Genomic DNA, 56,576 nt, shown 5'->3' on the forward strand with positions numbered 1-56,576 from the left:
CCCCCCCCCCCCCCCCCCCCCCCCCTCCCCCCCCCCCCCCCCCCCCCCCCCCCCCCCCCCCGTCGTGGTTATGTCCGGCGGGGCCTCCGGCTTGCCCCGGCTGGCCCTATTCTTGGCGGTGTCCTACTTGACGATGCCTTTTTCCTTGAGCCAGGCATCGGCTGCTTCCTTGGCGCCCTGCTTCTGGGTGCCGCTGACTGCCCGGTTGAGGTTGATCAGGTCGTCGGTGGTCAGCATGCGCGACACGTTGTCCAGCGCTTCCTTCGCCTTGTCCGTGACCTTGGCCGTGTTGTACAGCGGGACAACCTGCTGGGCGATGAAATTGTTCTTGGGGTCTTCGAGGACCACGAGGTCGTTGTCCGCGATGGACGGGGTGGTGGTGTAGATGTCCGCCACCTGCACCTGGTCCTCAAGGAGCGCCTTGAGGGTCAGGGGGCCGCCGCCGTCGCTGAAGGGCTCCAGCTTGCGGGGCTCACAGTCGTAGTTCTCCTTGAGCCCGGGCAGCCCGTAAGCGCGTTCGGCGAACGTGGCCGGCGCGCCAACGGTGATCTCGCTGCAGACCTTGGCGAGGTCCTCGATGGACTTCAGTTGGTACTTTTCGGCCGTCGCCTTGGTGACCACCATGGCGTCCTTGTTTTCCGCCTTGGACGGCTCCAGCACGGCCAGTCCGTCAGGGAGCTTGTCCGGGAGGGCGTCCGCGATGTCCCCGGCCGATTCCTCGGTGGCTTCCTTGTCCACGTGCAGCAGCAGGTTGCCGGTGTAGTCCGGAACAACGTCGACGGACCCGTCCTGCACGGCCTTGAAGTACACCTCGCGGGAGCCGATGTTGGGTTTGGTAGTGGCGGTGATTCCCGCGGCGTTGAGCGCGCCGGCGTACAGTTCGGCGATGATCTGGCTTTCCGGGAAGTCTGCCGAGCCCACGACGAGGGACGCCGCTCCGCCGGACGCGCCGGTGGTGGGGGCCGGGCTGTTGCTCAGGGGATCGGACGAACCGCCGCAGGCGGACAGCGCCATTGCCAGGCCAAGTCCTGCGGCCAGTCCGCCGAAGGCCCGCCGGCCCGGGCGGGGGTGATGGCTGTTTTTCATGGTTTACCTCCTTGGACAACAGTCTCCGCGAGTACGGGGTCTGTGAGATCGGCCGCAGCCTGCTGGCTGCGGCGGGACTGCCCGGCCGCGCCTGATGTCAGGAACAGCCGTTGGAACAGGGAAAGGACAAGGTCGACGGCGATGGCCAGCGCGGCGATCAGCAGGGAACCGCCGAGCATCTGCGGAAAGTCGCTGAGGACCAGGCCGTCGAAGAGGTAGCGGCCCAGGCCGCCGAGGTTGATGTAGGCCACCACGGAGACGGTGGCGATCACCTGGAGCACGCCGGTCCGGAAACCGCCGAACATCACGGTCAGGGCGTTGGGCAGCTCGGCACGGAAGAGAACCTGGAGTTCGGTCATGCCCATGGCCCGGGCGGCGTCCACAACGTTCCGGTCCACACTGGAAATCCCCGCGTAGGTCCCGGCCAGGAGCGGCGGCACCGTCAGGATGACCAGTGCCCAGACCGGCGGCATGAGCCCGATTCCGGCCAGGAGCACGAACAGTGTCAGCAGGCCGAGGGTGGGCAGGGCGCGCAGCGCCCCGGCGAGCGCCACAACGGCGACCCGTCCCCTGCCTGTGTGTCCCACATAGAGCCCGACGGGGACGGCGATGGCGGCAGCGATCAGCATCACCAGCCCGGTGTACTGCAGGTGTTCGGCCAGCCGCGCGGGTATGCCGGCGCTGCCGCTCCAGTTCTCCGGATCGGCAAGCCAGGTGAAGGTATCGGAGAAGACGCTCATGTGAGTCCTTCCCCGGTCCCGGACCGGGCCGGCAGCCGTGCGGAGGTAGCGGAGGCGCCGTCCCCATCGGCGGGGGGCCGGGGTCCGCGTCCCTTCCCGGCCCGCTCCCACGGGGTGAGGAGCCGCTCCAGCAGGACCAGCAGGGAATCCATGGCCAGTGCCAGGACCAGGATGGCGATGATGCCCACCACCACTTCGGTGACGAAATCCCGCTGCAGGCCGGAGGTGAACAGCATGCCCAAGTTCCCGACCCCCAGGAGGGCCGCCACGCTCACCAGGGAGATGTTGCTGACGGATACCACGCGGAGGCCGGCGAACAGGACGGGCAGGGAGAGCGGCAGGTCAACCTGCAGGAAGCGGGCCACCGGTCTATAGCCCATGGCGACGGCTGCCTGACTGACTTCGGCGTCCACGGAATCGAAGGCATCCAGCGCGGCGCGGACCAGCAGCGCCACGGCATAGATGGTCAGCGCGACCACCACGTTGAGAGGATCGAGGATCCTGGTGCCCAGGATGGTGGGCAGGATGATGAAGAGCGCCAGTGACGGGATGGTGTAGAGGAGCGACGAGGCCGTGAGGACCACGGACCGGAGCGTGCGGTTCTGCAGGGCCAGTTGCGCCAGCGGAATGGATACCACCAGTCCCAGGACCAAGGGGACGAGGGCCAGCACCAGGTGCTGGCCCGCCCGTTCCAGGACCATGCCGCTGTTGGCGAGGAACCACTCCATCAGAGGGCGGCCTGCCGCAGCTGGCGTGCTTCTTCGATCAGCGCCAGGACTTCGCCGCCCCGGACCACGCCCAGCGCCCGGCCATCGGCATCCACGGCCACGCCCAGTCCGGAGGGCGAGGACAGGGCCGCGTCGAGCGCCTTGCGCAGGCTTTCGCCCGGCCGGAAGAGGGACCCGCCGGGAATTAGTCCCGTGCCGCTTCCGGGAGTGGACCAGCCGAGGGGGTGCCCGCCGTCGTCCACCACAAGCTGCCATCCGCCCGCGCCGCCCTCGGAGGGATGGCCGGACACAATGGTCGGCACCGGGTGGATGGTCACCCCGTCGGACGGGGTGAACCCCAAGTGCCGGAAACCCCTGTCGCGGCCCACGAAGGAAGCGACGAAGTCGTTGGCCGGTGCGCGGAGGATCTCTTCGGGCGTCGCGTACTGGGCGAGCCGTCCACCGACAGCGAAGACAGCCACTTTGTCCCCCAATGTGGTGGCTTCGTCGATGTCATGGGTGACGAAGACGATGGTCTTGGCCAGGTCCTTTTGTAGCCGCAGCAGTTCCTGCTGCAGCTCGTCCCGGACCACAGGGTCCACGGCGCTGAACGGCTCATCCATGAGCAGCACGGGCGGATCGGCGGCCAGGGCCCGTGCGACGCCGACGCGCTGCTGCTGCCCGCCGGAAAGTTGGGACGGGTACCGCCTGGCGAGAGACCGGGACAGGCCCACGACGTCCAAAAGTTCCTCGGCACGGTTGCGTGCATCCGCTTTCGGGACGCCGTTCAACCGCGGCACGGTAGCGATGTTGTCCAGGACCGAGCGGTGCGGCAACAGGCCGGCGGACTGCATAACGTACCCCATTGACCTGCGCAGCTCGGCGGCCGGCACGGATGTGACGTCCTTGCCGCCCACCGTGATGGTGCCGGACGTCGGTTCCACCATGCGGTTGATCATCCGCAACGACGTGGTCTTGCCGCAGCCGGACGGGCCGACGAAGACGGTAATGGAGCCTCTGGCGATGGACAGCGAGAGGTTGTCCACGGCCGGCTGCCCGCCCTGGTATTGCTTGGTAACGCCTTGGAACTCGATCATCGCCTGGTCCATGGTGCGGACTTACCTGTTCTGTTGGACGGGCACGGAATGCACCGCGACATTGACATCGGCACGCTGATAGTTACGGTAGCCCAAACCAGGTCCGGCAACACGGGATGCAGCACCTAATCTGTGGAATGGAAGCCCTACTGTGACCATTCGGCGCCGGGAACGCCCCGGATGGGTGTGATCTGTGGCCGCGGATACCCTGCTTTCCCTCCTGCCCTGCCGGCTGCAGGCCTACAGTGGGAGGGTGACCAATCTGGAAATCGCACCCGAAGAGGAAGTCTGCCCGCCGGCGAGCGCCGGGGGCAGCGAAGGCCCGTGCCTGCAGCTATGGCCCGAACGCCAGGTGCCGCTGGGCGGCGTGCGGGCCATGAATGTGCAGCGGACTTTGCCGCAGCGTGGCCTGCCCACCATTGGTGCATGGTGCTTCCTGGACAGCTTTGGGCCGGACCGCACGGCGATGTCGGTCCTGCCGCATCCGCATATCGGCCTGCAGACGGTCACCTGGCCCCTGGCAGGACACATCCGCCACCGGGACAGCGTGGGGAGCGACGTCGTGGTCCGCCCGGGGGAACTGAACATCATGACTGCCGGGCACGGCGTCTCGCACTCGGAGTTTGCCGTGCTTCCGCCCGCCGGCGGCGAGCTGCCGCTGCAGCGCGGCCTCCAGCTTTGGGTTGCCCTCCCGGACGGCGACCGCAACTGCGCGCCTGCGTTCGAGCAGCACCGGAACCTTCCAAGGGTGGTCGGGGAAGGTTTTACCGCAACAGTGATGGTTGGTGAACTGGCCGGCGTGTCCTCCCCCGCCACGATGTACACACCGATCGTGGGTGCGGACGTCTCGTGCGAAGGCGCGGCCGTGCTGCCCCTGAACCCGGACCATGAGCACGGCATCCTGGTGCTCGACGGCGGGCTGGCGCTGGACGGGCAGGAGCTGCCACCGGGACCGCTGGGCTACCTGGGCACCGGCCGGCGGGAACTGGAGCTGCAGGCCCGGCCCGGCACGCGGTTCCTGCTTATCGGCGGGGAACCGTTCCAGGAGGAACTGCTGATGTGGTGGAACTTCGTGGGCCGGACGCATGAGGAAGTGGAACAGGCCCGGGACGAGTGGGAAGCCCAGGCTGACCTGCCGGATGCGGACACGGCGGCGGCCAGGTACGGCCTGGTTCCGGGGCACGGGCCTGAGGCAGGCGCCGAGGCCGGCCGCATCCCCGCTCCCCCGCTGCCGGCTGTCCGGCTCACCCCGCGGAAACGGGCCGTCTGACGGACAGCGCCCCGTCCGGCGTTCAGTCCGGTTCGGCCACCAGCTGAAGCACCCCGAACACCGGTTCCTGGTCCAGGACGCGGACGTCGGTAACGCCCGCGGCGCCAAGGTGCCGGCGGAAGGCTTCCTGCAGAAGTTCCACGTGCATTCCCAGGCCGCCACCCAGGATGACCGGGCCGTCGATGCCCAGCTGGCGGAGGACCTGGAGCGCAAGGTCCGCCAGGTCCCGGCCCGCCTGGTCCAGCAGGCCCCGGCTTTCCGTGTGGCCGGCGCCTGCCGCCTCCACCACATGCCGGGCCTGTTGGGCCCAGAAGCGGCGGCCGGTGTCCGGTGAATGGAACAGGGCAATGAGCCGGTTGGGGTCCCCGACGCCGCAGGCCTGCAGCAGGGCCTTGGTGAGCTGGTCGGCCGGCACGCCCTGGTTCATGCGCCGCAGGCTGTGCCGCACGGCTTCACGTCCCAGCCAGTAGCCGCTGCCTTCGTCGCCAAGCAGGTACCCCCACCCGCCTGCCCGGGCCTCGCCGCCGCCGCCGTTCCTGCCCCAGGCCGCCGAGCCGGTCCCGGCGATGACCGCGACGCCGGTGCTGGCCCTGCCCGCGGCCAGCAGGAGGCGTGAATCGTGGACCACTGTGACGCGCGCCCCCGGGACGTGGGGCTGGATCAGCGCCGCCAGGGCCGCGGCGTCCTCGTCGGTGTCGATCCCGCCCGAGCCGGCATACACCCGGGCCACCGCGCCGCCGCCAATCCGGCCAAAGAGGTCCGCGATGTTGCGTGCCGCCTCCTCGCGGCTCACGTTCTGCACGTTGGAGCTGCCGGCGGACTCGTCGGCCACCGGGACGCCATCCTGGAAACGGACGCCATGCGTCTTGGTGCCGCCGATGTCGAGGCCGATGATGACTCCCGCCAGTGCTGCGGACGATGGCCCGGACTGACCGGCGGCGTGGGCGGAAGGGGATTCGGTGTTGGTCACGTCACAAGGGTACTGTCCGGCAGCGGCGCGGAATGACTAGTGGCCGGTCCGCTGCCTGACCAGGCCCGCCAGCAACGCCGGCCCCTCCGTGGCCACCATCTCCCGGAACAGCCGGACGGGCACCGGTTCGGTTCCCGGTTTCCTTCGCCGCCAGGTGACCCCCACCTCACGGACGGCAAGCGCGGAGTCCAGGGGAATCTCGACCCAGCCGAGGTTTCCCGTGTCCGGGCTGACGGTGCGCCCGGGCCGGTCTCCGCCCGGCGGCAGGATGCTGACGCCAAGACCTGCGGAGACCAGACCACGCACTGTATGCGAGTCCTGGCTTTCGAACGCGATGCGCGGCCGGTACCCGGCCTCCCTGAACAGCGCGTCGGTCAGGGAGCGCAGTCCGTAGCCCGGGCCGAGCGCCACGAACGGTTCGGTCCTGATGTCGCCGAGCCCCGCCGTCGTTCTTCCCGCCAGCCGGTGGCTGTGGTGTACCACCAGCAGGAGCGGCTCACGGTAAAGCGGAGCGGATTGGAGGTTCCGTCCGGCCAAACCCACGGGCGCTGTCAGCGCAATGTCCGCCGCGCCGGCAGCCAGTTCTTCGAGGCAGGCGTTCCGCGAGCCCTGGCTCAGGGTAAACACCGCGCCGGGGTGGCGGCTCCGGAAGGCACTGATGAGCAGGGGCAACGTGGCTTCGCCGAACGTGTGCTGGAATGACACAGCCACCTGGCCGCGCACCACCTCCGACTCGTTCCGCACAAGGTCCAGCCCGGCCTGGAATCCGGCGAGCGCCTGCTCGATATAGGGCAGCAGGGTGCGTGCGGCGGGTGTCAGCCGGACGCCGCGGCCGTCCCGCACCAGGAGTTCGGTTCCAACGACGGCGCTGGCCCGCGCGAGTGCCCTGCTCACCGTGGACTGGGGTACTCCAAGAAGTTCAGCCGTTTCGGTGACGTGTTCTGTACGGCCGAGTTCGGCAAGGACGGGCAGCAGCGGCAGGAGCTGGGCCAGTTGTTTGTGGTCCGCCTCCATGTGCCGCCTTCCTTCCGGTCGCCCGACTCCCCGGAAACATCCGCTGTTGCGATAAGTCTGGCATGAATTATGCATTGGAGGCATCTGTCTGGCCGGGGCTACCCTTGCACAATGCAGAACGCACCCCTCACTGGCAGCGGTTCCCCTCCCCGCTGGGACGGGCATCACAAGGGGTCCCGGGCGTATGGCCGGATCCTCGCCGGGCTCTCCTTCGCCGGGGTGGCAACGTTCGCCCAGCTGTACTCCACGCAGGCGGTCCTGCCGCTCCTGGCCGATGACCTGGACATCACGGCTGCGGAGGCCGCGCTGACCATCTCACTGGCAACGGTGGGCCTGGCCGTCACCGTGATTCCCTGGTCCTTCCTGGCCGACAGGATTGGCCGGGTCAGGGCCATGGCCTGGGGAATCTCGATCGCCACCGTCCTGGGCCTGCTTGTCCCCCTCACCACCAGTTTCGGCATGCTGCTGGTCCTGCGGCTCCTGGAAGGCATGGCCCTGGGCGGGATTCCCGCGATCGCCATCGCCTACCTCAATGAAGAAGTGACCAAAGCCCACACCGCCCTCGCCGCAGGCAGCTACGTCGCGGGCACCACCCTGGGCGGACTGGCGGGCCGGCTGGTGGCAGGTCCCGCCGGCGAACTGTGGGGGTGGCGGGCTGCTGCCCTGGCCGTCTCGGTCCTGGCGACCCTTGCCGCCGTCGCGTTCCTCATCCTGGTGCCCAGGGCCCGGGGGTTCGTGTCCACGCCGGCGTCAGGCCTGGGCGGTGCGCTGCGCACGCTCGGGCGCCACCTGCGGAACGTCCGCCTGCTGGCCCTCTATATCCAGGCGTTCCTGATGATGGGCGGGTTTGTGGCTGTGTACAACTACCTCGGCTTCCGGCTGTCCGGCGGACCGTTCAACCTGCCGGCCACCCTTATCAGCCTTATTTTCCTCGCCTACCTGTCGGGAACAGTGTCCTCCCGATGGGCCGCCGGGCTGACCATGCGCTTGGGCCGTCGCACCGTCCTGCTGGCCGGGCTGGCCCTCTCGACGGCAGGCCTGGCCATGACACTGGCGCCGTACCTGCCGCTGATCCTTGCCGGGCTGGTGGTGTTCACCGGCGGTTTCTTTGCGGCGCACAGCATCGGCGCCGGATGGACGGGTGCGATCGCCAATTCCGGACGGGCACAGGCGGCCTCGCTGTACAACCTGGCCTACTACCTGGGCTCCAGCGTTATCGGCTGGGCAGGAGGGCTGGTCTTCCAGTCCTGGGGGTGGCCGGCCCTGGCGGCGACCGTCATGGCCCTTGCCTGCCTCACAGCGGCCGCTGTCGCCGTCGTTCATCCCGGAGCTGAACGCACGACGGCGTAAGCCGGCGAGGGCGCCGCGCCGGCGCCTTTGTGGAGGCGAATATATGCCGTCCGCCGGGAGGCGCATAAAAGCGGAAATTCGGCAGCGGCGCCGGAACGGGACGTCATGATCCGGATCCGGCGGTCTAGGATGAACGAAGGACTGTTGGAAGGATCAGCCGTGAGCACGAACGCCAGGACCCCCAGGCCGGGATCGCACCTGGAACCGCTGGACGCCATCGACGAGCGCCTCCTGGCTGCACTCGTGGCCGACGCCAGGATTTCCAACAAGCAGCTGGCGGAGCTGGTGGGCATCGCCCCTTCGACCGCCCTGATGCGGACCCGCGCCCTTTCCGAACGCGGCATCGTCCAGGGCTACGAGGCCAAGCTGAGCCTTTCGGCGATCGGCCGGTCCGTGCAGGCACTGGTGGCCGTCCGGCTGCGGGCGCACGACCGTGACCAGATCGACCGCTTCACAGCCCGCGTGCCGCACCTGCCTGCCGTGCTTTCCACCTTCCACACCTCCGGCTCGGTGGACTACCTGCTGCACATCGCCGTCGCCACCACCGAAGACCTGCGCGACTGGGTGCTCGACAACCTCGCAACCGATCCGGTGGTGGGACACACCGAAACGACGCTGGTTTTCGAACACATCCAGGGAAACCACGGCCCGCTTCCGGACTGAACGGGCCTACCGACGATTGAACGGCGCGACTGTACGGCTTGGCTGTTCTGCCTGGCCTAGCAGCCTGGCACCCAGCGGCGGCGCAGCACCCGGAAAAACGTCAAGGCCGACAGGACAAGAGCGGCGGAACCGCAGGCAAGGACAAAGCCGGCCACGGCAGCGGCCTGGCCGAACACTCCCGTGGCCCAGCCCAGGCCAAGCACCGGAACCGCACTGCCCAGGTAGGTGATGACGTACACCGTGCTGACCACCTGCGCGTGCCGGGCCGGCTCCACCCGGGCGGCGACCTCGTTGAAGACCGTCCGGAATGCCAGGCCCTGCCCCGCCCCGGCCGCGGCCGCCGCCAGCACCAGCAGCCACGGGTTCTGCCACAGCCCCGCTGCGCCCAGCAGGAAGACAGCACCGCCCAGGACGGCCAGGCCCGCCGGAACCGTGTAGCGGCTCCGGGCGGCGGCCAGCTGGCTGGCCGCGGACGCGGCGAGCGGCAGGCCGGCGACCACGCCGACCAGGGGCCGGGAGTCCGTGTCCAGGACCTGGGCGAAATAGCCGGGCGCGAGCGACAAGCAGAAACCGAACACCGCAAAGCTCAGGAACCCGACGCCGGCTGCGAGCCAGAAAGCGCCACGCGCGTTCCGCGCCACGGACAGCCGCCGTGGCGCCAGCGCCAGCAGCGGCCGCGACGTTGCAGGATGGACGATCGCCGGCCGGGCTTTGATGAGGTACAACGGCACCAGGAGCGCGGCGAGGATCAGGGAATACACGGCGTACGGGGCGGTGGTGGCGCCCGGCAGCAGCGAGAACACCCCGCCGAGGGCCGGCCCTGCAGCCACACCACCCGAGGACGCCAGCAGGGTGAAGCGGGACGCCCATTCCGGACGGGACGGCAACAGTTCCCGCAGTGCGGCAGCGCTTGCTCCAGTTGCCAGCGCAACCGCCACGCCCTGAAGCGCCCGTCCGGCGCACAGCGCGGGCAGGGTCTCCGCTCCGGCGAACACCCAGCCGCCGGCCAGTCCGGTGACCGCGGCAAGGAGAAGTGCGGCGCGGCGCCCGATGTGGTCCGACCAGTGCCCGGCCAGCATGAGGGTAGCCACCAGTGCGAGGACGTAAGTGGCAAAAGCGGCCGTCACGTCCAGCGGGGACAGGCCCAGCTGTGCCTGGATCAGCGGGTAGAGGGGCGTTGCCAGGTTCGCGCCCACCAGGAGCACGAAGATGACCGCACCTGAAATCACCAGCCGGGCCCTGGTGGAGGCGTTCCACCCGGTTGCCGCAACCGGAGCAGGACGCATCCGGAGTTCACTGAAGACAGTCATGGGTGCCGCCTCTAAGATCAGCCGCGCCGGGTGGTCCTTGTGGGAGCCGGGAACGGACGTGGTTCGCGATGACTCCAGAGTGCTGCACGGTTGCCCATCCGGATTGAATGGGGTGGAAGAATTGAGCACGATCATCAAAACAGCCGTGCGCGCGTGATGGAGAGTGACCATTTGAACAAACTGGACCCGACCGACCTGAAGATCCTCCTCGCCCTGATCCGCGACCCCCGGATCCAGATCGGCGAACTGAGCGAAACGGTGGGCGTGGCGCGTAACACCGCCCAGTCGCGGGTACGCCGGCTGCTGCGCGCCGGAGTCCTGCGGGCGGGAGGACGCGAGGTGGACTTGGAGGCCGTCGGCTACGACGTGGTCGCCTTTGTCACGATCGAAGTCTCGCACCGGGAGCTTGATGGTGTGATCGCGGCGCTTCGGCTGATTCCCCAGGTCCTCGAGGTCCACGAGATCTCCGGCCGTGGCGACGTCTGGTGCCGGGTGGTGGCCACGGACACCCACAATTTGCAGGCTTCCCTGCGGCAGGTCCTGCGGATCAAGGGCGTCATCCGCACCGAAACCGTACTGGCCCTGCATACCCACATCCATTACCGCACGGAGCCCCTGATCAGCGGCCTCGCAAAGGTTGCGGCCGGCTAAGGCACTTCCGGCTGGTCATGGCCGGACCGGCTTCCCGTCCGGGGACGGGCAGAAGGCTAGGATTTCTTGAATGGACTGGCTTTCTTACGTCTCACAGATCAACTGGCCCGCCGTACTGCTCGCGTTCGCCGCCAGCATGGCGATCGGCTTCGTGTGGTACCTGCCCGCTGTCCTGGGCAACCGGTGGATGGCCGCCATCGGCAAGACCGAGGAAGACCTGAAGCACATCAGCGGCGGTGCGGGCATCTGGCTCCCCATGGTCGTGGCTTCGGCGCTGACAGCCATCCTCCTGGCCGTCCTGATCGGCAGACTCGGTCTCGACAATGCACTGGCAGCAGCCGTTTTCGCGCTCGTTGCAGGACTTGTTTTCCGGGCCGGCGGCCACCTGATCCATAACGGCTTCGCCGGCCGTCCCCTTGCGGTGACGATCATCGACTCCGGCCACGACATCGTGGCCATGACCGCATCCGGGGCGATCATCGGCGCGATGTCCTGACCATGGCGGCAGCACAAAGCAAAGCGGCCGCGCCGTGACCATCATTGACAATGCGGTCTACGTCGACGGCGTCCGGCACGCGGAACCGGAGAACCTGGAGCAAACGTTCGAGACGCTCGCCCACCACGGCGGGATGGCATGGATCGGCCTCTACCGCCCCACCGCCGCGGAGATGGCCGCCGTAGCCTCCGAATTCGAGCTGCACGCCCTGGCCGTGGAGGACGCCATTTCAGCCCACCAGCGCCCGAAGATGGAGCGCTACGAGGACAACCTCTTTACCGTCCTGCGGCCCGCCCGGTACCTCGACGACACCGAGACCGTAGAGTTCGGGGAACTGCACATCTTCACGGGCAGGAATTTTGTTGTCACCGTACGGCATGCGGAAACTGCCGGGGTGGCGCGGGTACGGAAAAGGCTTGAGGCGCGGCCCGACCTGCTCCGGCACGGTCCGGAGGCGGTGCTGTATGCCCTCCTGGACTCGGTGGTGGATGACTACGCCCCCGTGGTGGCCGGACTCGAGAACGACATCGACGAAATCGAGGACCAGCTCTTCAGCGGAGACACCACGGTGTCCCGGCGCATCTACGAACTCGCCCGCGAGGTCATCCAGTTCCAGCGCGCCATTCATCCGCTGCCGGACATGATGCACCAGCTCAAGCGGGGTTTCGCCAAGTACGGCATCGAAACGGAACTCCAGCACAACCTGCGTGACGTGGAGGACCACGTGGAACGGGTGATTTCCCGGGCGGACTCGTTCCGGGACCTGCTGCAGAACGCACTCACCCTGGACGGCACACTGACAGCCAACCGGCAGAACGAGGCCAGCGCCGAACAGAACGAGCAGGTCAAGAAAATATCCTCGTGGGCCGCGATCCTGTTCGCGCCCTCGTTCGTCGCCGGGATTTACGGCATGAATTTCGACCACATGCCGGAGCTGCACTGGGCATTCGGCTACCCCATGGCCGTAGGCCTCATGGCGGCGACCGGAGCGGCCATGTACGCCATATTTAAGAAGAAAGGCTGGCTGTAGGCGCAAATGCCTGCAGCCAGCCTCGGCGTGGAGCTAAGGGGATTTGAACCCCTGACCTCTTCGATGCGAACGAAGCGCTCTACCAACTGAGCTATAGCCCCGGACCTGGCCGCCCCTGACATGGCAGGTGCGGGACCGGTGACCCTAGGCTACAAATATTCCCGGTCCAAAGCCAATCCGCCGCGCTGGCGGGGCGTCTCGTCGCCGCGATTGCCGCCGTCGTGCCCTGTTCCTGTTCCCCCACCCGGGGGAACTAGGCGCGGCGGCGCTGCAGGACGTCGTCGAGGTTGCTGAGGGCGCTCTGCGCCTTGGACAGCTGCTGGGCCTCCGGAGCGGGAGCTGCAGGTGCGGACACCGCGCCCTGCTTGAGGGAGGGCTTGCCCACGGCCTTGGGGGCCTCCGGCAGGGCAAGCGGTTCAGGCTCGGGGCGCTCTGCTTTTGCCGCCTCCACGTATACGGGCTTGGGAACCTCCACCGGCTCCCACGGCGTGCCGGCCGGAACCGCAGCGGCCGCGGCGGCACTCGGGTCGCCGGCAGCCACCGCAACGGCCAGTGCAGCCTCACGAAGTTCCTGGGCGGTCAACTGCTGCACCTTGGGCTGGTGCGCCTCCGCGTCAAACAGCGGGCTTTCCCGGGCTGCTTTCGGGGGTGCCGGCGCGGACTCCGGCTTCGGCGGGATCCGGTCGGCCTCCTGCCGCGGGGCCGGTGCACTCATCGCCGAGCGGAAGGCCGCGTTGACTTTCGCCTTGCGGTCCCGGACAGCCAGCCAGCGGAGGATCGCCACGCAGACAGCTGTCAGCGCAGCGCACGTGAGGGGAAGAAAGGGTGTGCCCAGCCCGAAGGGCAGCAGTACCCCCGAAACAAAGGCAGTGACAAGGGAGAGGAGTCCGCAGAGCGCGAGAGCGGTCCGGCCATAACGGATCCGCAGCCGGCCTGCAGCCACCGGAGCAGCAGCCTTGGCAGCGGGTCCGGCACTCTTCCTGGCATCCATGGGCTTCTCCTGCTGGGCGGCGACGTTCAAAACCACGGCGGGCGTCTGGTCGGGTTTTTCATCGGCTGGCGCGTCCGCCGGAAGGTCGCCTGCGGGCTGGAACTGGTGCCGGCGGTTCCGGAGGACGTAGGGGGCAACCCACACAATCCAGAGCACGACGGCAACCACAAGGATCACTGAGCTGCTAAGGGGGAAGTCCACACTCAAAACCGTAGAAGCATCAGAGGCCCCGCGGCGGCATTAGCCCCGGTGTGTCGCAGGCCCCGTCCGCAAATGAGTGGATTTATGACGGCCGGGATGCGAGCCAGCGCGCAAGGAGCCCGCCCGGGACCTCTTCGGAGGTCAGGGCGAACGTCCGGTGGTCGGCCCACTCTCCGTTGATGTGGAGGTAGCGCGGACGGTACCCCTCATCGCGGAAGCCCAGCTTCTCCACCACCCGCAGGCTCGGACCGTTTTCCGGGCGGATGTTTATTTCCATCCGGTGCAGCCCCAGCACCTGGAAGCAATGGTCGGTCACCAGGGCCACAGCCGTGGGCGCGATGCCGCGGCCCGCCCGCGCTTGATCCACCCAGTAACCAAGGGTCGCCATCATGGCCGAACCCCACACAATGGACGATACGGTCAGCTGGCCCACGATGGCCGGGTGGCGCCTGCCGGGCATCCGTTCCGTGATGAGGAACGGCAGCGCCGTTGCCTGCGCGGCCTGCGAGTTCAGCGACCGCACCATCTGCCTGTAGTCCGGCAGCCCCCCGCGCGGATCAGGGTTCGAGGCCTCCCACGGCGCCAGCCACTGGCTGTTCCGGGAGCGGACCTCGGTCCATTCCTTTTTGTCCCGGTACCGGATGGGCCGCAGCACCAGGTCGCCGCATTCCAGTGTCACTGGCCAGATAGGGCCGGGGCGCACAGGGCTACTTGTCCAGGCTGCTGGCGAAACCCGGCAGCCATTCCCGGAGCCCGGGGCCAAGATCCTCGCTGTCAACCGCGAGCTGGACGCACGCCTTGAGGTAGCTGAGCTTGTCGCCGGTATCGTAGCGGCGGCCCCGGAAGACAACACCGTAGACGCCATATCCTTCGCCTTCACCGGTGGCCAGCTCCTGCAGGGCATCGGTCAACTGGATTTCACCGCCGCGGCCGGGGCCGGTCCGTTCCAGTACATCGAACACGGCGGGGTGCAGCACGTACCTCCCGATGACAGCCAGGTTGGACGGCGCTTCCTCCGGTGCCGGCTTTTCCACCAGCCGGTTGACCCGCACGTAGCCTTCGCCGTCGATTTCGGAGATGTCCGCGCAGCCGTAGGCACTGATCTGCGAGGGCTCCACCTCGATGAGGGCGACGACGGAGCCTCCGGTCTTGGCCTGCACCTCGATCATGGTACTCAGGAGTTCATCCCGGGCATCGATGAGGTCATCACCCAGCAGCACGGCGAAGGCTTCGTCGCCGACGTGCTGTTTGGCGCGGAGCACCGCATGGCCCAGTCCGTGGGGGTCGCCCTGGCGCACGTAGTGGATGTCGCCCAGGTTGCTCGCCGCCTGGATGGACTCGAGCTTCTGGGTGTCGCCCTTGTCCGCGAGCGTGGATTCGAGTGCCGGCACCCGGTCGAAATGGTCTTCCAGCGCCCGCTTGTTCCGCCCGGTGATCATCAGGACGTCATTCAGTCCCACCTGCACGGCTTCCTCCACCACGTACTGGATGGCAGGCTTGTCGACGACGGGCAGCATCTCCTTGGGCATAGCCTTGGTGGCGGGAAGGAACCTGGTGCCCAGTCCGGCGGCGGGGATGACGGCTTTGCGAACTCTCGGGTTACTGGTAGTCACCGGACTAATCTAACGTCAGCGTCAAGCAATCAGGAATCAACGGACCGGCCTGCACCCGGTCCTGTACCCGCTTTCGGAGCGGCCGGAAAAGGAGACGAACATGCCTGAAGTGCCCAGCAACGCCAAGGACGGCATCCGCGCGGACCACCGCCGGCGGCGGGCAGGACTCACCCCTGCCGACCTCGAGTCCGCCGGCGCTGCACTGGCCCTGCATGGCGCCGCCTGGGCCGAATCCCTGTCCGGCGGCCAGCCCGCTACGTTTTGTGTGTATCTGGGGGTAGGCGTCGAACCGCCCACCCTTCCCCTAATCACCGCCCTGCACGGCAACGGGCACCGCGTCCTGCTCCCGGTGTGCGAACCAGGGCGGGAGCTTAGCTGGGTGTTCTGGAACCCGGAGGCCGGGTTTGTCCGCAGCAGGTACGCACCGGTCATGGAACCCGACGGTCCCCGGCACGGACCGGATGTGGCCGCGGACGCCGCCGCGCTGTTCATTCCGGCCACAGCTGTGGACCTCGATGGCAACCGGATCGGCCAGGGCGGGGGCTACTACGACAAATTCCTGGGCCACCTCGCAACGGCAGGGAAGGAAATCCCGCTGGCCGCGGTTATCTACGACAACGAACTTCTGCCGGCGGGGCATATCCCGGCAGAAGAGTTCGACCGTCCTGTCCCGGCAGTCCTCGTCCCATCCGGACTGCGGCCGCTGGGGAACATCGCCTGACACGGGCGGGACGGCCGCCGGGGATGATAGAATTAGCACTCAGGCCCTGCGACTGCTAACGGACCACCTGGACTTGGAGTTCAGACGCCGGCGGCAGCACGGGACCTCTCGTTTGCCCAAGAGGAGGAGCACCAGTGCCAACATATGCTTACGCCTGCAAGGATTGCGGCCACGCCTTCGACATCGTCCAGTCATTCTCGGACAGCTCACTGACGTCGTGCCCCGAATGCCAGGGCGCGCTGCGCAAGAAGTTCAACAGCGTGGGCGTCGTGTTCAAGGGATCGGGCTTTTACCGCACCGATTCCCGCGACTCCAAGGGCAGCACAGTCTCCGCGGCGCCGGCATCCAGCAACCCGGCCCCTGCCGCGGCCCCGGCAGCATCTGCTCCCGCGGCTGCCGCGAGCTGACTTCCGGCTCCTGCCGCCAACGACAGCGGCCCTGCTGACTTTGCGGACTTTGTCCACATAAGCGCGGGGCCGCTGTCGTTCGCGTTTCCCGGGTGCCTAGCGTGGGAAACATGCCTGCATCCCCGCTTCGCACCCGCCGCCGTTCCAGTCCCCGTCTCCCCCAGCGCAACCAGCGGTCCGGCGCCCTGCGCCCGTCAGGCCCCGGGAGCCGCACCGCCCGCTTCCGCAGCTGGCTCAACCGCAACCGCAGGCTTGCTGTGGCGCTGCTGCTGTGCGCCGCTGCGGCCCTCACAGTGCAGCAACTCACCCCGGCGCCGGTGCATACCGCAACCGCCCTGGCCGCTGCCCGTGACCTTCCGGCCGGGTCTGCCTTGGCAGCATCCGACCTCGCTGAAACCCAGGTCCCTCCGGGCATGATGACCGACGGCGTCCTCAGTGACCCTGGGCAGGCCGTGGGAAAGCAGGTGGCCGCTCCCCTGCGGAAAGGCCAGCTGCTGGCCGACGCACAGCTGCTCGGTCCGGGCCTGCTCACGGGCAGCCCGCCGGGGTCTGCCGCCGTCCCCCTCCGCATGGCCGATCCGTCGTCGATCCAGCTCGTCTCCCCCGGGCAGCTGGTCAATGTGGTGCTGACCGCCGCCAACGGCTTCGACCAGCAGCAACCGCCGGAGATCCTGGCCGCAGGCGTACCGGTGCTGTGGACGTCGGCCAAAGGTGGACAGGGAGGCCAATGGCTTGGTACCCAGGAAACGGACGGCCTGATCGTTGTTGCCGCCGGACCGGAACAGGCGGCGCGGCTGGCAGGAGCGTCCACCCAGGGCAAACTTTTCTTTGTTTTGGTGGGGCCATCATCCCCGCCCGCACACTAGCCTGCACGGCCATACCGGATCCCGACCGCGAGCCATCCCGCAACGGCTCCTACCGGCAAGGGAGTGCCTGCCCGGCCGCCCGGGAGACCCCTTAGCCCCAGTGCGGCGGCTTCTGTTCCTTCAGCCAGGCGTCATGGTCGTCTTCTCGGTCGCCCCAGGCCCTCGGGTCGTCCTCGGCCGCGGCCTTGGGCAGGACGCCTTCCGCCGGGCGCTGCCTGGAGCCGGAAGCCGCGGAAGCAGGCGCGGCCGGAGCTGCCGTGGGCCCGCCGTCAGCGGAAGCGTCCACGGACTGCCCGCCCGCCTCCGCGGTGCTGGTCCCGTCATCCTGGGTGCTGGTCCCGTCATCCATCGGGTTCGTTTCGTCGGTGGGCACGTTCTCCGCCTCCTTGGTGTCATGCAGGGTCCGCACGGGCGCCGCAGCCCGATGGCCGGCGCGTGCTTCACCGCCCGCCCGGCGTCCGGTGGCCGGTCCGGGGAAATGTGTGACATTCGACGCCGGGGCGCTCCCGGCTGCGGCGCCAATATCATTCAGCGCCTGGTCGACGTCATCGTCAAGGAATCCGTGGGACGTGGCATCACGCCCCGGGAGAACCACGTTTTCCAGGCCAAGATGCTTGGCGATCCGGTCCGCGCAGGCGGAAGGGTCGGTGAACACTTCGATGGTCCACAGCGGCATGTACCGCCAGCCCAGGCGCTCCAGCAGCTGGGGACGCAGCCGGCTCCGCTCGCGGACACTCATCGTGCGGTACTGTTCGGTGCCGTCGGATTCGATGGCAACAGGCCAGGGAAGGTCGGCGTCCTCCTTGCCCATGGTGCCCAGCGGGTCGGCAGCGGCCACCACGTCGATGGCGCCGTCGTACTGGTGCCAGACTCGCGCCCCCCGTGCCCGGAGCCGGTCCCCGAGGTCCGCCACCAACGGGTCGGCGCCGAGGGCCTGTTCGCTCGCGGCGGCGCGGGAGGCAGGGGTGCCTAGGTCGGTGTTGCCGGTGATTTCCCGGTCCAGCAGGGCGTACAGGTCCACCGCCCCGTGCGTCAGCCGGGTGTGGTCCAGGTCCTCGGGCCGGAAGCAGGTCAGCACGTGCATGGAGCGCCGAGCGCGGGTCATGGCCAGGGCGAACTTCTCCCGGCCCCCTTCCGCGGACAGAGGGCCGAAGCTGTGCAGCGCACGCCCGTGCGGGGTCCGCCCGAAACCCGGTGAGAAGATGACGTGGTCGCGGACCAGCCCCTGTGCGCGTTCCAGGTCAACAACACGGAAGGATTCGGCTCCGGCGCCGAAGAACCCGGCCAGCCCGGGGTGGTTGGGCAGCTGGAGCCGGATGGATTCACCGATCCGGGCCGCGTGCCGGAGGCTTGCGGTGACAACGGCCAGTGAGGTGCGCGGCCGGAGCCGGGCATGCTCGAAGACCAGTTCTACGACCCGGTTGACCTCGGCCACCACTGACTCGACGCCTTCGTGGTCGGCGCTGGGAAGCCCTGTCCCGTCCGGCAGGTATTCCACCAGCAGGGACCGGTCCAGGCCCGTGGCGGACTGGCCTTCCGGCAGCCGCCGCAGGCCGCCGTCGTAGAAGTTCTTGCTCAACTGCAGGACCAGGTCCTCGTCCACGGCACGGTAGACGAAGTTGAGCCGCCAGACGGGCAAGACCTCGGACAGCGCATTGAAGGCGCTCTCCACACGCTGGTGCGCCGACTCTCCCGGGGCCAGCCGTTCCACGCCCACTGTGAAAGTGCGGGGGCTGGCGATCCGGGCGTCACCGAAGGCGATGACCTGGCGGGCGCGTGCGATGGACGGCAGGACCGCCTGCAGCGACGTGGCTTCGGCGTCGAGGATGACGACGGCGTCGAAGTGCTGTTCAGCGGGCAGCAGCCCTGTCATCAGGTAGGGGCTCACGGACCACACCGGAACCAGAGTGCCGATCAGGTCGGGAGCCTGCGCGGTCAGCGCGGGCAGCGTCACCCTGCCGTCCTTCAGCAGGCTGCGGAGTAAGTCGGCCTGGCGGGGCTGGTCGGCAATGGCGGTCCGCCAGCGCTCCGCGAGGTCCCAGCGGAGCCGCGCGGCGCCGCTGGCGATGTGGGCATTGTCGGCGAGCCGGTACTCCGCCTCAAGCTGCCTGAGCGCGTCACCGTCGGACATGGCCAGGTAGTCGTCACCGCTGATCATGGCTTCCAGGGCGGACTGCCACCATGCCAGTTCCAATTCCGCGGCCACGGAGCCGACGGGGACTTCGCGTTCCGCGAGGTCCGCCAGGAGTTCGCCAAGGCCGTGCTCGCGCATGTTCTCGATGAGCAGGGTGCGCTCGGGCAGCGTCTTGAGGGTGTCGGTGTCGGCAACAAGGCGCTCCAGGCGTTCCATGAGCGCGGTGTACGGCACGGTGGCGAGGTCGCCGCCCTGTGCCGTGTGTTGGAGGGCCTCGCCCAGCTGGCCCAGTTCCCGCTCCAGTTCCCGGTAGAGGGCGTTCATCTCGGCGAGCCCGGACGGAACAGCCGGGTGGCGCTGGGTTGTGGCGTAGCCGGACCAGAGGGCGCGCTGTTCCTGGACCAGCATCAGGGAGCTGTGCAGGTCGGCGATGTGCACGCCGGGCCGGACGTACTCCTTGGCCACCCGGCGCAGCCGGGACCGCTGCATGGAGGTCATCTCGATGCCTCGCTCGCGGCGCCAGGACGAGGGCGCCGTGGCGGAGATCAGGTCCGTAACCGGCCGGTCGAAGATGTCCGGCGTGAACTTGTCCAGGCTGCCGCGCACGGCCACCAGCAGCCCAAGCTGCTCGCCCCACTCGGCGAAGGACCCGCCCAGCCGGATTTCTGCGTGTTCGGCGACGGCCTTCATGCGCTCCCGGAGGACCGGCAGGCTCTTCGCCACGGACCGGACAAGTTCCTGGGCTTCCTCGGTTTCCTTGCGGTTGAGGAGCCGGGCCCCGTGCCAGGGGCTGGTGGTCGCTGCTTTGCTGAAGCTGCCCAGCTCGGCAGCCCGGCGCAGCCTCCCGGCGAGTTCCTCCCGGTCGCGGATGCTGTCCAGGACGCTCCGCTTGAGGCGGACGGTCGTGGCCGGGGCGGGCTGGATCGACGTGAGCTCCGCCAGGGACTGCATGGCCTGGTAGGGCGAGCAGCCCCAGCGCTGCCGGACGTTGTGCAGCGACGCCACGTGGTCCATGAGGGCGTGGCGGTGCTCGATCAGCGTGTTGTGGAGGTTGCCAAGCTGCGGTTCCAGCGACTTTTCGTTGCGGACGATGGCGCGGACCAGCTGGGCTTTGAGCTGCTGGGCGGTCACGTTGCCGGAGAGCTGGAACAGGATGGATTCCAGGCCAAGGGATTCCAGCTGGCCGGAAACTTCGTTGAGGCTGGCACGCCGGTCCCCCACCACCAGGACGGTCTTGCCGGCATCAACCAGGGCGCCGATGGTGTTGATGGCAGTCTGCGTCTGCCCGGTGCCCGGCGGGCTGCTGACCACCAGGGAATCACCGGCGCGGGCCGAGTCAATGACGTACTGCTGGTCCGTGTCCGCGTCCAGCAGGAGCAGTTCGTCTTTGGGGTGCCGGCTGTCCAGCGGCGGGAAGCGGGACGGGTCCGGCTCCCCGACATCCACCACCTCCCCCCCGGCAGCTTTCGCGAGGGCTGCCACCAGCGGGTGGGCGTCGTTGATCCAGGGGTCGTCGAGGTTGCCCGAAAGGTCGGCGAAGGTGGAGACCAGCAGGTTGTGCTGGGCCTCGGCTCCGTGGATGGGACGGATCAGCGTGGCCAGCCGGTCGAGTACGGGCTGCGGGTCGAACCGCGCGGTGCTGTATGCCAGGCGGGTAACGGCGTTGACGTCGAAGACGATGCCATGGATGTTCTTCAGGTGCCGGACCAGCGCCGGGTTGATGTGCGCCTGCTCGGTCAGCTGAAGTTCGTAGTCGTCCTCCCCCGGGCGGACGGTCAGCGAAATCGCGGTAAGCATGACGGGCGCGGACACGCGCTGGGGCTTGCCCCCGACGGCGGACGTCCACACCACGGTACCGGCGGAGAGGTAACCGGCGTCGATGCCCCGGTCGTTGGCGAGTTCGAAGATCTTCGACCGGATGTTGCGGGAGGCGCGGGCGGCCACAACATATTGCTGCCGGTCCCGGATGAGAGTGGACAGGCGCGTCTTCCGTCCGGCCATGAGCTGGGCCAGTCCGGAAGGGTGGGCGTGGGTCAGGTCGATGGAACCTTCGGGGGTCTTGGTGAAGCGCAGCATGGTGTCTGCCCCGGTGACGGGCTTGAGCCCGGACAGCCATTTGCGAAGTTCTTCGGAGCCTTCCGGGTGGCCTTGACCAACTGACACTACTGCCTTCTTTTCTGCGCTTGCGCGTGACGCCCTGGACCATACCGGCATACGTTCGAGCGTAGCCGCTTCCGCGGCGGACTCGGGAGACCGCAACACGGGAGAGCCTAAATTGCGGGAATTTCCTCCGGGGACAGAAGTGGCCGGCCCCCAGTCCCGGAGGCCGGCCACATCAGGATGCTATTCCCACTCGATGGTTCCCGGCGGCTTGCTGGTGACGTCCAGCACCACCCGGTTGACGCCGTCCACCTCGTTGGTGATCCGGTTGGAAATCCGGGCCAGGAGTTCGTACGGGAGCCGGGACCAGTCCGCCGTCATGGCGTCCTCGGAGGACACAGGCCGGAGCACGATCGGGTGCCCATAGGTGCGGCCGTCACCCATAACGCCCACGCTGCGGACGTCGGCGAGCAGGACGACAGGCATCTGCCAGACCTCGTTGTCCAGTCCGGCGGCAGTCAGCTCTGCCCGGGCGATCGCGTCGGCCTTGCGGAGCAGGTCGAGGCGTTCCTTGGTGACCTCGCCGACGATCCGGATACCGAGGCCGGGGCCGGGGAACGGCTGGCGACCCACGATCTCCTGCGGCAGGCCAAGCTGGGCGCCGACGGCGCGGACTTCGTCCTTGAACAGGGCGCGGAGCGGTTCGACGAGTTCGAACTGCAGGTCCTCGGGAAGACCGCCCACGTTGTGGTGGCTCTTGATATTCGCGGCGCCTTCGCCGCCGCCGGATTCGACGACGTCCGGGTAAAGTGTCCCCTGGACCAGGAACTTGATCTTTTCGCCGTGCGCGGCCGCCTCGGCGATGATGGCTAGTTCGGCTTCCTCGAAGGCGCGGATGAACTCACGGCCGATGATCTTGCGCTTGGTTTCGGGGTCGCTGACGCCGGCCAGGGCGGACAGGAAGCGTTCCTGCTCATTGGCGACGTAGAGCTTCACGCCGGTTGCGGCAACGAAGTCGCGCTCCACCTGCTCGGCTTCGCCTTCGCGCAGCAGCCCGTGGTCAACGAAGACACACGTGAGCTGGTCGCCCACGGCGCGCTGGACCAGGGCGGCGGCGACGGCGGAGTCAACGCCGCCGGAGAGGCCGCAGATCACCCGGGCATCGCCCACCTGCCGGCGGATGCGCTCCACCTGCTCTTCGAGGATGTTGCCGGTGGTCCAGTTCGCCTCGAGCTTGGCGCAGTTGAACAGGAAGTTCTCCAGCACCTGCTGGCCGTAGGCGGAGTGCTTGACCTCGGGGTGCCACTGCACACCGAACAGGCCCTTTTCCTCGTTGGCGAAGGCCGCCACTTCGGCGCCGGCCGTCGTGGCCAGGACCTCGAAGCCTTCGGGGGCCGCGTGGACGGAGTCGCCGTGGCTCATCCAGGTGTTCTGGTGCTGGGGCATGCCCTCCAGGACGGAGCGTGCGTCGCCCAGGATGGTGGTTTGGGTGGAGCCGTACTCCCGCAGCCCGGTCTTGTCCACCTTGCCGCCGAGGGCGTTGGCCATTGCCTGGAAGCCGTAGCAGATGCCGAAGACGGGGACGCCGGCCTCGAACAGGTCGGCACCCACGGAGGGGGCGCCGTCGGCGTAAACGCTGGAGGGTCCGCCGGAGAGGATGATGGCGGCGGGGTTCTTGGCCAGGAGCTGCTCGGTGGACCAGGTATGCGGAACCACTTCCGAATACACGTTCGCTTCCCGGACGCGGCGGGCAATCAGCTGCGCGTACTGGGCACCGTAGTCAACTACCAGCACCGGCTTCTGGGAAGTCTGGGATGCAGTGGGAGTAGTCACCGTAATAGCCTACTTTGCGCCGTTGCACCGGCGCACCTTGAGAAGCCGCGCTGTGACGGAGCGAACGCCGCGGCGTGCCCCAAGGCGCCGAGGGACGGCTCAGTAGCGCTGCGGCGCCTGGGGGTTGGCCGCGAGTTCGGCCTCCACCTCGGCGTGGAACTTCTTCTCGACGATGAAGGACAGGAACGGGACCACGCCGCCCAGCGCCAGCAGGACCAGCTTCAGGAACGGCCATCGCATCAGCGACCACAGGCGGAAGTTGGACATCAGGTAGACCACGTACATCCAGCCATGCACGATCAGGACCGTGACCGACAGGTTGACCCCGCCCTCAACGCCCTTGGGTTCGGCGTCAGCGAAACCGAAGCCAAACGGCTCGCCGGTGACGGCGTTCGTGCCGCCCGCGAACAGGTACTGCCCGAAGCCGTACCGGGCGACCAGTTCCGCGCAGAGGAGCAGCAGCATGGCACCGGTGAGGTAGGCCAGGACCTTGTAAAACTTCAGGGCCGAGCGGATCTGGGCTTCGGTGCCGCCGAAGCGCCGCTTCTTCCCGGATGTCTTGGTGCCTGCGGCGGCGGGGGTTGCCGGTTTCGGATCAATCATGGCTGTACCTTTTGCTGGGTCTGTGCAGGTTGCTGGTTCGTCTGTGCAGGATGCTCGGGGTGTTCGTGCAGGTGGCCGTCACCGGCATTGTCGAGGCTGTCCTCGAGGTCCCGGTGGTAGTCGTCCTTGACCAGGCGCCACCAGATAAAGAGGGCGAAGCCGGCAAAAACCACCCACTCCAGTGAGTAGAAGAGGTTGAGCCAGTTGATCTTCTGCCCTGGCGGTTGCGGGCCTATGTTCAGGGGCAGCAGCTTGCCGGGCACGGCGGCGGCGCTGACGTCCGCTCCCCCGGCCACTTCCGCGGTGGCCGCGACGAAGCCGGGGTAGCTGCTCACCTCCCAGTAGTTGATGAGCTCGGCCACGGAGACTGCGGTTGCCTCGCCGGGTGCCGGCGCCGTGTTGGCGAGGGGAGCTTCGGAGGGCAGGAGCCGTCCGGTCAGTTCCATGGGGCCCGACGGCGGTGCTGCCGCGTCACCGGGTTCGGCTACCCACCCGCGGGCCACCGGAATCCAAGTCTGCGGCGTGGCGGCGACGCCGGTCAGGGCCGGCGCGCCGTCGACGGCGAAGGCGGAGACCACCCAGTACCCGGTCTTGCCGTCATGAAGCCGGCCCGGTACCAGGACCTGCTTGTCCGGGTCATAGGTTCCGGTGGCACGAACCATCTGGTCGGCGTCGGTCCCGTGGAAGAATTCGCCGGGCTGGAGGGTTTCAGTCAGCGGCCGGACCTGCTCGGTGGCGGGATTGACCGGCGCCTCGGGCTGGGTGGAACGCCCGAACTGCCACTGGCTGAGCAGCACAAAGACCCCGGAGATGGCGATCGCGAAGATGAAACCTGCGATCCATCGGGGCTTCAGGGCTGTTTTCCACACGTCTTAACCGTACTTCGTACTTCTGTAGAACAACTAAACGCGGCCTGCTGTGGCCCGGCGGTTCAGGGGCCGGGATTCAGTGGTCGAAAAACACCAGGCTGGAGTTGATGAGTTCGGCGATGACCTCGGCGTCGTAGGCCCGCCGCAGCGACTCGCGGAACGATTCCTTGGACAGTGACCTCGCCAGGGTTGCCAGCACTTCCAGGTGGTCGGAGAAGGAGCTCGCTGGTGTGGCGATGAGAAGGACCACGGTGGCGGGGCCGTCCGAGGCACCAAAGTCGAGGGCGTGGCCGTACTTCGTTATGCCCACGGCAATGGATGTCCGGGAAACGAACTCGCTGCGCGCGTGCGGCAGGCCGACCCCGCCGGGAAGCCCGGTGGCGAGCTGGTGTTCGCGTGCATTGACGTGCCGGAGGAAGCCCTCCAGGTCGGAGACGCGCCCTGCGGCGTACAGCCGTTCGGCCAACTGGGTGGCGGCGTCGGCCTTGTCTTTTGCCTCGAGTTCCAGGATCACCATCTCGGGCGTGGTGAGGTCGGCATCATACGGGTCAAGTGGTTCCGCCAAGGCGTATCCCTTCAGTCAGCGCTACGGGCACCTGCCCCTCAGCGCAAGGGCACGATGTCTTCCACGCCCAGGCGGGCGGCGTCTGCGGATTCGTCGTCCGGCTGTTGCTGGCTGAGGCGTTCGGCCTCCACGCGGGCAATGTAGTGGCGCACTTCATTTTCGCGCTGCGCGTCACTCCAGCCAAGGACGTCACCCATCAGTTTAGCGACAACCGGGACGGCGGACACACCGCGGTCCCATGCTTCGATGGAGATCCTGGTCCGCCGGGTCAGCACGTCGTGGACGTGCCGCGCCCCTTCGTGGGTGGCCGCGTAGACCGCCTCGGCCTGCAGGTAGTCGTCGGCTCCGGGGATCGGTTCGGCCAGGGCCCGGTCCTTTTCGATGATCGCCAGTACTTCCGGTGTCATGGACCCGTAGCGGTGGAGCAGGTGCTCGATCCGTGCGACGTGGACCCCCGATTCCTCGGCGGTGCGGTTCCGCCGGTTCCAGGCTGCCCGGAAACCGCTGGCACCAAGCAGCGGGATGGTTTCGGTACAGCTCGGCGGGACGCGCTCGTCCATGGTGCGCGTGGCCTCGTCCACGGCGTCCTTGGCCATCACCCGGTAGGTGGTCCACTTTCCCCCCGCGACGACGACGAGTCCCGGCACGGGATGCGCCACCACGTGCTCGCGGGACAGCTTTGCGGTGGAGTCGTTTTCGCCGGCCAGCAGGGGGCGCAGGCCGGCGTACACGCCTTCGACGTCCTCCCGGGTCAGGGGCCGTTTGAGGACCCGGTTCACGTGTTCGAGGACGTAGTCGATGTCCTTGCTGGACGCCGCCGGGTGGGCTTTGTCGAGGTTCCAATCGGTGTCCGTGGTGCCGATGATCCAGTGCCGGCCCCAGGGGATGACGAACAGGACCGATTTTTCGGTGCGGAGAATCAATCCCACGGTGGACTGGAAGCGGTCCCGCGGCACCACCAGGTGGATGCCCTTCGAGGCGCGGACCTGGAGCTGGCCCCTGTCGGTGACCATCGCCTGGGTTTCGTCCGTCCAGACGCCGGTGGCGTTGATGACTTGCTTCGCGCGGATGTTGAAGCGGGTCCCGTCCTCCCGGTTTTCCACCTTGGCACCCACCACGCGTTCGCCTTCGCGGAGGAAGTCCACCACCGCCATGTTGTTGACGGCGTGCGCGCCGTAGTAGGCGGCGGTGCGGACGAGGTTGGCGACGTATTTGGCGTCGTCCACCTGCCCGTCGTAGTAGCGGATGGCGCCGACGAAGGCATCGTTCTTGAGGCTGGGTGCGGCGCGGAGCATGCCACGCTTGGTGAGGTGCTTGTGGAAGGGCACCCCCCTGCTGTGGCCGCTGGAGATGGACAGGGCGTCGTACAGCGCGATGCCGGCACCCACGTAGGGCCGTTCGATAAAGGGCTTGGTCAGCGGGTAGAGGAACGGCACGGGACGGGCCAGGTGGGGCGCCAGTTCGGACAGGAGCAGCCCGCGCTCCTGCAGCGCTTCCTTGACCAGGGCGAAGTCGAGCATTTCAAGGTAGCGGAGGCCGCCGTGGATGAGCTTGGAGGACCGGGAGGACGTGCCGGCGGCCCAGTCGCTTGCCTCCACGATGCCGACGCTCAGACCGCGGGTAACGGCGTCCAGGGCCGCTCCGGTGCCGACGATGCCGCCGCCCACGATGAGGATGTCCAGTTCCTGCCCGGGCTCGGTGGTGGACCGGAGCCGCTGGATGGATGCTTCCCGGGCTTCCGGCCCGAGGGCTCCGCCGTGGTCAGGACCTGTCTTCATTGAACGCCTCCGCTGCCTCGGGTGCCGGTAGTAAAACCACACTACTTGCTGGCGGCGGGCTTTGGGCAGGCCGGCCGGACACGTCGTGGACCCGGCCGGCCTGCAGGGTCAGTTGCCTTCGTATGGGGATACGACGACGTCGACCCGCTGGAACTCCTTCAGGTCCGAGTAGCCGGTGGTCGCCATGGACCGGCGGAGGGCACCGATCAGGTTGGACGTCCCGTTGGTGTGGTGGCCGGGTCCGAAGAGGACCTCCTCAAGCGGGCCGACGGTGCCTACGTTGACGCGGTCCCCGCGGGGCAGTTCCAGGTGGTGGGCCTCCTGGCCCCAGTGCCAGCCCTTGCCCGGGGCTTCTTCGGCACGTGCCAGCGCGCTGCCCAGCATCACGGCGTCGGCGCCCATGGCAATGGCCTTGACGATGTCGCCCGAGGCGCCCATGCCGCCGTCGGCGATGACGTGGACGTAGCGGCCGCCGGATTCGTCCATGTAGTCGCGGCGGGCGGCGGCGACGTCGGAGATCGCCGAAGCCATTGGCGAGTGGATGCCCAGCGCGCGGCGGGTTGTAGTGGTGGCACCGCCTCCGAAGCCCACCAGGACACCCGCAGCGCCGGTGCGCATGAGGTGCAGGGCCGGGGTGTAGCCGGCGGCGCCCCCGACGATGACGGGCACGTCGAGTTCGTAGATGAACTGCTTGAGGTTCAGCGGTTCGTGGTCCTTGGACACGTGCTCGGCGGAGACGGTGGTGCCACGGATCACGAAAATGTCGACGCCGGCCGCCACCACCGTCTTGTAGTGTTCCTGGGTGCGCTGCGGGGTGAGGGAGCCGGCCACCGTGACGCCGGCGTCGCGCATCTCGGCGAGGCGGGACGTGATGAGTTCGGGCTGGATGGGCGCCTGGTACAGCTCCTGCATGCGGCCGGTCACGGCCGGGCTGTTGGTTTCGTCCTGGAGGGCGCCGATTTCGTCGAGGATGGGCTGCGGGTCCTCGTACCGGGTCCAGAGGCCCTCAAGGTCCAGGACGCCGAGGCCGCCCAGTTTGCCGAGCGCGATCGCTGTTGCCGGAGACATGGCGGAGTCCATGGGGGCCGCGATGACCGGCATGCTGAACTGGTAGGCATCGATCTGCCAGGAGACGGAGACGTCCTTGGGGTCGCGGGTACGACGGTTAGGGACGATTGCAATGTCATCCAGGGAGTAGGCACGACGCCCACGCTTGCCACGGCCGATCTCGATCTCATAAGTCACTGCTCTAGGTTATCCCAGCCGCCGTCCTGTCCTTGGCTAGAGTGTCCTCGTGGGCAGGCGCTGGATCTTCGACGGGCATATCGCCGGCATCGGCACCGGCTCGGGCCTGCGTGCCGTGGTGGGGATCTGGCAGGAGTCCCCGTTCGGTTCCTTCGCGGACGTCATGGTCCAGCAGCGGTCCGGGCACCGGCTGCTGCTGGCGCCAAGGCCGGACGTTGCCCGGTTCATCGCTGAGACTTACAGCTTCGACGAGGTCCGCGTGCTGCCTGTGTCCACCCGCCTTCAGCCGGATGTGCTGGACGTGGAAGCCGGCCCGCTGTCCATCCGTGCGCACCTGGGCCGCCGTACCCTCCTCGGCAAGGGGCTGCGTGCGGTCCCCCGGAGCCTCGCTGTCCATCCCTGCTGGCTGGGCGCGGTCAGCCCGTTGGCTGCCCTGGCAGCCCCCGGAGCGCGGACGTCCGGTTCCGCCGGCAGCGGCCGGCACGAGTACTACGGGGTGAGCGACCTGCACTCCCTGGCGGCCGCCGTCGTCCGGTTTGACGGCCGCGACGCCGGACGGCTGGCACCTGTGCACCCGCCTGTGACGTTCGGCTTCAGCAGCGTCCCGCCGCAGCCCAGCCTGGCCCGGGTGCGTACCACGGTGGTGGAGGCCTAAACGCCTTCTGCCTCCACCCCCAGCTGGGACTCGAACATGCGGAAGTAGCGGCCGCGCAGCGCCACCAGTTCGCGGTGGGTGCCCTGTTCCACGATCCGCCCGTCCTCCAGCATGTACACCACGTCCGCCTTCTCGATGGTGGCAAGGCGGTGGCTGATGGCGATGATGGTGCTGCTGCGGTCCGCGAAGAGCCGGGTGAAGATACGGTGCTCGGCCAGCGCGTCGATGGCGGAGGTGGGCTCGTCCATCACCATGAAGGAGGCGTCGCGGTAAAAGTTCCGGGCCATGGCCAGCCGCTGCCACTGCCCGCCGGACAGGCCGCTGCCCTTCCTTCCCCGCGGGTCCTCCATCCAGTTGCTGACGTGGTTCTCCAGGCCGTTGGGGAGTTTGCTGATGAAGTCCAGGGCCTCGGCATCCGCTGCCGCACGGCGGATCCTGCCGTCGTCGCGGGGGTTTTCGACGTCGCCGAAGTAGATGTTCTCCGCGGCGGTGGCGAACTCGTACTTGAGGAACTCCTGGCTCAGCACCGCCAGGTGGCGGTGCCAGGAGGTGACGTCGACGGCGGCGAGGTCCACGCCGTCGAGCAGCACCTGGCCGGAATCCGGCCGGTACAGGCCCGCCAGGATCCTGATCAGCGTGGACTTCCCGGCACCGTTCTCCCCCACGATCGCGATGTGCTGGCCTTCCCGGATGGTCATGCTGATCCCGCGGATCACCTCAATGTCACTGCCTGTGTACGTGAAACGGATGTCCTTGAGCTCCACCTTCCGCGGCACGGCCGGCAGGGGCGGCGCATGCTCCGAGTGGACCGGCATCGCCATGAACAGCTCATAGTCCTTCAGGTTGGCCAGGTCCTCGTCGATGGAGCTGAGGGAGGACACCAGGTTGTTGGCCGTGGAGAGGGCCCGGCTGACGATCTGCTGGACGTAGAGGAACTGGCCCACCGGCTGGGCGCGGGTGATGATCTGTCCCACCACCCAGATCAGCGACACCACCTCGGCTCCGTACTGCAGTGCGTCCGCGGCAAGCTGCTTGGGAATGTACCGCCGCTGGTAGTCGAGGCGGCGGCGTTCGTCCGCGTCCCGGAGGCGGGACCGAAGGCCCATCAGGAAGCCCACGATGCCGTAGAGCCGCATTTCGGCGATGTGCTGCGGCCGCAGGAGGTTCTGCTCGATCATGCGCCGCTGCCGCCTTGAGTCCACCTGGGTGTTCCAGTGGGCTATCTGCTCGCGCGACAGCTTGAACTGCAGGTAGACGCTGGGGACGATGGCCACCAGCACGATGACCGCGATCCACCAGCTGACCACGAGCAGCGCGCCGACGGCCAGGATGACGGACACCAGCTGGGTGAAGATCGCCGCAATGCGGTCCAGGACGCGGGCGTACGAGTCCGAGAACCTTTTGGCCCGGTCGTAAAGGTCGACGGTCTCTTTGTCGTCGTACCGCCAGAACTCCAGGGCGAGGAAGCGTTCATACATCTGGTCACCAACGATGGCGCCGACCTTGAAGCTCATGAGCTGCTGGATGTAGCGGTCCACGCTGGTGAAGGCACCCCAGAACAGACCCAGCGCGGCGGTGATGACGACATAGACGATGGCCAGCTGGCCGGCACCGGCGTCACCCGCATAGGCCGCTGCCAGCGCCGTGGTGGTCAGCGCCGCGAAGTAGGTGGTCACCAGCGGCAGCACCGCCGAGATCAGTGAGCCGAGCACCTTCATCACCACAGCACCCGGGGACGCACGGAAACTGACCCGCAGGACCTTGGCCACGGCGCGGGCGTACGGCCTTAGCGCCAGGCGGCGCTGGGGATCGCGTTTAGGGCTGAGTTCAGCCGGATGGCCGGAGGGAGGCATGCCCCCAGCCTAGTTCGCGGGACCGACAAAGGACCGGCCGGGACAGCGAAGGCCACGGGCATAAAACCCGTGGCCTTCGCACTGTGGAGCCGGTGTCAGCGGGAACCGTAGTTCGGCGCCTCGACGGTCATCTGGATATCGTGCGGGTGCGATTCCTTCAGGCCTGCCGGTGTGATCCGGACGAACTTGCCGCGCGCCTTGAGTTCGGGAATGGTCGGGGCGCCGGTGTAGAACATGGTCTGGCGCAGGCCGCCGACCAGCTGGTAGGCCACGGAGGCCAGCGGACCGCGGTAGGCAACGCGGCCTTCGATGCCTTCGGGGATCAGTTTGTCGTCGCCGGACACGTCCGCCTGGAAGTAGCGGTCCTTGGAGTAGGACGTGTTCTTGCCGCGGGACTGCATGGCGCCGAGGGAGCCCATGCCGCGGTAGGACTTGAACTGCTTGCCGTTGACGAAGATCAGTTCGCCCGGGGACTCGTCGCAGCCTGCCAGCAGCGAACCGAGCATCACGGTGTCTGCGCCGGCCACCAGGGCCTTGCCGATGTCGCCGGAGTACTGCAGGCCGCCGTCGGCGATGAGCGGAACGCCGGCCGGGATGGCGGCCTTGGCGGATTCGTAGATGGCGGTGATCTGCGGCACGCCCACGCCGGCCACCACGCGGGTGGTGCAGATGGAGCCCGGCCCGACGCCCACCTTGATGCCGTCGGCACCGGCGTCGATCAGGGCCTGCGCGCCTTCACGGGTGGCAGCCTGGCCACCGATGATGTCCACGTGCGCGGCCACGGAATCGGACTTGAGCCTGCGGATCATGTCCAGCACACCCTGGGAGTGGCCGTTGGCGGTGTCCACGAACAGGGCGTCGACGCCGGCGTCCACGAGTGCCATGGCGCGCTCCCAGCCGTCCCCGAAGAAGCCTATGGCGGCGCCCACGCGGAGCCGGCCTTCGTCGTCCTTGGTGGCCAGGGGGTACTGTTCGGCCTTGGTGAAGTCCTTGGTGGTGATCAGGCCCTTGAGGCGGCCCTGCTCGTCCACGAGCGGCAGCTTCTCGATCTTGTTGGTGGCCAGCTTGTGGGAGGCTTCCTCACGGCTGATCCCCACATGCCCGGTGACCAGGGGCATCTTGGTCATGACGTCGCTGACAAGCCGCAGCGGGAAATCGGACTCCGGCACGAAGCGGGTGTCGCGGTTGGTGACGATGCCCAGCAGGCGGTTCTCTTCATCCACCACGGGCAGGCCCGAGACGCGGTACTGCGCGCAAAGGTTGTCCAGCTCCTGCAGGGTCGCTTCGGGGCGGATGGTCAGCGGGTTGGTGATCATGCCCGACTCGCTGCGCTTCACGCGGTCCACCTGGTCCGCCTGGTCGGCGATGGACAGGTTGCGGTGCACCACGCCGAGGCCGCCCTGGCGTGCCATGGCGATCGCCATCCGGGATTCGGTCACGGTGTCCATAGCGGCGGACAGCAGCGGCGTCTGCACCGTGATGCGCTTGGAGATCCGCGAGGACGTGTCTGCATCGGACGGAATGACGTCGGTGTGGCCCGGCAGGAGGAGGACGTCGTCGTAAGTCAGGCCGATGAAGCCAAAGGGGTTGTGTTCGGGCTCGGTCATGAGTGCGCCTCTTACCTTGGTTGCTGAGCGGGCAGGGGTTGCAGCCGATGACCAGCCCGTCATTACGGGTCTGGCCTGTGCAGGGATCGGGAGCGCCACGCTTTGCGGCGTTCCGGGGCAGAAAGTGTTGAGTAAATATTAGAACCTCAGCGCCGATCCCCCTATTCCGCGGCGGCAATGTGAGCAACGGCACCTCGTCGCCTAACTCCAGCCGGTGGCCGCCAGCAGCCGCTGCTCGAACATCGGCAGCATGCTCTCCACGTAGGTCCTGGTGAGGTGGTTGTCATCCTTGTAGACGTACACGTTTCCCACCACCGCGGGGCAGACTCCCCGCGCGCAGATGAAGTCGCTCATGTCCATCAGGTGCAGTCCGTCGAGTTTGCCGCGGTAGTTGTCCAGCGGTGAGGGGTTCACCAGCGATTCGCTCAGGGACGGGTTGCATTCGGGGGCGTCGGGGCCGTGGCGCTGGACGCATTCGGGCATGTTGAACGTGAAGCGCGGGTTGTCACGGATGCCCACCACCTCGATTCCGGCCTCGGTGAAGGGGCGGATACCGTCCAGGTAGCCTGGAACTTCCGTCTCGAACGGGGCTTCCTCGTGGGTCAGCGACGCAACGGTGAACACGGCGTCCGGCCGGTGCTCGAGGACGTACGCGGCGCTTGCCCGGTTGTAGGCGTTGCATTCGGCGTTCCGGGTCTCCGATTCGGCACCGAACCGGCAGGCGGGCATCAGCAGCGTCACCAGTTCCCAGCCCCTGGCCTCGGCGATAGGGGCCAGTGCGCCCAAATACTGCTGGGAGTGCGAATCCCCCAGCACTACGATCCGTTTGGTTGACCCTTCGGCGGGGACGTCCTGCCGGCAGCCTTCCAGGATGGGGTCGGCGGTGGCGTTTGCACCGGTGCAGGGTGCGTGGATTCCCGCCCAGTCGTTGTCCAGGGCCGAGGGGCCGGGAATGATCTTGGCCTGGGGCGCGGGCTGCCCGGCGTTTTCCGGGCTGAGCGCCGCGGCCCCCGGAGTGAGCTCGCGGGGCTGTGCCGCCGTCGCGGTTTCCTCCGCGGTGAGGGTTGTCTGCCAGATTGCCACCGGACCGGCCAGGACGGCACCGCAGGCAGCGATGACGACGGCGGTGCGCCAGGCCCGCAGTTTGGGCCAGTGCCAGTCGCGCAGCGGCTTCTCCACGAAGCGGGTGGTGAGGACCGCCAGCACGATTGACGCGCCAACGATCGCCAGCCCCTGGACGAGATTGGGGGCTTCCACGCCGGTGGCGGCCAGTGCGAGCACCAGGACAGGCCAGTGCCACAGGTACAGGGCGTAGGAGTTATCGCCGAGCGCCACGGCCGGCTTGCTGCTGAGGAACCGGTCCACGCCAAACCGGCTTCCGGTCTGTCCGGCCACAATGATGGCGGCTGCCGAGACCGTGGGCCAGAGCGCCACGAAGCCGGGGAAGGAACGGTCCACCGTCAGCAGGAGCCCGCAGGACACCATGCCCGCCAGGCCGGCCCAGCCCATCACCACGCGCACGGCGCGGGCCGGATTCAGGTACGGCAGCGCGAGGGCCAGCAAAGAGCCCAGGGCGAATTCCCACAGCCGGGCGCGGGTGTCGAAGTACGCGTATGCCTGGTTGGTGGCGGTCTGCTCCACGGAGTATGCCAGGGAGACGGCGAACACGGCGCCAAAGACGAGTGCCAGCAGGCCCCGGTAGGTGAGGCGGCCGGTGCCGGGCATGCGGCGCAGCAGCTGCAGCAGGGCGGCGGCGCCGGCGAAGACCAGCGGCCAGAGGATGAACACCTGGCCTTGGATGGACAGCGACCAGAAGTGCTGCAGCGGGCTGGCACCGGCATGGTCCTGTGCGTAGTAGTCCACGGCGGTGTCGGCGAGCAGCCAGTTCTGGCTGTAGAGCAGGGACGCCCAGGCCTGGTCGAGGACCTGCGGCCAGCGGCCCTGGGGAAGGATCAGCCAGGTGCCGGCCAGGACTCCCAGGATCACCACGACGGCGGCGGGCAGCAGCCGCTTGAACAGGTGCAGCCAGTGCGCCAGCAGTCCGAAGGGGCGCCCCGATTCGGCCTTCCGCACGAACGACAGCGTGAGCAGGAAGGCCGAGATCAGGAGGAAGATGTCCACGCCGCCGGACACCCGGCCGAGCCAGACGTGGTAGGCAACCACCATCAGCACGGCGAGGGCACGGAGACCCTGCACTTCTGGGCGGAAGGATGCTTTCCGCACCTTGGCGTCAGCCCGGGCGGGCGGTTTGGCTGCAGCTTCTGTTCTCGCTATCGACACACATGACCCCTTGGAAACCGGCAGGCAAAAACATTAAGCCTATGGGGTTCCCGCCGCCCAGGGCCAATCGGCAGCGTGCTTCCGGGTTCATACGACAGGGATCTTCGCGGCCAGGTACCGTGCGTCGCGGCCTGCACCCGGGAGGGTGGCGGAGGCCGCAGCGTAAAGGAATTCCTGTCCCAGGAAGAACAGGCCGGGGACATCCAGGGCGACGCCGCGGTGCTGACGTGGCAGCGCACCGCCGTCGAGCAGGTCAGGATCGATCCAGCTGAAGTCGTCCCGGTATCCGGTGCACCAGATCACATTGGCGACCGCCAGGCGGGTGCCGTCGGCCAGGACAGGCTGCCCGTCCTCCACGCCAGTGACACGCGGCACCAACTGAACACCGGCTGCCGCCAGGTCCTTGGTCTTGGTCCGGATCAAGGGCGTTGCGTGTGCCTTGAAAGTGGGAGCGGCCTTGCGTCCCAGCGGCGTGCCCAGGGTGAGCACGTGCAGGCCCAGGAAGCGGATGACGGGCAGGGCAAAGCGTGCGGCCGCCCGGCCGTGCTTTACCGGGAGCTCGCCGCTGGGCTTTCCGGCAACGGTGGTGTTGTGCGTCCGACTCACTTCGAGCGCGATTTCCGCGCCCGAGTTTCCCAGCCCCACGACGAGGACCGGACCGTCCTGCAACTGCCCCGGGTTCCGGTAGTCCATTGAGTGGAGCTGGACTACGGCGGGTGCCAGGTCCCGGGCGAAGGCGGGGACCTTGGGTGCCTGGCTGACTCCGGTGGCCACGACGGCGTTGCGCGCCTCCCAGCGCCGGCCGTTCGACGCAGCCACGAAATGGCCGTCGTTCCGGGAAAGGCGCTCCACCCGCGTGTTGTGCAGCACCGGCAGGGCGTTCCGTTCGGCGTAGCCTTCGAGGTAGCCGGCCACGTCGTCCTTGGTGGGGAAGGACAGCGGGTCCGCCGGGAAGGGATCGCCCGGCAGGCCGTCGTACTTTGCAGGGGTGAAGACGCGCAGCGAGTCCCAGCGCTGGCGCCAGGCATCACCGGTGCGCCCGTTGGCGTCAAGGATGACGAAGTTCCGCTGTTGTTCCTTCAGCTGGCGGCCGAGGGCCAGGCCCGCCTGGCCACCGCCGATGATGATCGTGTCCAGCATGCCGGTCACGTGGCTGTTGTTCATGGCTGTGCTCCTGTTTCACTGAGGTGGATGCCTGCAGCTGAGCCCTCCCGGCGCCCCGGTGACCCGCTTCGGCTGCCTTCGCTGTCCGGGTCCCGGTAACGCAGCCACCATGCCAGCATCAGCGCGGACGCGAGGACGTAGGCGAGGTGGAGGACCCAGATGGGCCCGGCCGGGAGGTGGAAGACGTAGATGCAGTGCACGGCATTGGCCACGTTACTGAGGACCAGGTTCCCCAGGCTGTAGGAAGCAAGGTCCCTCGTGCGGGCGGCTTTCACCAGCATTGGCAGCATTCCTATGGCGAACAGCGCCGTGGACAGCATGCCGGCAAGGAGTGGAAGGTTCATGCTTTGAGGCTAGGGCCGGTGCTTTGGCTGCCGCGTCGGGCTAATCGTGTAATTGTGCTCCGCGGCGGAGTGGGTAATTTTGCCCAGGCCCGTCCGTTAGTCCGTGCTCGAAGGCGTACCTGGTGGCCGCGGTCCGGGATGTGAGCCCGAGTTTCAGGAAGATGTTGCTCACATGCCGCGCCACGGTCTTTTCGCTGAGGAACAGCGACGCCGCAATGGCGCGGTTGCCCTGGCCGGAAGCGATCAGGCGAAGCACCTCCGCTTCCCTTGCCGTCAGCGGACCGGCCGCAGCGCCGTCGGCCTTCCCCATGAGCGACGCGGTCCAGGCGGCCGCGGGTGCGGCGCCCAGTTCGAGGAACGCGGCGTGCGCCGCGTCGAATTCCATCAGCGCGGAGGCTTCGTCACCGAGGTCCCGGCATGCGCGTCCCAGAAGTGCGCGGCAGCGTGCGGCCTCGTACGGCACACCCAGATCGAGCCACAGGTGACAGGCCTGCCGCAGGTCCCTTGACGCGGTGGCGGGGTCGCCTTCCGCCAGCCGGGCAGCGCCGCCGGCCTGGTGCGCCACTGCCCGCACCATGGGTTTGGGGCAGTCCTTCGCGAAGCGGGCCAGTTCGTCTGCCGCCTCCCGCGCTGCGGGAAGGTCATCCAACGCCAGTTCGATCTCCACGAGCGCGGGCAACACGTGCCTGCGGGTGGCTACATCCGCCACTGCCGCTGCCCTGCGGATCATCGCCTGCGCCTGCCCGGACTCCCCGCGGGCCAGCAGCAGGAGGGCCAGGCCGGGCTGTGGCTCGTACCCGCTTGTGGCCGCTTGTGCGTAGGACGCTTCGGCCAGGTCCAGCTGTCCCGTCAGCCGCTGCACTTCCCCTTGCTGGTAGTAGCCGCCATAACGGGCCTGGGGGTCGCCCCGGGCGGAACGGTCCTGCGCCGCGCCGGCGGCCTCAAGGGCTTCGTCCCAAGCCCCGTGCAGCTTGAAGAGTTCCGCCCGGTGTGCCTGGCACTGGCCGCTGAAGGCGACCATGTCCGGCCGGGCACGGCACCAGCTGTCAAGGGCTGCCGTCCATTGCAGGGCGCGCTCCAGGTCAAAGGCCACGTGGCAGTTTCCGATCACCGCGCAGTAGGCGATCCCTGACGGCACCGCGGACAGTTCCCCGGCGGTGACGGCCACCATAACCTCGTCGAACATCCGCAGGCCTTCCTCGGGACGGCCCAGTTCCAACGTCGCCTGGCCTGAGCCAAGCAGGGCGAGCGCGGAAAGGTCCCTGTCCTGGAACCTGCGGCCGATCTCCCCCGCCTGGGAAAACAGCTGCAGCGCACCCTGCGGATCACCGCCATACAGCCTCCCAAGGGACTGCGGGATGAGCAGGAAGCCCGCCACGCTGTCCGGTTCGGCGAGTTCGTTCACCAGCCGCTGCCCCCGGGCCAGCCAGCCGCCGGCACGTGCGGCCTCTCCAACGTTGGTCAGGTGCAGGGCCATCCAGGCGGCGCACCGGGCGGCACCGGATACGTCCCCGACCACCAGGTATTCCTCGTGGGCGCGGGTGAGTGAGTCCAGCCCGCTTACGGCGCTGCCGGTCAGGATTTCAGCGGTGGCGAGCCGCTCGAGGTCAACCGCGGGGAGACCGCCCCGCCGGTCGGCATCACGGAAGTTTTCGAAGGCGTCGGTCCACCGGTGCTCGCGGAAGGCTGACCGGCCCTGGTCGATTCCCGTTTCAGCTGACACCGTGGCCTCCTTCCGGTACCCACCCAGCCAGCCAGCCGCCGTCGTACTCTCCGTCCGGCGGTGCCTTAGCGCCACCGTACGCCCGCCGGTGGCAGGGCACAAGCGGCCTTCTGCCAGGCTGTCGGCTAGGAACGCAGCAGTTCGCGGAGGGTCTGGATGGTGTCAGCTTCCGCCGCTGCCTTGTCGTCGCGGTAGCGCTTGACGCGGGCGAACCGGAGGGCAATGCCGCCCGGGTAGCGGGACGATTGCTGCACGCCGTCGAGCGCGATTTCCACCACTGTGACGGGTTCAACCCAGACGGTGCCGGCGGTGCGCCGCACCTCAAGTTCCTGGAACCGCTCCGTCTGCCACCGGAGCAGCTCGTCAGTAAGGCCTTTGAAGGTCTTGCCCACCATCACGTAACCTCCCGGTGGACCGAACTCGCCGGCCGGGTCGAGGGCGCCCAGGTGCAGGTTCGAAAGCAGCCCGGTGCGCCGTCCCGAGCCCCACTCGCAGGCGAGCACCACAAGGTCGTAGGTGAGCACCGGCTTCACCTTGATCCAGTTGGAGCCGCGGCGGCCTGCGGCGTAGGTGGATCCAACGGCCTTCACCATCACGCCTTCATGGCCGGCGGCGAGGGCGTCCTTCGACACCTGCGCGGCAACGTCCGGATCGGTTGTGACCTGCCCCGGGATGCGGTGGGCCGGGGCGAGCCGCTCCAGGACGCGAAGCCGGGTGGAGAGCGGCTCGTCGAGCAGGTCGCGGCCGTCAAGGTGCAGCACGTCGAAGAACCATGGATGCAGGAGCGTGGTGCGCGGGGCCTCCGCGCCGAAACGGGACATGGTTTCCTGGAACGGCCGCGGCGCGCCGTCCTCGCCGAGGGCGAGGGTTTCGCCGTCGAGGATCACGTCCCGGGCCGGCAGGCCGCGCACCACGTCCACCACTTCGGGCAGCCGGTGGGTCACGTCGGCGAGGGTGCGGGTGTAGATGCGGACCTCATCCCCTGCGCGGTGCACCTGGATGCGGGCGCCGTCGAGCTTGAACTCCACGGAGGCCTCGCCCGTGGTCTCCAAGGCCTCCCCCACCGTGGCCGCCGTTGCGGCGAGCATGGGCTGCACAGGCCGGCCGACAACGAGGCCGACTGCTGCGAGGTCTTCCGCAGTGCCGGTGAGCGCCAGGAGGGCGGTGCCGCCGAGGTCGCCGGAGAGCATTGCGGCCCGGCGCACGGCCTCGACCGGCCGGCCGGCGGCGCGGGCGACGGCATCCGTCAACACACCTTCAAGCGCGCCTGTCCGGAGCTCACCGAGCAGTATCCCTGCGATGAAGGCCTGTTCAGGCGCCGTCGCCGACCCCATCAGCCCCGACAGGATGGCGGCACGGTCAGCTGCCGATCCGGCCCCTCCGGCCGCCTGTAACCGGTCCAGTGCAGCATCAACATCGGCAATGGTCAGCGCCGGCGCCGCCGCAGGATCCTCCTTGGCGGCAGCCACGCTGCGCCAGCCAACGCCGACGCGGCCCTGCCGCGGCCTGGCAACCAGCAGGCCCACCGCCGTCGCAATCTCGCCCGGGTCCAGCCGCGCCAGCAGGTCCGCCAATGCGGCAACCTTCGCGAGCCGGGAGCGGGTGGACGCGACCGCTTCCGCAGTCCTGACAAGCTCGTCGAGCAACATGCGACCAGTCTGCCACGCAGCCGCCTCTGGACAGGGCCGGGACGCCGTTCCAGAATTGGCGCGTGGGCATCATTGTCGCGAACCTGTTCATCACCCTTGACGGCGTGTACCAGGCGCCTGGCGGCCGGGAAGAGGACACCGAAGCCGGCTTTGCGTACGGCGGCTGGCAGGCGCCGGTGTCGGATGAGGAGTCGGAAAGGTCCATCGAGGCGGAGATCAGCCGGATCGACGCGCTGCTCCTTGGCCGGAAGACTTATGACATCTTCGCGGGCTTCTGGCCCCATCAGTCCGATGACATCGGCAACACGCTCAACCGGGTGCCCAAGTACGTCGTCTCAAACACCCTCAGCGACCCCGGCTGGGCCGGCACCACCGTGCTCCCCGATGCAGCCGCCGCAGGCCGCCTCCGGGAACAGTACAACGAGGTGCACATGTTCGGCAGCGGCGTCCTGATCCGGTCCTTGCTGGAGGCGGACGTGCTCGACCGGCTCCGGCTCTGGCTCTATCCGGTCACCCTTGGCCAGGGCAAGCGCCTCTTCGACGCTGGGACGATTCCCGCCACGTTCCGCCTCGCCGAGCCGGCACGCTCCTTCCCGAAAGGTGCGGTGTCGCTGGTGTACGAGCGAGCGGGCGAAGTCGAAACGCAGGACATGGCAGGGGCATAGGCCTGAGGTTTCGTTTCAGGTGAGTGCCGGTTTCGGGTCTTTGTAGGGTCCGGGGGGCAGGGTGATGGGCATGGTGTAGAGGATGTCCCAGGCCTCGTGGTCGGGTGGGAGGTCGTCCTCGTCGATCATGTGGTCCCCCGGTGGTTCCTGGAATAGTGGGTCCTCATCCGTGAACGGCTCAACGGGTAAGGGCTCACCCGGGCCAGCTCCCGGCGCAGGCGCAAGGGCATGTACAGCGCCGGGCAGCTCACCATTCAGTGGCGGGCTTGATTCCTCGTGGGGTAGGAGTCCTGGTGGCCAGTGGGGTGGTTGCCAGTCCTGGTGTTCGCTGGCGTAGTACCGGCCTGCGGGTGAGATCCAGCCGGGCGGTTCATTCATGGTCGCCGGGGTGGGTTGCCAGCCGGAGGTGTGTTTCATCCGGTGATGTTTCGGGCAGGGCTGTCCCAGGTTACTGCCCCCGGTACTGCCGCCGTGCTGCCAGGCCAGCAGGTGGTCGGCTTCGTTGTCGAGGGAGTTGTTGCTGCAGCCCGGGAACGGGCACTTACCGTCCCGCAACCGCAGCCACCGCCGCAGCGCCTCCGAGACCCGGTAACTGGTCCGGCCGATCTCCAGCGGCGCCCCGTCCCGCGGATCCACCAGCACCCGGTAGAACGACTCCGCCCCCTCGGCGACCAGCTTCCGGGCCATCGACGCCGGAATCGGGCCGTGCCCGTCAAGGATGGCCGGTTCATCCGTGGCCCCGAGCAGCGAGAACACCGGCACCATGACCAGCACCTGCGCCCGCGGCGCCGGCGCCTTCCCCAACTTTAGGAACCCGCCAGCCACGGCACCGCCCCCGGAACCAGCAGGAATCGCGGGCGCTCCCGGGACTGATTCTGATTCATCGGGTGACACGGACACGCTAGCGTGGCCAATCCCCCCGCCCGGATCCCCTCCACCAACCGCCGCGACCCCAATGCCGGAACTGCTGCTGTTGCCGGCACCGCTCCCGGTGCCGGTGCTGGTGTTTTCGGCGGGGATGAACCCCGCGCCGAGCAGCAGGTCCACGGCGATATCCGGGCGGAGCTGGGTCAGGGTGCGTGGTTCGTCCGGGCCCTGCATGCCCCTGGCGATCGCCGTGGTCCGGTTCCAGATCGCTGACGCCCGGTCCGCCGGAATATGCAACGACAGCCACGACATCCCGTCCCGGTCCCGGGTGCATTCCATCCGCCGCTCCGTCATCCCCTTGGCGTGCCGGGCCTCAATCGACTCCGGATGCAGCCGCTCCCGCCACGACCGCACCTTGCCCCGCAGCCGCGCCGGCGGCAACCCGCCCGCCAAACCCTCAGGGCCCGCACCCAGGACATCGGGGTTCAGGAAATGCGCCTCAAGGGCTGCCGTCGCGGCAGGGTCCAGGCCTGTGGTTTCGTCCACTAGGACCCTGGCGTTCTGCCACGACACTTCGCCGGCCTGCAACGCGTCCAGCGCCGCCGGCAACGACCCCGTCAACGCCTGCGATTCTCCGATCAGGGCACCGGCGGCACGCTCACCAATGGTCAGCACACACGCGACTTCGGCCACCGTAGCCATCTCCCGGCCCTTCACCCACTCCGGGCCGGACGCCGGGTCCTGCATCCCGGCCACAGCACCCACGTGGCCGTCCACCAGGCGCACCTTCACCGCCGCCGTGGCGGCCTCAAGACGTGCGATCACTGCCAGCCCGTCCAGGCATGCATCAGAAAACTCCCGCAACGGATCACCACAGGCCGAACGATCAGCAGAATCAGTGGCGGCCCCAGACCGGGTGTTACCAGCGACAACACCGGCAAGCTCGTCCACGAAACCAGCCACAGACGCAACACCAGCCGCAACCGAGGCCATGCCCTCCACGCCCCGGAACTCCCCGGCGATGACTGCTCCGCTTTCCATGAACCAAGCATGCCAAGAGGGTCCGACAATTCCTTGCCCGGTTCAGGAGGCCCGGCAAAAATAGCCGTCTTTCGACAAGCCCACCACCGGCCGGAAAAACAACAGACCCCCGGCACGCGGCCGGGGGTCTGTTGTTGCTGACAGCCTGATGAGCTAGTGGCTGTGGCCTGCGTGCTCGTCTTCCTCGGCGGCCTTCTCGACAACCAGGGTCTCAGTAGTGAGAACCAGGGCTGCGATGGAGGCTGCGTTGCGGAGGGCGGCGCGGGTGACCTTGACGGGGTCGATGACGCCCGCGGCGATCAGGTCCTCGTACTCGCCGGACTTGGCGTTGAAGCCGTGGTTCGCTTCGAGCTCGGCAACCTTGGCCACGATGACGTAGCCGTCGAAGCCGGCGTTCTGGGCGATCCAGCGCAGCGGCTGGGTCAACGCGCGGCGGACGATGCCGACGGCGGCAGCGGCGTCACCTTCGAGGGCCTGGACGGCCGGATCCTCATCCAGTGCCTTGAGGGCGTGGATCAGGGCCGAACCACCACCGGACACGATGCCTTCTTCGAGGGCGGCGCGGGTGGAGGAAACAGCGTCCTCGATGCGGTGCTTCTTTTCCTTCAGTTCAACCTCGGTGGCGGCGCCGACCTTGATGACACCGATGCCGCCGGCCAGCTTGGCCAGGCGCTCCTGGAGCTTCTCGCGGTCCCAGTCGGAGTCCGTGCGGGCCAGCTCCGCGCGGAGCTGGGCAACGCGTGCGGAGACGTCCTCGGCGGATCCGGCACCGTCCACGATGGTGGTGTTGTCCTTGGTGACCGTGATCCGGCGGGCGGTGCCGAGCACCTCGAGGCCGACGGTGTCCAGGCTCAGGCCCAGTTCCGGAGAGACAACCTGCGCACCCGTGAGGGTGGCGATGTCCTGAAGCATGGCCTTGCGGCGGTCGCCGAAGCCCGGAGCCTTGACGGCCACGACGTTCAGCGTGCCGCGGATGCGGTTGACGATCAGCGTGGACAGCGCCTCGCCGTCGACGTCCTCGGCAATGATGAACAGCGGCTTGGACGCCTGCAGCGCCTTCTCCAGCAGCGGCAGGAATTCCTGCAGCGAGGAGATCTTGCCCTGGTTGATCAGGATGAGGGCGTCCTCGAGGACAGCTTCCTGGCGGTCCGCATCCGTGATGAAGTACGGCGACAGGTAGCCCTTGTCGAACTGCATGCCCTCGGTGAGGACCAGTTCGGTCTGGGTGGTGGAGGACTCTTCGATGGTGATCACACCATCCTTGCCCACCTTGCCGAAGGCCTCGGCGAGCAGTTCGCCCACCTCGTCGCTCTGCGCGGAGATGGAGGCGACGCTGGCAACCTGGGTGCCCTCGACGGGACGGGCGTTTTCCAGCAGGCGGGCAGCGACGGCTTCAACCGAAACCTCGATGCCGCGCTTGATCTGGCCGGGGGCAGCGCCGGCGGCAACGTTGCGCAGGCCTTCCTTGACCAGCGCCTGGGCCAGGACCGTGGCGGTGGTGGTGCCGTCACCGGCAACATCGTTGGTCTTGGTGGCGACTTCCTTGGCCAGCTGGGCGCCAAGGTTCTCGTACGGGTCGTCCAGTTCCACCTCGCGGGCGATGGTGACGCCGTCGTTCGTGATGGTGGGCGCGCCCCACTTCTTGTCCAGGACAACGTTGCGGCCGCGCGGGCCGAGCGTCACCTTGACGGTGTTGGCGAGCTTATCGATGCCGGCCTCAAGCGACCGGCGGGCAGCGTCTTCAAACGCAAGCTGCTTTGCCATGGTTGTGTCCTTTCAAGACAGAACCCCGCGCCGCCGGCCAGCTCGGAGCATGGACGGCGGCACGGGGATCCGAAAAAGTTACTTGACGACGATCGCCAGGACGTCGCGGGCGGACAGCACGAGGTACTCGGTGCCGCCGGTCTTGACTTCGGTTCCACCGTACTTGGAGTAGATGACGACGTCGCCGACGGCTACGTCGACCGGTACGCGGTTGCCGTCTTCGAAGCGGCCGGGGCCAACTGCGACAACTTCGCCTTCCTGGGGCTTCTCCTGTGCGGAGTCCGGGATCACCAGGCCGGAAGCCGTGGTCTGCTCGGCTTCGAGCGGGCGGACAACAATACGATCCTCAAGAGGCTTAATAGAGACCGACACTCGGACCTCTCCTTTTCGTCAGCAAATTCGTGGACTGGAAAGCTGATTGCCGTGGCTGGCAACCGTCGTCGCGGTGCCGGCAGCAGCCTGGCTGGCAGCTCTTCATGTGTTAGCACCCTCCTAGGGAGAGTGCTAATGAAGACTCTATGTGCGGGTTAGCACTCGGTCAAGGCGAGTGCCAGCGTTTCGTCATTGGAGAACAACCGGCAGGTAGATTGGTGCGGTGCGTGCTGCGGTATACCTGATCCTTGCCAATCTCTTCTGGGCCGGCAATTTCGTGGTGGGCCACGCCGCCATGGCAACCATGTCACCCCTTCAATTGACCTTCTGGCGCTGGGTCCTGGCTGCCGTACCACTGCTCCTCCTGGCCCAGGCGATCGACCGGCCGGACTGGAATGCCGTGCTCCGCAGGTGGCCAACCCTGCTGCTGCTGAGTGCCCTGGGCATGAGCGGCTACACCCTGTTGCTCTACAGCGCGCTCCAGCACACGTCAGCGCTGAACGCATCCCTGGTGACGGCTGCCAACCCTGCCCTGATACTGGTGCTGGCCGTTGTGCTGCTCAAGGACCGGCCCCGGCCTGTGAGCTGGCTGGGCATCGGGATGGGGCTGGCCGGCGTGCTGCTGGTCCTGACCGGAGGGGACTTCCAGCGGCTGCTGACCTTCTCGGTCAACGCCGGCGAGCTGCTGATCCTGGCAGCAATCACCGTCTGGGGTTTCTACACGATCATTGCCCGGCGGCTCGCGCTGCCGGCCATTACTTCCACCGCCGTGCAGGTGGCCATGGCCGTCGTCGTCCTGGCCCCCGTCGCGGCCGCTGCCGGCGCCGGGCTGCCCTCCACCCCCGCTGAAGGCTGGTCGCTGGCGTTCATCGCCCTGTTCCCGTCGCTGGGCTCCTACCTGCTGTGGAACCTGGCACTGAAAAGGACCACCGCAGCGAACGCGGGGAACTACCTGAACCTGATCGCGGTCTTCACGGCCGTCATCACGGTGCTGCTGGGCCAGCCCATCACCGTGGCGCAGGTGGTGGGCGGAGTCCTGGTGATCTCAGGGGTGCTGCTGACCAGTGCGGGGCAGAAGCCTCAGCGGCCCAGGTCGTCGAAGTCGACGTCCTCGCCGCCGTCGGAGTCCCGCGTCCCCTGATTCCTGCCGCGGTACAACAGAACGGCCGCCGCAGCCGCCACCAGAAGGGATGCCACAAGGAATACGATGCTGCCGGCCCGGGCTCCCGTGTACAGGCCGCGGATGTCGCGGGCTTCCTGGGTGTCGTCGTCGATGCTGCTGCCGCCCACCGAGTAGACGGTGGCGTTGAACGTGTCCAGGAAGAAGATGATCACCAGCAGGGCCAGGCACACGACGGCAATCACGGACGCCGCGATGAGAGCGGGGCGGGCATACCTGGCAGGACCCCGGTCCGTGGGCTGGTCTTCTCCGGACTGCTGGGGGCCTGCGGTGTCTTCCATGGTTTCAACATTATCGGCATCCCCGCCGCACGCTCCTCCACTAGGCTGGAACCCATGCCCCAAGCTCCCCAGGACCAGATCGCACCGCTGCTCACCCCTGAAGGCTGGGAGCTGCTGGCATCCCTTGGGCCCTACCGGGAAGACTCATCCTTCGAGCTGAACTCCGCCCTCCGCAAGGCCGGCCACTCCCCCGAGCTGGTGTCCGCCGTCCTGACCCAGTCACGGTTGCGCACGAAGGCGGAGGCCAAGTTCGGTGAATTCGCCCGGCAGATGCTGTTCACGCAGGCCGGGCTGGAGCAGGCCACCCGGCTGAACGTTGCCGCCCGGCACGCGCAGCGGTTCGCCGCTGCCGGTGTGGCCGACGTCGCGGACCTGGGCTGCGGCCTCGGCGCCGACGCCCTGGCCCTGGCCTCGCTTGACCTGAACGTCACCGCGGTGGAAATGGATGAGACGACGGCGGCCTGCGCCACGGTCAACCTCATTCCGTTCCCGAACGCCAGGGTGGTCCACGCGGACGCCACGGCGGTTGACCTTGAGGGGATCGACGGCGTCTGGCTGGACCCCGCCCGCCGGGTCACGTCCACATCGGGTACCAAGCGCATCTGGGACCCGGAGGCGTTTTCGCCGCCGCTGTCCTTCGTGGAATCCCTCGCGGAATCAGGCAAGGCTGTGGGTGTGAAGATGGGGCCGGGCATGCCGCACGACTTGGTGCCCCAGGGCTGCGAGGCGCAGTGGGTGTCCGTGGCCGGCGACGTGACCGAGGTGGCGCTGTGGTTCAACGCCGTCCGCCGCCCCGGAGTGCGGCGTTCCGCCCTGGTGCTTGGCCCGTCCGGTGCAGCGGAACTGACCAGCGGTGAAGACTTTGGCGCCGGTCCGGCCGCCCCGCTGGGCCCCGTGGAGGGATACCTGTATGAACCGGACGGCGCGGTTATCCGCGCCGGCCTCGTGGCCGACGTCGCGCTGGAGCTTGGCGGGCATCTGGTGGATGAGCACATCGCGTACATCTGCGCGCCCACACTGATGGACACCCCGTTCGCCAAGGCCTACAGGGTGCGGGAGGTGATGCCCTACAACGTGAAGGCGCTCAAAGCGTGGGTGAAGCAGGAGGGCATCACCGTGCTGGACATCAAGAAGCGCGGCACCGCGGTTACCCCGGAAGAACTGCGGAAGCAGTTGTTGCCCACCGGGAAAAACGCAGGCAGGAACCCGGGACAGAAAGGTGCCGGGAAGACCGCCACCCTGGTCCTGACCCGCATCGGGGAGGACCGGGTGGCCGTCGTCGTGGACCCGGTGCCCGACAGCTCGGCGCCCGCGCAGTAGGCACTCCTATGCCGTTGGCACGGGCACGGGCAGCTACTGCGCCCGCATGAACTCCTCGGCAGCACGCACCTGATCCGCGCCGGGCCGGACACCCGTGTAAAGCACAAACTGCTCCAGGGCCTGGATGGTTGCCACCTCGGCGCCGGTGATGACCGGTTTCCCGGCTGCGCGCGCAGCCTGGATGAGCGGAGTTTCCGCCGGCAGGGCCACGACGTCAAAGACCAGCTTCGCCGCCTCGATGGTTTCGGCCGGGAAAGCCAGGGTTCCGGCCTCCGTCCCTCCCGCCATGCCAAGGGGCGTGACGTTGATGATCAGGTCCGCCGTGCCGCCGTCGAGCGCTTCCCGCCACTCGAAGCCGTACTGGTCCGCGAGCGCCCGCCCGGTGGCCTCATTCCGCGCGATCACGGTGACGTCCTTGAAACCGGCGTCCCGCAGCGCCGCCACGGTAGCCTTGGCCATGCCGCCGGCACCCTGGACCAGGACCGTGTAATCCGTGGGCACCTTATTGCTGGCGAGCAGCTGTTCAATGGCGGTGTAGTCAGTGTTGTAGGCCTTGAGGTGGCCGTCGGTGTTCACGATGGTGTTGACCGAGTCGATGGCTTTGGCGGAGGGGTCCATCTCGTCGATGAGGGCGATGACGTCCTCCTTGTACGGCATCGAGATGGCGCACCCGCGGATACCCAGCCCGCGGACCCCGGCGATGGCCTGCTCCAGGTTGGTGGGCGCGAACGCCTTGTAGATCCAGTTCAGCCCCAGCTGTTCGTAGAGGTGGTTGTGGAACCGGGTCCCGTTGTTGCTGGGGCGGGCCGACAGGGAGATGCAGAGGGTCATGTCTTTATTCAGAATGGGCACCCGACCATTAAACTCGGTCCCACCCGACTTGGTTGGCAGATTAAGGGCAGCCGGCCCCGGCAGGGATGTTTCCGACGGCGGCCGGCAGGTTCCCGGGGGCGGCCGCCTTGCCTGCCAGGACGGCGGCGAGGGCGTCGAACGCGGCCTCGCTGCGCCCGTACAGGGCCAGCCTGACCGGCGCCGGCGATCCTGCCAGGGCCCAGGGCGCGTCCAGGGCCACCTCAATGTCCCCGCCGGCGGGACGGCCGCCGTACCCGATGAGGTTGACCAGCGGCCCGGAACCGAGGGCAAGCCCGGCGCGTGCGGCCGCGGCCTCAAAACGTTCCTTGTCCCCCGGCGCGCCGCCCGACACCCGGACGGCGCCGGGCACCAGCGGTCCGGTGCACGGCCCTGACACAACAGTCACGGCCGCTGCCGAAACTCGTGCCGCGACCGGAGCGGCGGCCCCGGCTGGAATTCCTGCGGCGGCACGCCTGCCCTGCCAGGCCATCATCGTGGCCACCCGCCGGGCGGCTTCGTCCAGCCGTTCGGCCGGCAGGGTTCCGCCCTTGACGGCGGCGACAATCGCGGCGTGTGCCTGGGCGACGTCGGCCGGCATCAGCAGCAGGTCGGCGCCGGCGGCGAGGGCCATGACCGCAGCGGCTCCGCCGGGGTACTGCTTGGTCACTGCCCCCATGTTGAGGGCGTCCGTCACGGCCACGCCTTTGAATCCAAGTCCGCGCAGTGCCGCATAGGTACGGGCGGAGAGCGACGCCGGGACGCCCGGTTCCAGCGCGGGCACGGCGATGTGTCCGGTCATCACCATCGGCATGCCGGCCTCGATGGCGGTTTGGAAGGGTCTCCAGTCCTTGGCCTTTAGTTCCTCGACGCCCGCAGGCTGGACGGGCAGGCTCTGGTGGGAGTCGGCCGTCACGGATCCGTGCCCCGGGAAGTGCTTGACCGCCGGGAGCACACCGGCGGCCAGCATGCCCTGCGAGAATGCCGCACCGTGAACAGCGGCTACGGCCGGGTCGGAGGACATGGAGCGGGCCCCGATGGTGGGATCCTGGGGGCCCATGGTGATGTCGGTGTCCGGGGCGAAATCAACGTTGAAGCCCAACGATGCCAGCTCGCCGGCAAGTCCCTGGCCGGCCTCGCGGGTCAGCGCTTCGCTGCCCGCCGCGCCATAGCTCATGGGGGCAGGCCACTCGGTCAGGGGCGGACCCAGCCGTGCCACCAACCCGCCTTCCTGGTCCACGCCGATGAGCCCGGGCCAGGGATCGCCGTCGGCCGCAGTGGCCTGAGCAAGCCGCTGGTTGATGGCGGCCATCGCTGCCGTGTCCACCCGGCCTTGGGGATCCCTGGGGACGTTGTCGCCCATGATGATCGTTCCGGCGAGGTGCAGCCGCTGGATGGTGGCGGCGTGGGCTTCCACCTGGTTCCCGGGGTAGAACGGCATGAGGACCTGCCCGGCTTTTTCCTCCACCGTCATATCGGCGACCGCGGCCGTGGCCGCGTCCTGGTCGCGCTGCTCGGGTCCCCAGCCCAGGGGCCGGGAACCCGGCTCAGGTGACGGCGGAGCATTGGTGCGGGACGGCGTCGTACGCGGTGTTGGTGAAGGCGAGGCGGAAGCGGAGGGTGCCGCACTGGCAGCCGGCGACGACGGTGCCGTGCCTGGAGAGGCGGTGCAGGAGGCGAGTGCCACAGCGGTGGCCGCGGCGAGAAGGGGAAGGGTTTTGTGTGGACTGTCACGCAGGTGTTGGAACGGGGACATCGTTACTAGGCTACCCCTGCGCTATAGACTTGAAACATCCGTCCGCCCGCCGGCAGCTGCCCGGAAGCGGCGTCAGCCAGCGGCCACCGGACAGTAAGGAAACGCGTGAAGATCGACTTCGCTGCCTCGAGGCAATCCACCCTTGGCGTCGAATGGGAGCTCGCGCTGGTGGACGGCAAAACCGGTGAACTCGCCTCCGTGGCGAACCAGGTCCTCCGCGGCGTGGCCGCCCGCCATCCGGAACTGAACGAGGATGACGAACACCCGCACATCAAGCAGGAACTGCTGCTGAACACGGTGGAACTGGTCACGGGCATCTGCGAGACCGCCGCCGAGGCCAAGGAGGACCTGAGCCGGTCCCTCGCCGCGGTCCGGGAGATCACCGATCCAATGGGCGTTGAACTTTTCTGCGCCGGCAGCCATCCGTTCAGCCCGCCGCAGCTGCAGCCAGTCACGGACAAGGCCCGTTACGCCAAGCTGATTGACCGCACGCAGTGGTGGGGCCGGCAGATGGTGATCTACGGCGTGCATGTGCACGTGGGCCTGGACCGGCGGGACAAGGTCCTGCCGGTGCTCGACGGGTTGGTCAACTACTTCCCCCACTTCCAGGCGCTGTCCGCGTCCAGCCCGTTCTGGGGCGGTGAGGACACCGGCTACGCCTCCCAGCGTGCGCTGATGTTCCAGCAGCTGCCTACGGCCGGGCTGCCCTTCCAGTTCCCGTCCTGGGAGGAGTACGAGTCCTACGTCCAGGACATGTTCACCACCGGGGTCATCGACACCATCTCCGAGATCCGCTGGGACATCCGTCCCGTGCCGGCCCTCGGCACCATCGAGATGCGCATCTGCGACGGCCTGGCAACCCTGGAGGAAGTCGGGGCCATCGCGGCGCTCACCCAGTGCCTGGTGGACGAATTCTCCACCACCCTGGACAACGGGGGCAGCATCCCCACCATGCCGCCGTGGCACGTCCAGGAAAACAAGTGGCGTGCGGCCCGATACGGCATGGACGCCATCATCATCCTCGACGCCGCCGGCAAGGAACAGCTGGTCACCGAGCACCTGCTCGAGACCCTGAACCGGCTGGAGCCGGTCGCCGCCAAGCTGCGCTGCTCCGATGAGCTGGCCGACGTCGAGAAGATCATCAGCCGCGGGGCCGGATACCAGCGGCAACGCCGCGTGGCGGCCGAAAGCGGCGGCGACCTGCAGGCCGTGGTGCTGGACCTGGTCAAGCAGATGCGGAACGGCCCCACCGCCTGACCCCTCCACCCCGAGACGGGGCACTTTGACACGGACACGCCGGTCCCGGTCGTGGTTTACGACGGCGGCGCCTCCAAAGTGCCCCGCGACGGCAGGCCGGCTTAGGCCGGGAGGGACACCGAGGTGACGGGCAGGGACGAGTCCGGGGCGAAGCCGATGCCGCTGGGGGCCACCCCTGCCATCACCAGCCGGGCTCCGAGGGCGGCCACCATGGCGCCGTTGTCCGTGCACAGGTCCAGCGGCGGCACGTGCAGGCTGATCCCGGCCGATGCGCAGCGCTGGGCCGTCAGCTCCCGGAGGCGCGAGTTGGCCGCCACCCCGCCGCCCAACAGCACGTCCTTGATGCCGTGCTCCCGGCAGGCGAGCACAGCCTTGGACGAGATGATGTCCACCACGGCTTCCTGGAACGCGGCGGCGATGTCCGCCACGGGCACTTCCTGTCCGCTGGCTTCGAACTGTTCAACGCAGCGGGCGACGGCGGTCTTCAGCCCGCTGAAGGACCAGTCGTAGCGGTGCGGGCCGGGTTCCTCGGCGGTGCCCATGTACTTCGGCTGGCTGAGGCCGCGCGGGAAGCGGATCGCCTTCGGGTTTCCGGTGCGGGCCATTTTGTCGATCGCCGGGCCGCCGGGGTAGCCGAGGCCCAGGATGCGGGCCACCTTGTCGTAGGCCTCGCCGGCGGCATCGTCGATCGTGGAGCCGAGCAGCACCACATCGTCGGTGATGCTGTTGATGCGCAGGATCTCGGTGTGCCCGCCGGATACGAGCAGTGCCCCCAGGTTTTCGGGCAGCTGCGGGGCTTTGCCGTCCTTCCCGTCCAGCAGGCCCACGCCCACATGCGCCACCAGGTGGTTGATGGCGTAGAGCGGTTTACCGGTGGCCACGGCCAGGGCCTTCGCGGCACAGACACCAACCATGAGGGCGCCGGCGAGTCCCGGCCCGGAGGTGACGGCGATGGCGTCAACGTCGTCCAGGGTCACGCCGGCGTCGGCCAGTGCCTGCTGAAGCGTGGGGACGAAGGCGTCCAGGTGGGCCCGGGAGGCGATCTCCGGGATGACGCCGCCGAACCGGACATGCTCGTCCATGGAGGAGGAGACGGTGTTGGTCAGCAGGGTGGTGCCGCGGACCAGGCCGACGCCGGTCTCGTCGCAGGAGGATTCGATGCCCAGGACCAGTGGCCGGGTGCGGTTCATTGCTGCATTCCTTCCGGTATTTCCCCGTCGCCGATGAGCTGGAGCCGCATGATCAGCGCGTCGACGCCGTCGCGGTAGTAGCGGGGGCGGACGTGGATCTGTTCGAAGCCGAACCGCAGGTAGAGGCGCTGGGCGCGGGGGTTGTCCGCACGGACTTCCAGGAGCACGTCCGCCGCCTTGCGGCGCCGTGCCTCATCGATGAGGCCCGAGAGCAGGGTGCTGCCAATGCCCTGGCCTTCGTATCCGGGCACGACGGCGATCGTCTGGACATCGGCGATCGGCTCGATGCACATCAGCCCGGCGTAGCCCACGATGCCTTCGCCGGCCTCGGCCACGAAATAGCGGCGGGTTTCGGGCTGCGCCAGTTCGTCGAGGAACATCTGCAGCGGCCAGGCGTCAACGGGGAAGAGCTGCTGCTCCAGGGCATTGACGGCGGGGACGTCCTCGAGGGTCATGTCGCGGATGGTGATCCCAGCAGGGCGGGACTCCGGGACGCTGTCCGGGTGTATGCCGTTCACAGTGCCCGCTTCCGGGGCCCTGGGACCTGGGCGTCGGATTCGCGGAGGTACAGCGGTGTGGAGTCGAGCAGGCCGTTGCCGGCGGCGAGCCGGGCAAGCGCGAACTGGCCCAGGTACAGGGCGTCCGGCTGCTCCAGCGCGAAGTCGGGGTTGGCCTGCAGGGCGTCAGCGTAGAGCCCGGCGCCGGCGCCGAACGCCGGCAGGTCCGGCAGGTCGGAGGCGAAGCCGACATGCGGCCCGTCGTCAAGTCTGGGCAGCTGGCCGGCGGCCAGGCTGTAGCGCGCCCAGTACACCTCCTTGCGGCGGGCGTCGGTCACCACCAGGAAATCCGCGACGGCGGCCGTCGACTCGGCCACTTCCAGGGCCACGGCGTCCAGGCTCATGAGTCCGTGCAGGGGCTTGCCCCACACAAAGGAGAGGGTGCGGGCGGTCGCGATGCCGGACCGCAGCCCCGTGAAAGGACCGGGGCCGACACCGACCACCAGGGCATCAATGTCCCGTCCGGTGACGCCGGCCGTGGCGAGCATGTCCTCGATGCCGGGTGCGAGGACCTCGGCATGGCTGCGGGTGTCCTCGGTGGAGAAGCTGGCCACCACGCCTTCCAGGGCGTCATCCGAGACGAGGGCTGCGCTGGCCACGGCGGAGGTGTCAATGGCAAGGATCAGCATCAGTGGTTCCCTTCGGCCGGACCCAGGTCCGGGGCAGCCTGCCACCGGGGCCCGTATCCGCGCATCACAATGGTGCGCGGCTCGTCGGTTTCGTCCTCGTCGAAGTCGAGGGTTTCCGGCAGCGCCCCGGCAGCGGACGGGGCACCAGCAGCGGACAGGGCACCAGCAGCGGACGGGGCACCGGCGCCCGCCCCGGAAACGTGCCCGGAACCAGCAAGCCCAACCGCCCGGTGCAGGTCGATTTCGAGCCGGCTTTCACTCAGGTGCTCCACCCGGTCACGTCCCCACTCAACGACTGTCACGGAGCTGTCCATGGTGTTTTCCAGGTCGATGTCGTCGATCTCGGCGGCCGAGCCCAGGCGGTAGGCGTCCACATGGACCAGGTCCGGGCCGCCCGGCCGCGGTCCGTCCGGCAGGTTGGGGTGGATGCGGACCAGCACGAACGTGGGCGAGATGATCCCCGCCCGGACACCCAGCCCCTCCCCCAGTCCCTGGGTGAAGGTGGTCTTGCCGGCACCCAGCTCGCCGGAGAGGACCAGCAGGTCCCCGGCCTCCAGCAGCCTGGCGAGCCGGAGGGCCAGCGCGGAGGTCTGGTCCGCCGTCGTCGCCGTGAACGTCTTCTCCCAGTTGGGTGCCGTATGGGCGACGCCGGTCATGCGGCTCCTTCCCGGTGCAGGACGGCGGCGTGGCCGGCGCCGGACGCGTCCACTTCGTTGATGAATCGGCGCGGGACGCGCGGACTGATCCGGGTCACGATCTCATAGTTGATGGTCCCGGCGGCGCGGGCCCAGTCGTCGGCGGTGGGGCCGCCGTCGTCCCCGTTTCCGAAGAGTTCAGCTTCCGCCCCCAGCAGCGCGGCACCCGCGGATCCGATTTCGCCCAGGTCGATGACCATCTGGTCCATGGCGATCCTGCCCACCACGGGATAGGTCCGCCCGGCCACCCGGACGGGGCCGCCGGTCGCGACGCGCGGAATTCCGTCGGCGTACCCGACGGGGATGAGGCCCAGCGTGCTGCGGCCGCTCGTGTGGTAGCGAAGGCCGTAGGAGACGCCCTGCCCGTCCGGCACCTCCTTGCACTGGGACACCACCGTCCGCAGCGCCATGGCAGGGCGGAGGCCCAGTTCCGCGGAGCTTTGCCCGTCAAAGGGCGAGAGGCCGTAGATGCCGAGGCCCACGCGGACCAGGTCGAAGTGCGTGTCCGGCCGGGAAAGGGTGGCGGGCGTGTTTGCCAGGTGCCGGACTTCGGGGTCCACGCCGGCGTCCTCGGCCACGGCCAGTGCTTCCCGGAAGGCGGCGAGCTGTTCGTCCGTTTCGGGGCGCTCAGGTTCGTCGGCGACGGCCAGGTGGGAGAAGATCCCCACCACGCGCAGCAGGCCCTGGTCCTGGTACTCCATCGCCTCGCCCACCAGGTGGTCCCATGTGTCCAGGGTGGCGCCGTTGCGGCCCAGCCCGGTGTCCACTTTCAGGTGCACGCGCGCGGGACGTTCCTGTTCCCTGGCGGCCGCCACGATCTGGTCCAGTTCCCAGCCGGAGCAGCCGATGTCGATGCCCGCGGCCACTGCCGCGCCGAAGTTGCTGTCCACGGTGTGCAGCCAGGCGAGCAAAGGCGCGTCGATGCCGGCGGCCCGCAGGGCGAGGGCTTCGGAGATGTGGGCGACGCCGAGCCAGGCTGCACCGGCTTCGAGCGCGGCGCGCGCGACGGGAACAGCTCCGTGCCCGTAGGCGTCGGCTTTAACGACGGCCATGACTTTCGCCGGGGAGGCGGCCGCGGCGAGCCGGCGGACGTTGTGCCGGATCGCTTCGAGGTCGATCACGGCGGACCGCTCGTGGCGGGTGTCCGGGCCGGGGGAAGCGCTGAAATCACCGGGTGTTGCAGGGTAAGTCACCTTAGTGATTCTAGTGCCGGGGCTTCCCGCCGAATAATCACGGCGGTCCGGGGCGGTTTCCCGGAACCGCAGTGTCCTGCGGCGCCGGGCGGGCAGGAAGGTTCGACGCCGGCACCCGGCTTCGCTGATTGACAAGCTTTGCTGATTAAGCCGAGTGCCGGCGTCGTGCGTCAGGCGTCCGAAAGGTGCGCGATAGTGGCCGCCGCCCTGCGCTGCGCGGCGAGCGGCACGTCCTGGATGATGTCCTCGAGGAAGCCGAAGCGCCGCAGCCACTGGCTCATTTGCCGTTCCGGCCGGGCGTTGGCACGTTTCCACCAATCCGCGATGTCTCCCCAGCCCGGCGCGGCGAGTGAACCGCCCACCTCCTGCACGGCCAGTGAAGCGCAGAGGTTGGCGAACCGCAGCCTGTTGCCCAGCGGCCAGCCGGCCAGGCTGCCCACGATGAACGCGGCGTCAAAGCAGTCACCGGCACCGGTGGGATCAAAGGCCTTGACCGGCAGGGACGGCACCCACTCCTCCTCCCCCGTTTCCGAATCCACCGCCATGGCGCCCTGTGGTCCCAGGGTCACCACGGCCACCGGGACGCGGTCGGCCAGAGCGTAGAGGGCAGCCCAGGGGTCGTCCTTGCCGGTGAAGGCCATGGCCTCGCGCTGGTTGGGCAGGAACGCGTGGAAGTACTGCAGGTTGTCGAGCCGGACCGGCGCCCACTCGCCCGTCGGGTCCCAGCCGACGTCGCCGAACAGCTTAACGCCCGCCTGGTGTGCCTCCTTCGCCCAGGGCTCCACCTCAACCCCCACCTCGGCGATGCCCGCGAGCGCCGGCGGCGGGGTGCCGATCAGTTCCGAGGACGTAACCGGGGCGGCGTGGCCGTGGGTCACCATAGACCGGTCCTTCTCCACGCAGAGGGAGACGGTCACGGGGGAATGCCAGCCCGAGATCCGGCGGGACAGGCTGAGGTCCACGTGTTCCTGGCTGGAGAGGATCTTCCAGTTGAAGTCACCGTAGCCGTCGTCACCGAACGCCGCGGCCAGTCCGGTGCGGAGCCCCAGGCGTGCCGCCGCGATGGCCTGGTTGGCCACGCCGCCTGGGCAGCTGCCCATGCCGTCGCTCCAGATTTCGGTGCCGGGTTCGGGGCTGTGCGGCAGGCCGGTGAAAATGATGTCCTGAAAGACCGTTCCGGCCAGGAGGACGTCAAACCCGGGTTCGGCTGCCGAGCGGACGCCGGCCAGGGGGTCGAAAGGGCGGGCTGGGATCGCGTCCATGTCGGCACGATACGCCCTGCCGCCGACATCCGGTAGGGGCCCGGGCGGCGTGCTGCGTGATGTCCGCGGGGGTGGTCCCGGTCGGGGCCTAGACTGCTGCGTATGCGGCTTTT

The 56,576-nt window shown here is 68.2% G+C and carries 51 protein-coding genes and 1 tRNA gene (1 of these 52 running past the window's edge); 15 read left to right on the forward strand and 37 right to left on the reverse strand.

Going from position 1 to position 56,576, the window contains the following annotated elements; genetic code table 11:
* Positions 1-123: 123 nt before the first annotated feature.
* The 4 genes from ACYQ1Z_RS05865 to ACYQ1Z_RS05880 are packed head-to-tail and all read right to left on the reverse strand — an operon-like array spanning position 124 to position 3,642.
* Positions 124-1,086, reverse strand: a complete 963-nt coding sequence (locus ACYQ1Z_RS05865; protein ID WP_459791567.1) for an ABC transporter substrate-binding protein — start codon at positions 1,084-1,086, stop codon at positions 124-126.
* A complete protein-coding gene (locus ACYQ1Z_RS05870) occupies positions 1,083-1,826 on the reverse strand; it encodes an ABC transporter permease (protein WP_459791568.1) in 744 nt (247 codons plus the stop codon). The genes ACYQ1Z_RS05865 and ACYQ1Z_RS05870 overlap by 4 nt, the downstream gene beginning before the upstream one ends.
* Entirely contained in the window at positions 1,823-2,554 is a 732-nt protein-coding gene (locus ACYQ1Z_RS05875) for an ABC transporter permease (protein WP_459791569.1), read from the reverse strand. Before ACYQ1Z_RS05875 ends, ACYQ1Z_RS05870 begins: the two co-directional genes overlap by 4 nt.
* Positions 2,554-3,642: an ABC transporter ATP-binding protein gene (locus ACYQ1Z_RS05880; RefSeq protein ID WP_459791570.1), complete on the reverse strand. Its 1,089-nt coding sequence runs from the start codon at positions 3,640-3,642 to the stop codon at positions 2,554-2,556. Before ACYQ1Z_RS05880 ends, ACYQ1Z_RS05875 begins: the two co-directional genes overlap by 1 nt.
* 241 nt (positions 3,643-3,883) lie before the next feature.
* On the opposite strand from ACYQ1Z_RS05880, the gene ACYQ1Z_RS05885 reads away from it, so the two are divergent.
* A complete protein-coding gene (locus ACYQ1Z_RS05885) occupies positions 3,884-4,900 on the forward strand; it encodes a pirin family protein (protein WP_459791571.1) in 1,017 nt (338 codons plus the stop codon).
* Positions 4,901-4,922: 22 nt separating this feature from the next.
* Here ACYQ1Z_RS05885 and ACYQ1Z_RS05890 read toward each other — a convergent pair whose 3' ends face one another.
* Complete coding sequence (locus ACYQ1Z_RS05890) at positions 4,923-5,870, reverse strand: N-acetylglucosamine kinase (protein WP_459791572.1); 948 nt, start codon at positions 5,868-5,870, stop codon at positions 4,923-4,925.
* 36 nt (positions 5,871-5,906) lie between these two features.
* Positions 5,907-6,884, reverse strand: coding sequence for a LysR family transcriptional regulator (locus ACYQ1Z_RS05895; protein WP_459791573.1), 978 nt, complete (start codon positions 6,882-6,884; stop codon positions 5,907-5,909).
* A 111-nt stretch (positions 6,885-6,995) separates the two neighbouring features.
* Here ACYQ1Z_RS05895 and ACYQ1Z_RS05900 point away from each other — a divergent pair, with 111 nt between their 5' ends.
* A complete protein-coding gene (locus ACYQ1Z_RS05900; protein WP_459791574.1) occupies positions 6,996-8,234 on the forward strand; it encodes an MFS transporter in 1,239 nt (412 codons plus the stop codon).
* Between the two features lie 159 nt (positions 8,235-8,393).
* Entirely contained in the window at positions 8,394-8,897 is a 504-nt protein-coding gene (locus ACYQ1Z_RS05905; RefSeq protein ID WP_459791575.1) for an Lrp/AsnC family transcriptional regulator, read from the forward strand.
* A 56-nt stretch (positions 8,898-8,953) separates the two neighbouring features.
* On the opposite strand, the gene ACYQ1Z_RS05910 is transcribed toward ACYQ1Z_RS05905, so the two are convergent.
* A complete protein-coding gene (locus tag ACYQ1Z_RS05910) occupies positions 8,954-10,207 on the reverse strand; it encodes an MFS transporter (protein WP_459791576.1) in 1,254 nt (417 codons plus the stop codon).
* Positions 10,208-10,378: 171 nt separating this feature from the next.
* Between ACYQ1Z_RS05910 and ACYQ1Z_RS05915 the strand changes: the two genes are divergently transcribed.
* The 3 genes from ACYQ1Z_RS05915 (at position 10,379) to corA (ending at position 12,384) form a co-directional block, all read left to right on the forward strand.
* Positions 10,379-10,858 carry an Lrp/AsnC family transcriptional regulator gene (locus ACYQ1Z_RS05915; protein ID WP_459791577.1) on the forward strand — a complete coding sequence of 160 codons (480 nt, stop codon included), beginning with the start codon at positions 10,379-10,381 and terminating at the stop codon, positions 10,856-10,858.
* 70 nt (positions 10,859-10,928) lie between these two features.
* The gene (locus ACYQ1Z_RS05920) at positions 10,929-11,354 is read left to right on the forward strand and encodes a DUF1761 domain-containing protein (RefSeq protein ID WP_459791578.1); all 426 of its coding nucleotides are present in this window, start codon (positions 10,929-10,931) and stop codon (positions 11,352-11,354) included.
* Positions 11,355-11,388: 34 nt separating this feature from the next.
* Entirely contained in the window at positions 11,389-12,384 is a 996-nt protein-coding gene (gene corA / locus ACYQ1Z_RS05925; protein WP_459791579.1) for a magnesium/cobalt transporter CorA, read from the forward strand.
* A gap of 28 nt (positions 12,385-12,412) precedes the next feature.
* Here the strand turns inward: corA and ACYQ1Z_RS05930 are convergent.
* The 4 genes from ACYQ1Z_RS05930 to galU form a co-directional block, all read right to left on the reverse strand.
* Positions 12,413-12,485 (reverse strand) — tRNA-Ala (locus tag ACYQ1Z_RS05930).
* Positions 12,486-12,637: 152 nt separating this feature from the next.
* Entirely contained in the window at positions 12,638-13,552 is a 915-nt protein-coding gene (locus ACYQ1Z_RS05935) for a hypothetical protein (protein WP_459791685.1), read from the reverse strand.
* Between the two features lie 106 nt (positions 13,553-13,658).
* A complete protein-coding gene (locus ACYQ1Z_RS05940) occupies positions 13,659-14,279 on the reverse strand; it encodes a GNAT family N-acetyltransferase (RefSeq protein ID WP_459791580.1) in 621 nt (206 codons plus the stop codon).
* Positions 14,280-14,283: 4 nt separating this feature from the next.
* Positions 14,284-15,189: a UTP--glucose-1-phosphate uridylyltransferase GalU gene (gene galU / locus ACYQ1Z_RS05945; RefSeq protein ID WP_459791581.1), complete on the reverse strand. Its 906-nt coding sequence runs from the start codon at positions 15,187-15,189 to the stop codon at positions 14,284-14,286.
* A gap of 100 nt (positions 15,190-15,289) precedes the next feature.
* Here galU and ACYQ1Z_RS05950 point away from each other — a divergent pair, with 100 nt between their 5' ends.
* From ACYQ1Z_RS05950 to ACYQ1Z_RS05960, 3 genes are all read left to right on the forward strand, one after another.
* A complete protein-coding gene (locus ACYQ1Z_RS05950) occupies positions 15,290-15,910 on the forward strand; it encodes a 5-formyltetrahydrofolate cyclo-ligase (protein ID WP_459791582.1) in 621 nt (206 codons plus the stop codon).
* A 134-nt stretch (positions 15,911-16,044) separates the two neighbouring features.
* A complete protein-coding gene (locus ACYQ1Z_RS05955; protein ID WP_459791583.1) occupies positions 16,045-16,317 on the forward strand; it encodes an FmdB family zinc ribbon protein in 273 nt (90 codons plus the stop codon).
* A 110-nt stretch (positions 16,318-16,427) separates the two neighbouring features.
* Positions 16,428-17,183, forward strand: a complete 756-nt coding sequence (locus ACYQ1Z_RS05960) for an RcpC/CpaB family pilus assembly protein (RefSeq protein WP_459791584.1) — start codon at positions 16,428-16,430, stop codon at positions 17,181-17,183.
* A gap of 91 nt (positions 17,184-17,274) precedes the next feature.
* Here the strand turns inward: ACYQ1Z_RS05960 and ACYQ1Z_RS05965 are convergent, their stop codons facing one another.
* The 7 genes from ACYQ1Z_RS05965 to ACYQ1Z_RS05995 form a co-directional block, all read right to left on the reverse strand.
* Entirely contained in the window at positions 17,275-21,531 is a 4,257-nt protein-coding gene (locus tag ACYQ1Z_RS05965) for an AAA family ATPase (protein WP_459791585.1), read from the reverse strand.
* A gap of 129 nt (positions 21,532-21,660) precedes the next feature.
* Positions 21,661-23,250, reverse strand: a complete 1,590-nt coding sequence (gene guaA / locus ACYQ1Z_RS05970; RefSeq protein WP_459791586.1) for a glutamine-hydrolyzing GMP synthase — start codon at positions 23,248-23,250, stop codon at positions 21,661-21,663.
* A 99-nt stretch (positions 23,251-23,349) separates the two neighbouring features.
* Positions 23,350-23,853, reverse strand: a complete 504-nt coding sequence (locus tag ACYQ1Z_RS05975) for a DUF3817 domain-containing protein (RefSeq protein ID WP_459791587.1) — start codon at positions 23,851-23,853, stop codon at positions 23,350-23,352.
* The gene (locus ACYQ1Z_RS05980; RefSeq protein WP_459791588.1) at positions 23,850-24,722 is read right to left on the reverse strand and encodes an SURF1 family protein; all 873 of its coding nucleotides are present in this window, start codon (positions 24,720-24,722) and stop codon (positions 23,850-23,852) included. Before ACYQ1Z_RS05980 ends, ACYQ1Z_RS05975 begins: the two co-directional genes overlap by 4 nt.
* A 76-nt stretch (positions 24,723-24,798) precedes the next feature.
* Positions 24,799-25,287 carry a PTS sugar transporter subunit IIA gene (locus tag ACYQ1Z_RS05985; RefSeq protein ID WP_459791589.1) on the reverse strand — a complete coding sequence of 163 codons (489 nt, stop codon included), beginning with the start codon at positions 25,285-25,287 and terminating at the stop codon, positions 24,799-24,801.
* Between the two features lie 38 nt (positions 25,288-25,325).
* Complete coding sequence (locus ACYQ1Z_RS05990) at positions 25,326-27,065, reverse strand: glycerol-3-phosphate dehydrogenase/oxidase (RefSeq protein ID WP_459791590.1); 1,740 nt, start codon at positions 27,063-27,065, stop codon at positions 25,326-25,328.
* Positions 27,066-27,173: 108 nt separating this feature from the next.
* Positions 27,174-28,310, reverse strand: coding sequence for a GuaB3 family IMP dehydrogenase-related protein (locus tag ACYQ1Z_RS05995; protein WP_459791591.1), 1,137 nt, complete (start codon positions 28,308-28,310; stop codon positions 27,174-27,176).
* Between the two features lie 49 nt (positions 28,311-28,359).
* Here ACYQ1Z_RS05995 and ACYQ1Z_RS06000 point away from each other — a divergent pair, with 49 nt between their 5' ends.
* Positions 28,360-28,965: a hypothetical protein gene (locus ACYQ1Z_RS06000; protein WP_459791592.1), complete on the forward strand. Its 606-nt coding sequence runs from the start codon at positions 28,360-28,362 to the stop codon at positions 28,963-28,965.
* Here the strand turns inward: ACYQ1Z_RS06000 and ACYQ1Z_RS06005 are convergent.
* The 7 genes from ACYQ1Z_RS06005 to ACYQ1Z_RS06035 form a co-directional block, all read right to left on the reverse strand.
* Positions 28,962-30,818 (reverse strand): ABC transporter ATP-binding protein, encoded by a 1,857-nt coding sequence (locus ACYQ1Z_RS06005; protein WP_459791593.1) that lies wholly within the window; start codon positions 30,816-30,818, stop codon positions 28,962-28,964. The two genes, ACYQ1Z_RS06000 and ACYQ1Z_RS06005, sit on opposite strands and share 4 nt — an antisense overlap.
* Positions 30,819-30,913: 95 nt before the next feature.
* A complete protein-coding gene (gene guaB, locus ACYQ1Z_RS06010; RefSeq protein WP_459791594.1) occupies positions 30,914-32,425 on the reverse strand; it encodes an IMP dehydrogenase in 1,512 nt (503 codons plus the stop codon).
* Positions 32,426-32,626: 201 nt separating this feature from the next.
* Positions 32,627-34,699, reverse strand: a complete 2,073-nt coding sequence (locus ACYQ1Z_RS06015; RefSeq protein WP_459791686.1) for an acyltransferase family protein — start codon at positions 34,697-34,699, stop codon at positions 32,627-32,629.
* 93 nt (positions 34,700-34,792) lie between these two features.
* Complete coding sequence (locus ACYQ1Z_RS06020; protein ID WP_459791595.1) at positions 34,793-35,869, reverse strand: flavin-containing monooxygenase; 1,077 nt, start codon at positions 35,867-35,869, stop codon at positions 34,793-34,795.
* Positions 35,866-36,213, reverse strand: coding sequence for a hypothetical protein (locus ACYQ1Z_RS06025; protein ID WP_459791596.1), 348 nt, complete (start codon positions 36,211-36,213; stop codon positions 35,866-35,868). Before ACYQ1Z_RS06025 ends, ACYQ1Z_RS06020 begins: the two co-directional genes overlap by 4 nt.
* Positions 36,214-36,253: 40 nt before the next feature.
* Entirely contained in the window at positions 36,254-37,936 is a 1,683-nt protein-coding gene (locus ACYQ1Z_RS06030) for a LuxR C-terminal-related transcriptional regulator (RefSeq protein WP_459791597.1), read from the reverse strand.
* A gap of 125 nt (positions 37,937-38,061) precedes the next feature.
* Positions 38,062-39,585, reverse strand: a complete 1,524-nt coding sequence (locus tag ACYQ1Z_RS06035) for an ATP-dependent DNA ligase (RefSeq protein WP_459791598.1) — start codon at positions 39,583-39,585, stop codon at positions 38,062-38,064.
* Between the two features lie 62 nt (positions 39,586-39,647).
* Here ACYQ1Z_RS06035 and ACYQ1Z_RS06040 point away from each other — a divergent pair, with 62 nt between their 5' ends.
* Positions 39,648-40,250, forward strand: a complete 603-nt coding sequence (locus ACYQ1Z_RS06040; protein ID WP_459791599.1) for a dihydrofolate reductase family protein — start codon at positions 39,648-39,650, stop codon at positions 40,248-40,250.
* Positions 40,251-40,265: 15 nt separating this feature from the next.
* On the opposite strand, the gene ACYQ1Z_RS06045 is transcribed toward ACYQ1Z_RS06040, so the two are convergent.
* From ACYQ1Z_RS06045 to groES, 3 genes are all read right to left on the reverse strand, one after another.
* Positions 40,266-42,158 carry an HNH endonuclease signature motif containing protein gene (locus tag ACYQ1Z_RS06045; protein ID WP_459791600.1) on the reverse strand — a complete coding sequence of 631 codons (1,893 nt, stop codon included), beginning with the start codon at positions 42,156-42,158 and terminating at the stop codon, positions 40,266-40,268.
* 153 nt (positions 42,159-42,311) lie between these two features.
* Entirely contained in the window at positions 42,312-43,922 is a 1,611-nt protein-coding gene (groL, locus tag ACYQ1Z_RS06050) for a chaperonin GroEL (RefSeq protein ID WP_459791601.1), read from the reverse strand.
* Positions 43,923-44,000: 78 nt separating this feature from the next.
* On the reverse strand, positions 44,001-44,294 hold the full coding sequence (groES, locus tag ACYQ1Z_RS06055; RefSeq protein WP_003805290.1) for a co-chaperone GroES: 294 nt from the start codon (positions 44,292-44,294) through the stop codon (positions 44,001-44,003).
* 223 nt (positions 44,295-44,517) lie between these two features.
* On the opposite strand from groES, the gene ACYQ1Z_RS06060 reads away from it, so the two are divergent.
* A complete protein-coding gene (locus ACYQ1Z_RS06060) occupies positions 44,518-45,435 on the forward strand; it encodes a DMT family transporter (RefSeq protein ID WP_459791602.1) in 918 nt (305 codons plus the stop codon).
* Here ACYQ1Z_RS06060 and ACYQ1Z_RS06065 read toward each other — a convergent pair.
* A complete protein-coding gene (locus tag ACYQ1Z_RS06065) occupies positions 45,375-45,755 on the reverse strand; it encodes a hypothetical protein (RefSeq protein ID WP_459791603.1) in 381 nt (126 codons plus the stop codon). The two genes, ACYQ1Z_RS06060 and ACYQ1Z_RS06065, sit on opposite strands and share 61 nt — an antisense overlap.
* Positions 45,756-45,809: 54 nt before the next feature.
* Between ACYQ1Z_RS06065 and ACYQ1Z_RS06070 the strand changes: the two genes are divergently transcribed.
* Positions 45,810-47,075 carry a class I SAM-dependent methyltransferase gene (locus ACYQ1Z_RS06070; RefSeq protein WP_459791604.1) on the forward strand — a complete coding sequence of 422 codons (1,266 nt, stop codon included), beginning with the start codon at positions 45,810-45,812 and terminating at the stop codon, positions 47,073-47,075.
* A 33-nt stretch (positions 47,076-47,108) separates the two neighbouring features.
* On the opposite strand, the gene ACYQ1Z_RS06075 is transcribed toward ACYQ1Z_RS06070, so the two are convergent.
* Positions 47,109-47,927, reverse strand: coding sequence for a shikimate 5-dehydrogenase (locus ACYQ1Z_RS06075; RefSeq protein ID WP_459791605.1), 819 nt, complete (start codon positions 47,925-47,927; stop codon positions 47,109-47,111).
* A gap of 40 nt (positions 47,928-47,967) precedes the next feature.
* Positions 47,968-49,398, reverse strand: coding sequence for a glycoside hydrolase family 3 N-terminal domain-containing protein (locus tag ACYQ1Z_RS06080; protein WP_459791687.1), 1,431 nt, complete (start codon positions 49,396-49,398; stop codon positions 47,968-47,970).
* A gap of 387 nt (positions 49,399-49,785) precedes the next feature.
* Between ACYQ1Z_RS06080 and ACYQ1Z_RS06085 the strand changes: the two genes are divergently transcribed.
* Positions 49,786-50,937, forward strand: a complete 1,152-nt coding sequence (locus tag ACYQ1Z_RS06085; RefSeq protein ID WP_459791606.1) for a glutamate--cysteine ligase — start codon at positions 49,786-49,788, stop codon at positions 50,935-50,937.
* 101 nt (positions 50,938-51,038) lie between these two features.
* Here ACYQ1Z_RS06085 and tsaD read toward each other — a convergent pair whose 3' ends face one another.
* The 6 genes from tsaD to ACYQ1Z_RS06115 all read right to left on the reverse strand — a co-directional run bounded on the left by tsaD (position 51,039) and on the right by ACYQ1Z_RS06115 (position 56,463).
* Positions 51,039-52,127 (reverse strand): tRNA (adenosine(37)-N6)-threonylcarbamoyltransferase complex transferase subunit TsaD, encoded by a 1,089-nt coding sequence (tsaD, locus tag ACYQ1Z_RS06090; RefSeq protein WP_459791607.1) that lies wholly within the window; start codon positions 52,125-52,127, stop codon positions 51,039-51,041.
* Complete coding sequence (gene rimI, locus ACYQ1Z_RS06095) at positions 52,124-52,582, reverse strand: ribosomal protein S18-alanine N-acetyltransferase (RefSeq protein WP_459791688.1); 459 nt, start codon at positions 52,580-52,582, stop codon at positions 52,124-52,126. Before rimI ends, tsaD begins: the two co-directional genes overlap by 4 nt.
* A 59-nt stretch (positions 52,583-52,641) precedes the next feature.
* Positions 52,642-53,313: a tRNA (adenosine(37)-N6)-threonylcarbamoyltransferase complex dimerization subunit type 1 TsaB gene (tsaB, locus tag ACYQ1Z_RS06100; RefSeq protein ID WP_459791608.1), complete on the reverse strand. Its 672-nt coding sequence runs from the start codon at positions 53,311-53,313 to the stop codon at positions 52,642-52,644.
* On the reverse strand, positions 53,313-53,969 hold the full coding sequence (tsaE, locus tag ACYQ1Z_RS06105) for a tRNA (adenosine(37)-N6)-threonylcarbamoyltransferase complex ATPase subunit type 1 TsaE (RefSeq protein WP_459791609.1): 657 nt from the start codon (positions 53,967-53,969) through the stop codon (positions 53,313-53,315). The genes tsaB and tsaE overlap by 1 nt, the downstream gene beginning before the upstream one ends.
* The gene (gene alr, locus ACYQ1Z_RS06110) at positions 53,966-55,201 is read right to left on the reverse strand and encodes an alanine racemase (protein ID WP_459791610.1); all 1,236 of its coding nucleotides are present in this window, start codon (positions 55,199-55,201) and stop codon (positions 53,966-53,968) included. The genes tsaE and alr overlap by 4 nt, the downstream gene beginning before the upstream one ends.
* 170 nt (positions 55,202-55,371) lie before the next feature.
* The gene (locus ACYQ1Z_RS06115; protein ID WP_459791611.1) at positions 55,372-56,463 is read right to left on the reverse strand and encodes a carbohydrate kinase family protein; all 1,092 of its coding nucleotides are present in this window, start codon (positions 56,461-56,463) and stop codon (positions 55,372-55,374) included.
* 102 nt (positions 56,464-56,565) lie between these two features.
* Here ACYQ1Z_RS06115 and ACYQ1Z_RS06120 point away from each other — a divergent pair, with 102 nt between their 5' ends.
* Positions 56,566-56,576: the beginning of a family 4 glycosyl hydrolase gene (locus tag ACYQ1Z_RS06120; protein WP_459791612.1), read on the forward strand. It continues 1,423 nt past the right edge of the window; the window shows 11 of its 1,434 coding nt (coding positions 1-11); its start codon is at positions 56,566-56,568; its stop codon lies beyond the right edge, outside the window.

The organism is Arthrobacter sp. AD-310 (genome assembly GCF_054656615.1).

What these genes read in the sequence shown, in the direction of transcription:
- ACYQ1Z_RS05865 (WP_459791567.1), bottom strand. Translation starts at nt 1,086, where the DNA reads ATGAAAAACAGCCATCACCCCCGCCCGGGCCGGCGGGCCTTCGGCGGA.
- ACYQ1Z_RS05870 (WP_459791568.1), bottom strand. Translation starts at nt 1,826, where the DNA reads ATGAGCGTCTTCTCCGATACCTTCACCTGGCTTGCCGATCCGGAGAAC.
- ACYQ1Z_RS05875 (WP_459791569.1), bottom strand. Translation starts at nt 2,554, where the DNA reads ATGGAGTGGTTCCTCGCCAACAGCGGCATGGTCCTGGAACGGGCGGGC.
- ACYQ1Z_RS05880 (WP_459791570.1), bottom strand. Translation starts at nt 3,642, where the DNA reads ATGGACCAGGCGATGATCGAGTTCCAAGGCGTTACCAAGCAATACCAG.
- ACYQ1Z_RS05895 (WP_459791573.1), bottom strand. Translation starts at nt 6,884, where the DNA reads ATGGAGGCGGACCACAAACAACTGGCCCAGCTCCTGCCGCTGCTGCCC.
- ACYQ1Z_RS05900 (WP_459791574.1), top strand. Translation starts at nt 6,996, where the DNA reads ATGCAGAACGCACCCCTCACTGGCAGCGGTTCCCCTCCCCGCTGGGAC.
- ACYQ1Z_RS05910 (WP_459791576.1), bottom strand. Translation starts at nt 10,207, where the DNA reads ATGACTGTCTTCAGTGAACTCCGGATGCGTCCTGCTCCGGTTGCGGCA.
- ACYQ1Z_RS05920 (WP_459791578.1), top strand. Translation starts at nt 10,929, where the DNA reads ATGGACTGGCTTTCTTACGTCTCACAGATCAACTGGCCCGCCGTACTG.
- ACYQ1Z_RS05950 (WP_459791582.1), top strand. Translation starts at nt 15,290, where the DNA reads ATGCCTGAAGTGCCCAGCAACGCCAAGGACGGCATCCGCGCGGACCAC.
- ACYQ1Z_RS05960 (WP_459791584.1), top strand. Translation starts at nt 16,428, where the DNA reads ATGCCTGCATCCCCGCTTCGCACCCGCCGCCGTTCCAGTCCCCGTCTC.
- ACYQ1Z_RS05965 (WP_459791585.1), bottom strand. Translation starts at nt 21,531, where the DNA reads ATGCCGGTATGGTCCAGGGCGTCACGCGCAAGCGCAGAAAAGAAGGCA.
- ACYQ1Z_RS05975 (WP_459791587.1), bottom strand. Translation starts at nt 23,853, where the DNA reads ATGATTGATCCGAAACCGGCAACCCCCGCCGCCGCAGGCACCAAGACA.
- ACYQ1Z_RS05990 (WP_459791590.1), bottom strand. Translation starts at nt 27,065, where the DNA reads ATGAAGACAGGTCCTGACCACGGCGGAGCCCTCGGGCCGGAAGCCCGG.
- ACYQ1Z_RS06005 (WP_459791593.1), bottom strand. Translation starts at nt 30,818, where the DNA reads ATGCCTCCCTCCGGCCATCCGGCTGAACTCAGCCCTAAACGCGATCCC.
- guaB (WP_459791594.1), bottom strand. Translation starts at nt 32,425, where the DNA reads ATGACCGAGCCCGAACACAACCCCTTTGGCTTCATCGGCCTGACTTAC.
- ACYQ1Z_RS06020 (WP_459791595.1), bottom strand. Translation starts at nt 35,869, where the DNA reads ATGAACAACAGCCACGTGACCGGCATGCTGGACACGATCATCATCGGC.
- ACYQ1Z_RS06025 (WP_459791596.1), bottom strand. Translation starts at nt 36,213, where the DNA reads ATGAACCTTCCACTCCTTGCCGGCATGCTGTCCACGGCGCTGTTCGCC.
- ACYQ1Z_RS06035 (WP_459791598.1), bottom strand. Translation starts at nt 39,585, where the DNA reads ATGTTGCTCGACGAGCTTGTCAGGACTGCGGAAGCGGTCGCGTCCACC.
- ACYQ1Z_RS06045 (WP_459791600.1), bottom strand. Translation starts at nt 42,158, where the DNA reads ATGGAAAGCGGAGCAGTCATCGCCGGGGAGTTCCGGGGCGTGGAGGGC.
- groL (WP_459791601.1), bottom strand. Translation starts at nt 43,922, where the DNA reads ATGGCAAAGCAGCTTGCGTTTGAAGACGCTGCCCGCCGGTCGCTTGAG.
- ACYQ1Z_RS06065 (WP_459791603.1), bottom strand. Translation starts at nt 45,755, where the DNA reads ATGGAAGACACCGCAGGCCCCCAGCAGTCCGGAGAAGACCAGCCCACG.
- ACYQ1Z_RS06070 (WP_459791604.1), top strand. Translation starts at nt 45,810, where the DNA reads ATGCCCCAAGCTCCCCAGGACCAGATCGCACCGCTGCTCACCCCTGAA.
- ACYQ1Z_RS06080 (WP_459791687.1), bottom strand. Translation starts at nt 49,398, where the DNA reads ATGACGGTGGAGGAAAAAGCCGGGCAGGTCCTCATGCCGTTCTACCCC.
- tsaD (WP_459791607.1), bottom strand. Translation starts at nt 52,127, where the DNA reads ATGAACCGCACCCGGCCACTGGTCCTGGGCATCGAATCCTCCTGCGAC.
- rimI (WP_459791688.1), bottom strand. Translation starts at nt 52,582, where the DNA reads ATGACCCTCGAGGACGTCCCCGCCGTCAATGCCCTGGAGCAGCAGCTC.
- tsaB (WP_459791608.1), bottom strand. Translation starts at nt 53,313, where the DNA reads ATGCTGATCCTTGCCATTGACACCTCCGCCGTGGCCAGCGCAGCCCTC.
- tsaE (WP_459791609.1), bottom strand. Translation starts at nt 53,969, where the DNA reads ATGACCGGCGTCGCCCATACGGCACCCAACTGGGAGAAGACGTTCACG.
- ACYQ1Z_RS06115 (WP_459791611.1), bottom strand. Translation starts at nt 56,463, where the DNA reads ATGGACGCGATCCCAGCCCGCCCTTTCGACCCCCTGGCCGGCGTCCGC.